General features: G+C 67.3%; 66 protein-coding genes and 1 tRNA gene (1 of these 67 running past the window's edge). 52 read left to right on the forward strand and 15 right to left on the reverse strand.

Annotation, left to right across the window (positions count from 1 at the left end; genetic code table 11):
* Positions 1-683, reverse strand: partial view of an acetyl-CoA carboxylase biotin carboxylase subunit gene (locus VA613_RS05475; protein ID WP_324780850.1) — the beginning only. 736 nt of this gene lie to the left of the window's left edge; only the first 683 of its 1,419 coding nucleotides appear in the window; it begins with the start codon at positions 681-683; the stop codon falls past the left edge of the window.
* A gap of 191 nt (positions 684-874) precedes the next feature.
* Between VA613_RS05475 and VA613_RS05480 the strand changes: the two genes are divergently transcribed.
* From VA613_RS05480 to VA613_RS05550, 15 genes are all read left to right on the forward strand, one after another.
* Positions 875-1,246, forward strand: a complete 372-nt coding sequence (locus tag VA613_RS05480) for a YceD family protein (protein WP_324780851.1) — start codon at positions 875-877, stop codon at positions 1,244-1,246.
* Between the two features lie 3 nt (positions 1,247-1,249).
* Positions 1,250-1,429 (forward strand): 50S ribosomal protein L32, encoded by a 180-nt coding sequence (gene rpmF, locus VA613_RS05485; RefSeq protein WP_324780852.1) that lies wholly within the window; start codon positions 1,250-1,252, stop codon positions 1,427-1,429.
* A 75-nt stretch (positions 1,430-1,504) separates the two neighbouring features.
* Complete coding sequence (gene plsX, locus VA613_RS05490) at positions 1,505-2,524, forward strand: phosphate acyltransferase PlsX (protein ID WP_324780853.1); 1,020 nt, start codon at positions 1,505-1,507, stop codon at positions 2,522-2,524.
* A complete protein-coding gene (locus VA613_RS05495; protein WP_324780854.1) occupies positions 2,521-3,480 on the forward strand; it encodes a beta-ketoacyl-ACP synthase III in 960 nt (319 codons plus the stop codon). Before plsX ends, VA613_RS05495 begins: the two co-directional genes overlap by 4 nt.
* Before the next feature lie 16 nt (positions 3,481-3,496).
* Positions 3,497-4,420, forward strand: a complete 924-nt coding sequence (gene fabD, locus VA613_RS05500; protein WP_324780855.1) for an ACP S-malonyltransferase — start codon at positions 3,497-3,499, stop codon at positions 4,418-4,420.
* Positions 4,421-4,430: 10 nt separating this feature from the next.
* Positions 4,431-5,171: a 3-oxoacyl-ACP reductase FabG gene (gene fabG, locus VA613_RS05505; RefSeq protein ID WP_324780856.1), complete on the forward strand. Its 741-nt coding sequence runs from the start codon at positions 4,431-4,433 to the stop codon at positions 5,169-5,171.
* An 89-nt stretch (positions 5,172-5,260) separates the two neighbouring features.
* On the forward strand, positions 5,261-5,494 hold the full coding sequence (gene acpP, locus VA613_RS05510) for an acyl carrier protein (RefSeq protein ID WP_324780857.1): 234 nt from the start codon (positions 5,261-5,263) through the stop codon (positions 5,492-5,494).
* Positions 5,495-5,519: 25 nt separating this feature from the next.
* A complete protein-coding gene (fabF, locus tag VA613_RS05515; protein WP_324780858.1) occupies positions 5,520-6,752 on the forward strand; it encodes a beta-ketoacyl-ACP synthase II in 1,233 nt (410 codons plus the stop codon).
* A gap of 47 nt (positions 6,753-6,799) precedes the next feature.
* Entirely contained in the window at positions 6,800-8,104 is a 1,305-nt protein-coding gene (locus VA613_RS05520) for an aminodeoxychorismate synthase component I (protein WP_324780859.1), read from the forward strand.
* Entirely contained in the window at positions 8,101-8,910 is an 810-nt protein-coding gene (gene pabC / locus VA613_RS05525) for an aminodeoxychorismate lyase (protein WP_324780860.1), read from the forward strand. Before VA613_RS05520 ends, pabC begins: the two co-directional genes overlap by 4 nt.
* A complete protein-coding gene (mltG, locus tag VA613_RS05530; protein WP_324780861.1) occupies positions 8,894-9,892 on the forward strand; it encodes an endolytic transglycosylase MltG in 999 nt (332 codons plus the stop codon). The genes pabC and mltG overlap by 17 nt, the downstream gene beginning before the upstream one ends.
* The gene (tmk, locus tag VA613_RS05535; RefSeq protein WP_324780862.1) at positions 9,889-10,500 is read left to right on the forward strand and encodes a dTMP kinase; all 612 of its coding nucleotides are present in this window, start codon (positions 9,889-9,891) and stop codon (positions 10,498-10,500) included. Before mltG ends, tmk begins: the two co-directional genes overlap by 4 nt.
* The gene (gene holB / locus VA613_RS05540; protein WP_324780863.1) at positions 10,497-11,480 is read left to right on the forward strand and encodes a DNA polymerase III subunit delta'; all 984 of its coding nucleotides are present in this window, start codon (positions 10,497-10,499) and stop codon (positions 11,478-11,480) included. Before tmk ends, holB begins: the two co-directional genes overlap by 4 nt.
* Positions 11,481-11,492: 12 nt before the next feature.
* Entirely contained in the window at positions 11,493-11,864 is a 372-nt protein-coding gene (locus VA613_RS05545; protein ID WP_324780864.1) for a PilZ domain-containing protein, read from the forward strand.
* Positions 11,865-11,891: 27 nt separating this feature from the next.
* Positions 11,892-12,665, forward strand: coding sequence for a TatD family hydrolase (locus tag VA613_RS05550; protein WP_324780865.1), 774 nt, complete (start codon positions 11,892-11,894; stop codon positions 12,663-12,665).
* Positions 12,666-12,685: 20 nt separating this feature from the next.
* Here VA613_RS05550 and dnaJ read toward each other — a convergent pair whose 3' ends face one another.
* The 3 genes from dnaJ to grpE form a co-directional block, all read right to left on the reverse strand.
* Positions 12,686-13,801 (reverse strand): molecular chaperone DnaJ, encoded by a 1,116-nt coding sequence (dnaJ, locus tag VA613_RS05555; RefSeq protein ID WP_324780866.1) that lies wholly within the window; start codon positions 13,799-13,801, stop codon positions 12,686-12,688.
* Positions 13,802-13,903: 102 nt separating this feature from the next.
* The gene (dnaK, locus tag VA613_RS05560; RefSeq protein ID WP_324780867.1) at positions 13,904-15,838 is read right to left on the reverse strand and encodes a molecular chaperone DnaK; all 1,935 of its coding nucleotides are present in this window, start codon (positions 15,836-15,838) and stop codon (positions 13,904-13,906) included.
* Positions 15,839-15,897: 59 nt separating this feature from the next.
* Entirely contained in the window at positions 15,898-16,524 is a 627-nt protein-coding gene (grpE, locus tag VA613_RS05565; protein WP_324780868.1) for a nucleotide exchange factor GrpE, read from the reverse strand.
* Between the two features lie 47 nt (positions 16,525-16,571).
* On the opposite strand from grpE, the gene VA613_RS05570 reads away from it, so the two are divergent.
* From VA613_RS05570 to VA613_RS05585, 4 genes are all read left to right on the forward strand, one after another.
* Positions 16,572-16,662, forward strand: a tRNA-Ser gene (locus VA613_RS05570).
* Positions 16,663-16,715: 53 nt separating this feature from the next.
* Positions 16,716-17,432 (forward strand): glycosyltransferase family 2 protein, encoded by a 717-nt coding sequence (locus VA613_RS05575; RefSeq protein WP_324780869.1) that lies wholly within the window; start codon positions 16,716-16,718, stop codon positions 17,430-17,432.
* 15 nt (positions 17,433-17,447) lie between these two features.
* Positions 17,448-18,167, forward strand: a complete 720-nt coding sequence (locus VA613_RS05580; RefSeq protein ID WP_324780870.1) for a TVP38/TMEM64 family protein — start codon at positions 17,448-17,450, stop codon at positions 18,165-18,167.
* Entirely contained in the window at positions 18,145-19,749 is a 1,605-nt protein-coding gene (locus VA613_RS05585; protein ID WP_324780871.1) for an ArnT family glycosyltransferase, read from the forward strand. The genes VA613_RS05580 and VA613_RS05585 overlap by 23 nt, the downstream gene beginning before the upstream one ends.
* Before the next feature lie 19 nt (positions 19,750-19,768).
* Here VA613_RS05585 and hfq read toward each other — a convergent pair whose 3' ends face one another.
* The 5 genes from hfq to VA613_RS05610 are packed head-to-tail and all read right to left on the reverse strand — an operon-like array spanning position 19,769 to position 22,092.
* Entirely contained in the window at positions 19,769-20,011 is a 243-nt protein-coding gene (gene hfq, locus VA613_RS05590) for an RNA chaperone Hfq (protein ID WP_324780872.1), read from the reverse strand.
* A gap of 56 nt (positions 20,012-20,067) precedes the next feature.
* Entirely contained in the window at positions 20,068-20,901 is an 834-nt protein-coding gene (locus VA613_RS05595) for a peptidylprolyl isomerase (protein WP_324780873.1), read from the reverse strand.
* 11 nt (positions 20,902-20,912) lie between these two features.
* On the reverse strand, positions 20,913-21,176 hold the full coding sequence (locus VA613_RS05600) for a BolA family protein (RefSeq protein ID WP_324780874.1): 264 nt from the start codon (positions 21,174-21,176) through the stop codon (positions 20,913-20,915).
* Positions 21,173-21,475: a YciI family protein gene (locus VA613_RS05605; RefSeq protein ID WP_324780875.1), complete on the reverse strand. Its 303-nt coding sequence runs from the start codon at positions 21,473-21,475 to the stop codon at positions 21,173-21,175. Before VA613_RS05605 ends, VA613_RS05600 begins: the two co-directional genes overlap by 4 nt.
* Entirely contained in the window at positions 21,475-22,092 is a 618-nt protein-coding gene (locus VA613_RS05610) for a septation protein A (protein WP_324780876.1), read from the reverse strand. The genes VA613_RS05605 and VA613_RS05610 overlap by 1 nt, the downstream gene beginning before the upstream one ends.
* A gap of 107 nt (positions 22,093-22,199) precedes the next feature.
* Between VA613_RS05610 and VA613_RS05615 the strand changes: the two genes are divergently transcribed.
* From VA613_RS05615 to VA613_RS05655, 9 genes are all read left to right on the forward strand, one after another.
* Complete coding sequence (locus tag VA613_RS05615; RefSeq protein WP_324780877.1) at positions 22,200-23,063, forward strand: 3',5'-nucleoside bisphosphate phosphatase; 864 nt, start codon at positions 22,200-22,202, stop codon at positions 23,061-23,063.
* A gap of 6 nt (positions 23,064-23,069) precedes the next feature.
* Positions 23,070-23,693, forward strand: coding sequence for an L-threonylcarbamoyladenylate synthase (locus VA613_RS05620; protein WP_324780878.1), 624 nt, complete (start codon positions 23,070-23,072; stop codon positions 23,691-23,693).
* A gap of 5 nt (positions 23,694-23,698) precedes the next feature.
* Complete coding sequence (locus tag VA613_RS05625; protein WP_324780879.1) at positions 23,699-24,403, forward strand: site-2 protease family protein; 705 nt, start codon at positions 23,699-23,701, stop codon at positions 24,401-24,403.
* Positions 24,404-24,464: 61 nt separating this feature from the next.
* Positions 24,465-25,670, forward strand: coding sequence for a tryptophan--tRNA ligase (locus VA613_RS05630; RefSeq protein WP_324780880.1), 1,206 nt, complete (start codon positions 24,465-24,467; stop codon positions 25,668-25,670).
* Positions 25,671-25,842: 172 nt separating this feature from the next.
* Complete coding sequence (locus tag VA613_RS05635; protein ID WP_324780881.1) at positions 25,843-26,178, forward strand: DUF883 family protein; 336 nt, start codon at positions 25,843-25,845, stop codon at positions 26,176-26,178.
* 9 nt (positions 26,179-26,187) lie between these two features.
* Positions 26,188-26,580, forward strand: a complete 393-nt coding sequence (locus tag VA613_RS05640) for a phage holin family protein (protein WP_324780882.1) — start codon at positions 26,188-26,190, stop codon at positions 26,578-26,580.
* Positions 26,577-26,855: a YqjK-like family protein gene (locus VA613_RS05645; protein WP_324780883.1), complete on the forward strand. Its 279-nt coding sequence runs from the start codon at positions 26,577-26,579 to the stop codon at positions 26,853-26,855. The genes VA613_RS05640 and VA613_RS05645 overlap by 4 nt, the downstream gene beginning before the upstream one ends.
* Before the next feature lie 141 nt (positions 26,856-26,996).
* Positions 26,997-27,659, forward strand: a complete 663-nt coding sequence (locus tag VA613_RS05650; protein WP_324780884.1) for a hypothetical protein — start codon at positions 26,997-26,999, stop codon at positions 27,657-27,659.
* A 9-nt stretch (positions 27,660-27,668) separates the two neighbouring features.
* Positions 27,669-27,983 (forward strand): DUF1840 domain-containing protein, encoded by a 315-nt coding sequence (locus VA613_RS05655; RefSeq protein WP_324780885.1) that lies wholly within the window; start codon positions 27,669-27,671, stop codon positions 27,981-27,983.
* Positions 27,984-28,029: 46 nt separating this feature from the next.
* Here the strand turns inward: VA613_RS05655 and murI are convergent, their stop codons facing one another.
* Entirely contained in the window at positions 28,030-28,827 is a 798-nt protein-coding gene (murI, locus tag VA613_RS05660; protein ID WP_324780886.1) for a glutamate racemase, read from the reverse strand.
* An 83-nt stretch (positions 28,828-28,910) separates the two neighbouring features.
* On the opposite strand from murI, the gene VA613_RS05665 reads away from it, so the two are divergent.
* Together VA613_RS05665 and VA613_RS05670 are read left to right on the forward strand one after the other, a co-directional pair.
* On the forward strand, positions 28,911-29,528 hold the full coding sequence (locus VA613_RS05665) for a cation transporter (RefSeq protein ID WP_324780887.1): 618 nt from the start codon (positions 28,911-28,913) through the stop codon (positions 29,526-29,528).
* 246 nt (positions 29,529-29,774) lie between these two features.
* Positions 29,775-30,401, forward strand: coding sequence for an Lcl domain-containing protein (locus VA613_RS05670; protein WP_324780888.1), 627 nt, complete (start codon positions 29,775-29,777; stop codon positions 30,399-30,401).
* A gap of 54 nt (positions 30,402-30,455) precedes the next feature.
* On the opposite strand, the gene queG is transcribed toward VA613_RS05670, so the two are convergent.
* Entirely contained in the window at positions 30,456-31,517 is a 1,062-nt protein-coding gene (gene queG / locus VA613_RS05675) for a tRNA epoxyqueuosine(34) reductase QueG (protein ID WP_324780889.1), read from the reverse strand.
* Between queG and tsaE the strand changes: the two genes are divergently transcribed.
* From tsaE to VA613_RS05705, 6 genes are all read left to right on the forward strand, one after another.
* Positions 31,512-31,997: a tRNA (adenosine(37)-N6)-threonylcarbamoyltransferase complex ATPase subunit type 1 TsaE gene (tsaE, locus tag VA613_RS05680; protein WP_324780890.1), complete on the forward strand. Its 486-nt coding sequence runs from the start codon at positions 31,512-31,514 to the stop codon at positions 31,995-31,997. The two genes, queG and tsaE, sit on opposite strands and share 6 nt — an antisense overlap.
* Positions 31,979-33,196 carry an N-acetylmuramoyl-L-alanine amidase gene (locus VA613_RS05685; RefSeq protein ID WP_324780891.1) on the forward strand — a complete coding sequence of 406 codons (1,218 nt, stop codon included), beginning with the start codon at positions 31,979-31,981 and terminating at the stop codon, positions 33,194-33,196. Before tsaE ends, VA613_RS05685 begins: the two co-directional genes overlap by 19 nt.
* Positions 33,193-33,732 (forward strand): hemerythrin domain-containing protein, encoded by a 540-nt coding sequence (locus tag VA613_RS05690; RefSeq protein ID WP_324780892.1) that lies wholly within the window; start codon positions 33,193-33,195, stop codon positions 33,730-33,732. Before VA613_RS05685 ends, VA613_RS05690 begins: the two co-directional genes overlap by 4 nt.
* Positions 33,729-35,531 (forward strand): DNA mismatch repair endonuclease MutL, encoded by a 1,803-nt coding sequence (mutL, locus tag VA613_RS05695; protein ID WP_324780893.1) that lies wholly within the window; start codon positions 33,729-33,731, stop codon positions 35,529-35,531. Before VA613_RS05690 ends, mutL begins: the two co-directional genes overlap by 4 nt.
* A gap of 56 nt (positions 35,532-35,587) precedes the next feature.
* The gene (locus VA613_RS05700) at positions 35,588-35,950 is read left to right on the forward strand and encodes a S24 family peptidase (protein ID WP_324780894.1); all 363 of its coding nucleotides are present in this window, start codon (positions 35,588-35,590) and stop codon (positions 35,948-35,950) included.
* Positions 35,951-36,103: 153 nt separating this feature from the next.
* On the forward strand, positions 36,104-36,559 hold the full coding sequence (locus tag VA613_RS05705) for a ligand-binding protein SH3 (RefSeq protein WP_324780895.1): 456 nt from the start codon (positions 36,104-36,106) through the stop codon (positions 36,557-36,559).
* A gap of 69 nt (positions 36,560-36,628) precedes the next feature.
* On the opposite strand, the gene VA613_RS05710 is transcribed toward VA613_RS05705, so the two are convergent.
* Complete coding sequence (locus VA613_RS05710) at positions 36,629-37,156, reverse strand: acyloxyacyl hydrolase (RefSeq protein WP_324780896.1); 528 nt, start codon at positions 37,154-37,156, stop codon at positions 36,629-36,631.
* Between the two features lie 90 nt (positions 37,157-37,246).
* Positions 37,247-38,269 (reverse strand): class I fructose-bisphosphate aldolase, encoded by a 1,023-nt coding sequence (locus tag VA613_RS05715; RefSeq protein WP_324780897.1) that lies wholly within the window; start codon positions 38,267-38,269, stop codon positions 37,247-37,249.
* A 146-nt stretch (positions 38,270-38,415) separates the two neighbouring features.
* On the opposite strand from VA613_RS05715, the gene miaA reads away from it, so the two are divergent.
* Complete coding sequence (gene miaA, locus VA613_RS05720) at positions 38,416-39,363, forward strand: tRNA (adenosine(37)-N6)-dimethylallyltransferase MiaA (protein WP_324780898.1); 948 nt, start codon at positions 38,416-38,418, stop codon at positions 39,361-39,363.
* Positions 39,364-39,396: 33 nt separating this feature from the next.
* On the opposite strand, the gene xseA is transcribed toward miaA, so the two are convergent.
* Positions 39,397-40,752 carry an exodeoxyribonuclease VII large subunit gene (gene xseA / locus VA613_RS05725; protein ID WP_407702881.1) on the reverse strand — a complete coding sequence of 452 codons (1,356 nt, stop codon included), beginning with the start codon at positions 40,750-40,752 and terminating at the stop codon, positions 39,397-39,399.
* 337 nt (positions 40,753-41,089) lie between these two features.
* Between xseA and VA613_RS05730 the strand changes: the two genes are divergently transcribed.
* From VA613_RS05730 to VA613_RS05795, 14 genes are all read left to right on the forward strand, one after another.
* Entirely contained in the window at positions 41,090-41,695 is a 606-nt protein-coding gene (locus VA613_RS05730; RefSeq protein ID WP_324780900.1) for a MotA/TolQ/ExbB proton channel family protein, read from the forward strand.
* Positions 41,696-41,701: 6 nt separating this feature from the next.
* A complete protein-coding gene (locus tag VA613_RS05735; RefSeq protein WP_324780901.1) occupies positions 41,702-42,118 on the forward strand; it encodes an ExbD/TolR family protein in 417 nt (138 codons plus the stop codon).
* A gap of 11 nt (positions 42,119-42,129) precedes the next feature.
* The gene (gene lpxK, locus VA613_RS05740; protein ID WP_324780902.1) at positions 42,130-43,167 is read left to right on the forward strand and encodes a tetraacyldisaccharide 4'-kinase; all 1,038 of its coding nucleotides are present in this window, start codon (positions 42,130-42,132) and stop codon (positions 43,165-43,167) included.
* Complete coding sequence (locus tag VA613_RS05745; RefSeq protein ID WP_324780903.1) at positions 43,154-44,263, forward strand: GGDEF domain-containing protein; 1,110 nt, start codon at positions 43,154-43,156, stop codon at positions 44,261-44,263. Before lpxK ends, VA613_RS05745 begins: the two co-directional genes overlap by 14 nt.
* The gene (locus VA613_RS05750; RefSeq protein ID WP_324780904.1) at positions 44,244-44,429 is read left to right on the forward strand and encodes a Trm112 family protein; all 186 of its coding nucleotides are present in this window, start codon (positions 44,244-44,246) and stop codon (positions 44,427-44,429) included. The genes VA613_RS05745 and VA613_RS05750 overlap by 20 nt, the downstream gene beginning before the upstream one ends.
* 15 nt (positions 44,430-44,444) lie before the next feature.
* Entirely contained in the window at positions 44,445-45,203 is a 759-nt protein-coding gene (gene kdsB / locus VA613_RS05755; protein ID WP_324780905.1) for a 3-deoxy-manno-octulosonate cytidylyltransferase, read from the forward strand.
* A 105-nt stretch (positions 45,204-45,308) separates the two neighbouring features.
* Positions 45,309-45,962 carry an adenylate kinase gene (gene adk / locus VA613_RS05760; protein WP_324780906.1) on the forward strand — a complete coding sequence of 218 codons (654 nt, stop codon included), beginning with the start codon at positions 45,309-45,311 and terminating at the stop codon, positions 45,960-45,962.
* 34 nt (positions 45,963-45,996) lie between these two features.
* Positions 45,997-46,362 (forward strand): hypothetical protein, encoded by a 366-nt coding sequence (locus VA613_RS05765; protein WP_324780907.1) that lies wholly within the window; start codon positions 45,997-45,999, stop codon positions 46,360-46,362.
* A 67-nt stretch (positions 46,363-46,429) separates the two neighbouring features.
* Positions 46,430-47,686: a 6-phosphofructokinase gene (locus tag VA613_RS05770; protein WP_324780908.1), complete on the forward strand. Its 1,257-nt coding sequence runs from the start codon at positions 46,430-46,432 to the stop codon at positions 47,684-47,686.
* Positions 47,687-47,723: 37 nt separating this feature from the next.
* A complete protein-coding gene (locus tag VA613_RS05775) occupies positions 47,724-47,939 on the forward strand; it encodes a hypothetical protein (RefSeq protein WP_324780909.1) in 216 nt (71 codons plus the stop codon).
* Between the two features lie 63 nt (positions 47,940-48,002).
* The gene (locus VA613_RS05780; protein ID WP_324780910.1) at positions 48,003-50,045 is read left to right on the forward strand and encodes a sodium-translocating pyrophosphatase; all 2,043 of its coding nucleotides are present in this window, start codon (positions 48,003-48,005) and stop codon (positions 50,043-50,045) included.
* Between the two features lie 106 nt (positions 50,046-50,151).
* Positions 50,152-50,358, forward strand: a complete 207-nt coding sequence (locus VA613_RS05785; RefSeq protein WP_324780911.1) for a YgaP family membrane protein — start codon at positions 50,152-50,154, stop codon at positions 50,356-50,358.
* Positions 50,359-50,426: 68 nt separating this feature from the next.
* Positions 50,427-51,035, forward strand: a complete 609-nt coding sequence (lolA, locus tag VA613_RS05790) for an outer membrane lipoprotein chaperone LolA (RefSeq protein WP_324780912.1) — start codon at positions 50,427-50,429, stop codon at positions 51,033-51,035.
* Between the two features lie 159 nt (positions 51,036-51,194).
* Positions 51,195-52,523: a replication-associated recombination protein A gene (locus VA613_RS05795; protein WP_324780913.1), complete on the forward strand. Its 1,329-nt coding sequence runs from the start codon at positions 51,195-51,197 to the stop codon at positions 52,521-52,523.
* Positions 52,524-52,590: 67 nt separating this feature from the next.
* Here the strand turns inward: VA613_RS05795 and VA613_RS05800 are convergent, their stop codons facing one another.
* Entirely contained in the window at positions 52,591-52,860 is a 270-nt protein-coding gene (locus VA613_RS05800) for a hypothetical protein (RefSeq protein ID WP_324780914.1), read from the reverse strand.
* Between the two features lie 225 nt (positions 52,861-53,085).
* On the opposite strand from VA613_RS05800, the gene VA613_RS05805 reads away from it, so the two are divergent.
* Positions 53,086-53,625: a nitroreductase family protein gene (locus VA613_RS05805; protein WP_324780915.1), complete on the forward strand. Its 540-nt coding sequence runs from the start codon at positions 53,086-53,088 to the stop codon at positions 53,623-53,625.
* Positions 53,626-53,718: the final 93 nt, after the last annotated feature.

Below are 53,718 nucleotides of genomic sequence, written 5' to 3' on the forward strand. Positions count from 1 at the left end.
CAGTCGCGCTCGAACAGGTGGATGATGTTGCCCTGGGTGTCGCCGAGGACCTGCACCTCGATGTGCTTGGGATTGACCACGCACTTCTCGACGAAGACCTCGGGCTTGCCGAAGGCCTTGCTCGCCTCGGACACGACGCGGTCATAGTTCTTCAGCAGCTCGTCCTCGCTGTCGCAGCGGCGGATGCCGCGGCCGCCGCCGCCGTTGGTGGCTTTCAGCATCACCGGGTAGCCGATCTGGCCGGCCAGGGCGCGCGCCTCCTCGACGCTTTCCAGATTGTGGTCGGACCCCGGCACCACCGGGATGCCGGCGGCGATCATCGCGTTGCGCGCCTGGATCTTGTCGCCCATGCGGCGGATCACCTCGGGCGAGGGGCCGATGAAGCGGATGCCGCGGCGCGCACAGATGGTGGCGAGGTCGGGGTTCTCGGACAGGAAACCGTAGCCGGGATGCAGCGCGTCGCAGCCGGAGGCCGCGGCCAGGTTGACCAGCGTGTGCGCGTTCAGGTAGCCGAGGATCGGGTCCTTGCCGATATGGTAGGCCTCGTCGGCCTTCTTGACGTGGAGCGCGTGGCGGTCGGCGTCGGTGTAGATGGCGACCGACTTGATGCCCAGCTCGGCGCAGGCGCGCACGATGCGGACGGCGATCTCGCCCCGGTTGGCGACCAGGATCTTCTTAAGCATGGTCACCGCTTCTTTGACAAAAGTAACGCGAAATCATATCATTGCGGGCTAATGTTTAACCGGGTGCGTCATGTCGAGCCTGTGCATGCGGTCCCAGCGTGTTGTTAGTCGGGGGCGCCGTGCTCCAGCCTGTTGAAGTCGATCCACGGCGTTTCTGCAGGGATTCGCAGTCGTGGGAAGTCCGGTCCGACGTGTCCGAGTTCCCGCGGCTCGCCCACGAATTTACGCAAGGCGCGCTGTTCTGTCGAGTCTCCGGGCGGACGGATCAGCGGGGCGGCATCGCGCTGCAGTTGATGGTACAAGGCGAGGTCGAGCTGACCTGCCAGCGTTGTCTGGGCCCGTTGCGGCATGCGGTGGAAATCGGGCGCACGGTGCATCTGGCGCGCAACGAGACCGAACTGGAGCGGCTCGATGCGTTGCCCGACGGCGATGCGATCCTGGTCGGCGAGAAGATCGACCTCGTCGACCTGGTTGAAGATGAAGTGCTGTTGAGCCTGCCGCTGGCGGCCATGCACGCAGAAGGTGAATGCCCCGCTGGCGGGGCCCCAATTTTTAAGGAGTAAGAAATGGCAGTCCAGCAGAACAAGAAGTCCCCGTCCAAGCGCGGCATGCATCGCTCGCACGATTTCCTGACCAACCCGCCGCTGGCCGTCGAGCCGACCACCGGCGAGACGCACCTGCGCCACCACATCAGCCCCAGCGGCTTCTATCGCGGCCGCAAGGTCGTCAAGGCCAAGGGCGAATAATCTGCTTGCGCGCCGGGACGCAGCGGCGATCGCCGCTGCCCGGCGCGACCGATCCAGCCAACGATTTTCGGCTGCATGAGAAACATCACAGTCGCCATTGATGTCATGGGGGGCGATCACGGTCCCCATGTCACGGTTCCGGCGGCGGTCCGCTGTCTTGCGCGCAATCCCGACCTCAACGTGATTCTGGTCGGGGCGCAGGACGTCATCGAAGCCGAGCTCAAGGCGCGCCATACCAAGGTCGGGCCGCGCCTGATCGTCCGTCACGCCAGCCAGGTGGTGGCGATGGACGAGCCACCGGCGCTCGCGCTGCGCAACAAGAAGGATTCGTCGATGCGGGTCGCGATCGACCTCGTCAAGTCCGGCGAGGCCGACGCCTGCGTGTCGGCGGGCAACACCGGCGCGCTGATGGCGACCGCCCGCTTCGTCCTGAAGACGCTGCCCGGCATCGACCGGCCCGCGATCGCGGCGGTGATGCCGACGATCAGCGGCCACGCGCTGGTGCTCGACATGGGTGCCAACGTCGACTGCAGCGCGGAGCACCTGCTGCAGTTCGGCATCATGGGCGCGATGCTGGTGTCGGCGGTGGAGCACAAGCCGAACCCCAGCGTCGGCCTGCTCAACATCGGCGAGGAAGACATCAAGGGCAACGAGATGGTGAAGAAGGCGGCCGAATTGCTGCGCGACAGCCATCTGAATTTCTACGGCAACGTCGAAGGCAACGACATCTTCAAGGGCACGACCGACGTGGTGGTCTGCGACGGCTTCGTCGGCAACGTCACGCTGAAGGCGTCCGAAGGCCTGGCCAAGATGATTTCCACGACCCTGCGCGCCGAGTTCAAGCGCAACTGGCTGACCCGCATCGCCGGCCTCGTCGCGCTGCCGGTGCTGAATGCCTTCAAGCGCCGGATGGATCCGCGCCGCTACAACGGCGCCACGCTGCTGGGCCTGAAGGGCGTGGTCGTGAAGAGCCACGGCTCGGCCGACCGCTTCGCCTTCGAGCATGCCATCGACACGGCCAGCGACGAAGTCCGCAACAACGTGCTGAAACGCATCACCGATCAGATCCAACTCCTGCAACGGGTGGCCGCTTGACCTATTCCCGCATTCTCGGCACCGGCAGCTACCTGCCGGCGCGCACCCTCACCAATGCCGATCTCGAAAAGCTCGTCGAGACGACCGACCAGTGGATCGTCGAGCGCACCGGCATCCGTGAGCGCCACATGGCCGCCGAAGGCGAGCTCACCAGCGACCTTGCCACCCAGGCGGCGCGCGCCGCGCTCGACGCCGCCGGCGTTGCGGTCGACGACATCGACCTGCTGCTGGTCGCCACCACCACGCCCGACCTGGTGTTCCCCAGCACCGCCTGCATCGTGCAGTCCAAGCTTGGAATGACCAACGGCAAGCCGGCCTTCGACCTGCAGGCCGTGTGCAGCGGATTCGTCTATGCGCTTTCGGTCGCGGACCAGTTCATCAGGAGCGGCACGGCGAAGCGCGCGCTGGTGATCGGCGCCGAGACGCTGTCGCGCATCACCGACTGGAACGATCGCAGCAACTGCATCCTGTGGGGCGACGGCGCCGGGGCCGTGGTGCTGGGCGCCTCCTCCGAACCGGGCATCCTCGCCACCCACCTCCACGCCGACGGCCGCCACAAGGAGTTGCTGCGCACCACGACCGGCGCGTCCACCGGCCTGCACGAGCCGGCCTACATGCGCATGGAGGGCAACGCCGTGTTCAAGATGGCGGTCAACACGCTCGACCGCATCGTCGACGAGACGCTCGAGGCCAACGGCCTGGCGAAGTCCGACATCGACTGGCTGGTGCCGCACCAGGCCAATATCCGCATCATCGCGGCGACCGCCAAGAAGCTCGGCATGAGCATGGACAACGTCGTGACCACCGTCGCCGCGCATGGCAACACGTCGGCTGCCTCGGTGCCGCTGGCGTTCGACGTCGCCGTGCGCGACGGCCGCATCCAGCGCGGCCAGACCGTGCTGATGGAGGCCTTCGGCGGCGGCTTCACGTGGGGTTCCGCGCTCCTCAAATATTGACTCCGAAGACACCCGCATGAAACTCGCATTCGTTTTCCCCGGACAGGGTTCGCAATCGGTCGGCATGATGGCCGGCTGGGGCGGGCGCACCGAAGTGCGCAAGACGTTCAACGAAGCGTCCGACGCGCTCGGTCAGGACCTGTGGGCGCTCGTCAGCGACGGCCCCGCCGATCTGCTCAACCAGACCATCAACACCCAGCCGGCGATGCTTGCCGCCGACATCGCCGCGTGGCGCGTGTGGCGGGCGGCGGGCGGGGCGACGCCGGCGCTGCTGGCCGGCCACAGCCTCGGCGAGTATGCCGCGCTGGTGGCGGCGGGCGCGCTGGATTTCGCCGACGCGATCCGCCTGGTGCGCTTCCGCGCCGAGGCGATGCAGGCGGCGGTGCCCGAGGGCGTCGGCGCGATGGCGGCGATCCTCGGCCTCGACGACGATGCCGTGCGCGCCGTGTGCAGCGAGGCGGCCGCCGGCGAGGTGGTCGAGGCGGTGAACCTCAACTCGCCGGGCCAGGTGGTGATCGCCGGCAACAAGGCGGCCGTCGAGCGCGCCATGGCGCTGGCCAAGGAAAAGGGCGCCAAGCGCGCATTGCCGCTGCCGGTTTCGGTGCCGTCGCACTCGTCGCTGATGCAGCCTGCGGCCGAGCAACTGCTCGCCCACCTGCAGGGCGTGGCGATCACGGCGCCGGCGATTCCGGTCCTGCACAACACCGACGTCAGGACCCACCCGGAGCCCGAAGCCATTCGCATCGCATTGGCCAAGCAACTGCATACCCCGGTGCGCTGGGTCGAGACCGTGCACGCGCTGAAGGCTGCCGGCGTGGAACGCGTGGTCGAGTGCGGCCCCGGCAAGGTGCTCGCGGGGCTCAACAAGCGTATCGACGACAGCCTCCCCGCCGTGGCGCTGGTCGACGAAGCCAGCCTCGGCGCTGCGCTCAACCCATAAGGAGACAAGCATGCTGCAAGGACAAATCGCTCTGGTGACCGGCGCCAGCCGCGGCATCGGCCAGGCCATCGCGCTGGCGCTCGGCCGCGCCGGCGCCACCGTGGTCGGCACCGCCACCAGCGACAAGGGCGCGCAGGCGATCGGCGCGTATCTGGCGGCCGCCGGCGTCAAGGGCGCAGGCATGAAACTCGACGTCTGCAACGCCGCCGAGGTCGACGCCGTGATCGCGGCGATCGAGAAGGATTTCGGCGCCATCGGCGTCCTGGTCAACAACGCCGGCATCACGCGCGACAACCTGCTGATGCGGATGAAGGACGAGGAATGGGACGAGATCATGGCGACCAACCTGACCTCGGTGTTCCGGCTGTCGCGCGCGGTGCTGCGCGCAATGATGAAGGCGCGCAGCGGCCGCATCATCTCGATCGCCTCGGTGGTCGGCGCCATGGGCAACGCCGGGCAGACCAACTACAGCGCGGCCAAGGCCGGCATCATGGGCTTCACCAAGTCGCTCGCGCGCGAGGTCGGCAGCCGCAACATCACGGTCAATTGCGTGGCGCCCGGCTTCATCGACACCGACATGACGCGCGCGCTGCCGGAGGCGCAACGCGCTGCTTTGCTCGGCCATATCCCGCTCGGACGACTGGGTGCCGCGGAAGACATCGCTGCCGCGGTCGCGTTCCTGGCGTCGCCCGCGGCGGGCTACATTTCGGGCACCACGCTGCATGTCAACGGCGGCATGTACATGGCGTGACCGCCCCGCAAAGTTTGGTAAAATCGCCGGGTTTTTGATTTATCCGGGCTTCAGGCAAATTGAAGCCTTTTTTCTAGAGAGGAGCAGTAATGGATAACGTACAGCGTGTAATCAAAGTCGTCGCCGAGCAATTGGGCGTGAATGAAGCGGACATCAAGAACGAGTCCTCCTTCGTCGGCGACCTGGGCGCTGACTCGCTCGACACCGTTGAACTGGTGATGGCGCTGGAAGAGGAATTCGGCTGCGAGATCCCCGACGAGGACGCCGAGAAGATCACCACCGTCCAGCAGGCGATTGACTACGTCAACAGCCACTCGGCCTGACCCCAACAGTAAGAAGGACTGACTTTTGTCCAAGCGTCGCGTTGTCGTCACCGGCCTGGGGATCATCTCCCCGGTCGGCAACACCATCCCGGAAGCCTGGGATAACCTGGTCTCCGGCCGCACTGGGATCGCCCGCATCACCCGCTTCGATCCTTCCCCCTTCGCCTCCCACATGGCGGGCGAGGTGAAGAACTTCGACGTTGAGCAGTACCTCAACCCGAAGGAAGCGCGCCGCATGGATATCTTCATCCAGTACGGCATGGCCGCCGGCATCCAGGCGATCCGCGATTCCGGGCTGGAAGTCACCGAAGCCAACGCCGAGCGCATCGGCGTGAACATCGGCTCCGGAATCGGCGGGCTGCCGCTGATCGAGGAGACCCATTCCATGCTGATGGAATCCGGCCCGCGGAAGATTTCCCCGTTCTTCATCCCGGGTTCCATCATCAACATGATTTCGGGCAACCTTTCGATCCTGTACGGGATGAAGGGGCCCAACCTCGGCGTCGTCACCGCCTGCACCACCGGCCTGCATGCGGTGGGCCTGTCGGCGCGCCTGATCGAGCACGGCGATGCCGACGTGATGGTCGCCGGCGGTGCCGAGTGCGCGACCTCGCCGCTGGGCGTGGGCGGCTTCGCCGCCGCGCGCGCGCTGTCGACCCGCAACGACGATCCGGCCACCGCCAGCCGGCCCTGGGACAAGGACCGCGACGGCTTCGTGCTGGGCGAAGGCGCGGGCGTCCTGGTGCTCGAGGAGTACGAGCACGCCAAGGCGCGCGGCGCAAGGATCTACGCCGAGATATCGGGTTTCGGCATGAGCGGCGACGCCTACCACATGACGGCGCCGAGCACCGACGGTCCCAGGCGCTCGATGCAGAACGCGATGCGCGATGCCGGCGTCAATCCGGACCAGATCCACTACATCAATGCGCACGGCACCTCGACCCCATTGGGCGACAAGAACGAAACCGACGCGATCAAGCTCGCGCTCGGCGACGCGGCCTACAAGACGGTCGTCAATTCGACCAAGTCGATGACCGGCCACCTGCTCGGTGGCGCCGGCGGGGTGGAATCGGTCTTCACCGTGCTCGCAGTGCATCATCAGCTTTCGCCGCCGACCATCAACATCTTCTCGCAAGATCCGGAATGCGATCTCGATTATTGCGCCAACACCGCGCGCGACATGAAGATCGATTTCGCGCTCAAGAACAACTTCGGTTTTGGCGGCACCAACGGGTCGCTGGTCATCAAGCGCGTCTGAATGCCGTGGGGGAAGGCCCCAGCGCAACCTGCCCGAACGGCCGCCCGGTGATCCGGGCATGGCCGCAGCGGCCTGATCTGCTCCGGCTGCAGGCAAGCGATCCACGGCGCTATCCCGGCCTCTTTGTCAGCAGCGGCGACAGCGGCTGGGACATCCTGTTCGCGTTTCCCCGGGACCTTACGCGCGTCGGTGCCGCGGACGGGCTGGAGGCCATGAAGGCGCATCCCGCGATGGGCCTGCGCCCATGCCGCGTGCCGCCCTCGGACGGCGAACCGCCGTTTGCCGGCGGCTGGCTCTGTGCCTTCGCCTACGAACTGGGCGGCGTGTTCGAGCCGAGCGTCGGCATGGCAGCCGATCCCGATTTTCCGCTCGCCTGGCTGGTGCGCATCCCCGCTGCGATCCTCGTCGAACGCGCGTCCGGACGCTGCCTGCTGGTCGCCGAGCCGGACGAGGCGGGGCTCGTCGACGCCATGGCGGACGACCTGACCCGGCTGCCCGCCGCGGTGGCGGCCCCGCCGGCACCCGTGTCGCTGCGCGAGGACGACCCTGCCGCGTTCCTCGCGGGCGTCGCGCGCATCCAGGACTACATCCGTGCGGGCGACGTCTTCCAGGTCAACCTGTCGCGTGGCTGGGAGGCCGAATTTCCGTCCGACGTCGCGCCGGCGGCGCTGCTGGCGCAGCTGCTGCGCAAGAATCCGGCACCGTTCTCCGCGCTGCTGCAGATGGACGACTGGGCCATCGTCAGCTCGTCCCCGGAACGCCTCGTGCGGCTCGGCCGTGACGGCGTGATCGAAACACGCCCGATTGCTGGCACCCACCCCAGAAGCGAAGATCCAGCCGAGGATGCCGCCTTGCGCGCGCGCCTCGAGGCGCACCCCAAGGAGCGCGCCGAGCACGTGATGCTCGTCGACCTCGAGCGCAACGACCTCGGCCGGGTGTGCGAACCCGGCAGCGTGCAGGTGGCGGCCCTCATGGAAATCGCCAGCTACCGCCATGTGCACCACATCGAATCGACGGTATGCGGCCGCCTGCGCGCGGACAGCACGGTCTTCGACGCGCTGCGTGCCGTGTTCCCCGGCGGCACCATCACCGGCTGTCCGAAGGTGCGCACGATGCAGATCATCCGCGAACTCGAGCGCACGCCGCGGCGCAGCTACACCGGCAGCATCGGCTACATCAACCGCGACGGCAGCTTCGATTTCAACATCCTGATCCGCAGTTTCCTGCTGCGCGGGCGCCGGCTCAGCTTCCGCGCGGGAGCCGGCATCGTCGCCGATTCGGACGCGGCGCGCGAGCTCGACGAAACCCGCGCCAAGGCACGCGGCCTGCTGCGCGCGCTGGAGCCCGCATGATCCTCGTCAACGGCGAAGCGGCGCAGGCCATCAGCGCGCTCGATCGCGGCCTGGCCTATGGCGACGGCGTGTTTCGGACCCTGCGCACGCGCGACGGGCAGCCACTGTGGTGGGCCGATCAGGCGGCCAAGCTGGCAGCCGACTGCGCGGCCTTGCAGCTGGCCTGCCCGGACGCGGACTTGCTGCGCGCCGAGGTCGCGCGGGTGGCCGAGGCCGGGGAGGGGATGGTCAAGCTCATCGTGACCCGCGGCGTCGGCGCACGCGGCTACGCGCCGCCTGCCGGACAGGCGACAACCCGCATCGTCCTGGCGGCGCCGCTGCCGGCCCATGCGCGGGCCGACGCGGGCGACGCGATCGTCGTCCGCTGGTGCAGTCTGCGCCTGGCGCGGCAGCCGCGGCTTGCCGGGATCAAGCACCTGAACCGCCTGGAGAACGTGCTGGCGCGCGCCGAATGGGACGATCCGGCCATATTCGAGGGCCTGCTGTGCGACGAAGGCGGCGCCGTGATCGGCGGCACCATGAGCAATGTGGCCTGGATCAAGGATGGCGCCTTGTTCACGCCGGAGCTCGACGCGTGCGGCGTGGCGGGGGTGGCGCGGGCGCGCCTCCTGCGCGCCGCCGCGCGGCACGGGATTCCGGCGCGTATCGGCCGCTGGCATCCGGACGCTATACTCGCTGCCGATGAAGTCATGGTCTGCAACAGCCTCATCGGCGTGCGCCGGGTCGCCCGCCTCGGCGACGCGACCTGGGCGGCGGCGGGCTGGACGACTCTACTGAATGAAGCGCTCCATGAAGACCAGGATTAAACGGTGGCTCGGGCTTGGTGCCCTGGCCGTGCTGATCGCCGCCGGCGCGCTGGCCTGGTATGGCAACGAGCCCTTGCCGATCGAGCCCCTGCCGAAGACGATCAACGTGGTGCCGGGTACGAACCTGCGCAGCCTCAGCACGCTGCTCGAACGCGAGGGCGTGGTCGGCAACGCGCAGGTGTTCTGGCTGCTCGGACGCCTGCTGGGCAAGGCCGGCACGCTCAAGGTGGGCGTCTACGTCCTCGACCGTCCGCTCACGCCCCTGGCGCTCTACGGCAAGATCGAGCGCGGCGAGGTCTCGCAGGCGATCATGCAGTTCATCGAGGGCTGGAACTGGCGCGAGGTGCAGACCGCGCTGGCCGAACAGCCGATGCTGAAGAACGACAGCGCCGGCATGAGCGAGGCGGAAATCCTCCAGGCGATCGGGGCGCCGGAAGCGCACATCGAGGGCCTGCTGTTTCCCGACACCTATTTCTATGCGCCGCAGGCGTCCGATCTCACGGTGCTGCGCCGCGCCTACCGCCGCCAGCACGAGAAGCTGCTCGCGGCCTGGGAGACCCGGGCGCCGGGCCTGCCCTACAGGACGCCATACGAGGCCTTGATCATGGCGTCCATCGTCGAAAAGGAAACCGGGCAGGGCGCCGAGCGGCCGCTGATTGCCGGCGTGTTTCTCAACCGCCTCCGGCTCGGCATGCGCCTGCAGACCGATCCGACCGTCATCTACGGCCTGGGCGACCGCTTCGACGGCAACCTGCGCAAGCCGGACCTGCAGCGCGACACGCCCTACAACACCTATACCCGCGCCGGGCTTCCGCCGACGCCGATCGCGATGCCTGGCGAGGCCGCGATCGAGGCGGCGCTGCATCCGGCGCAGACGGACGCCCTCTATTTCGTCGCGCGCGGCGACGGCACGCATGTATTCTCCAGCACGCTGGAGGCGCACAATCGCGCGGTGAACCGCTATCAACGGGAACATCGATGAGCCCCGGCAAATTCATCACCCTCGAAGGCGTCGACGGCGCCGGCAAGAGCACCCATCTGGGATTCGTCGCGGACTGGCTGCGTGCACGGGGCCGCGAAGTCGTGGTCACGCGCGAACCCGGCGGCACGCCGCTCGGCGAAACGCTGCGCGAGCTGCTGCTGCACCAGCACATGGCCCCCGACACCGAGCTGCTGCTGATGTTCGCCGCGCGCCAGGAACATCTGGCCGGGCTCATCCTGCCGGCGCTGGCGCGTGGTGCGTGGGTGGTGTCCGACCGCTTCACCGACGCGAGCTACGCCTACCAGTGTGGCGGGCGCGGCATTGGGGCCGGGCGCATCGCGGCGCTGGAAGCCTGGGTGCAGCGCGGCTTCGGCCCCGATCTGACGCTCTTGTTCGACGTCCCGCCCGAGGTGGCGGAGGCGCGCCGCTCGGCCGCCCGCTCCGCCGACCGCTTCGAGCGCGAGGCCGACAGCTTCTTTTCGCGCGTGCGCAACGCCTACCTCGAGCGGGCGCGCGCCGAGCCGGCGCGCATCCGCGTGCTGGACGCGCGGCGCAGCATCGCCGAACTGCAGGCGGAAATCGCCGGCCTGCTCGGGGAACTCGCGTGAGCGTCCCCTATCCGTGGCTCGACGTGCCCTGGCAGCGCCTGCTGGCGACCCGGGCACGGCCCGCTCAGGCGCTCCTGCTGGCGGGGCCGCGCGGCGTGGGGAAGGGCGCGCTGGCCCGCGCCTGGGCGCAGGCACTGCTGTGCGAGGCCCCGCAGCCCGACGGCGCAGCCTGCGGAGCGTGTCCCGCCTGCCACTGGTTCGAGACGGCGGCGCACCCGGATTTCCGCCTGCTGACGCTCGAGGAGAAAGCCGCCAAGGACGGGGAAACCCGCATGGCGACGGCGATCGAGGTCGAGCAGGCGCGCGAGGCGGTCGATTTCGTGCAGCTGTCGACCTACCGCGCAGGCTTCCGGGTCGTGCTGATCGACCCGGCGGACGCCCTCAACCTGGCGGCGGCCAATGCGCTGTTAAAGGTGCTTGAGGAACCGCCGTTAAATACGGTGTTCGTGCTGGTCTCGGACCAGCCGCGGCGCCTGTTGCCCACGATCCGCAGCCGCTGCACGCGGCTCGACATCGGCCTGCCGCCCTTCGACCAGGCGGTGCAATGGCTGGCCGGGCAGGGCGTGGGCGATGCGCAGAACCTGCTGGCGCTGTCCGGTGGTTCGCCGCTCGAGGCGCAGCGCTGGGCCGAAGGCGATGCGCTGGAGGAGCGCCGGGGCGTGCTGGAGGGATTGGCGCAGCCGGGGCGGCTCGATCCGGTGACGCTGGGCGAGCGCTGGAAGGCGATCGCCCCGCAGACCTGGCATGCGGTGGCGTACAAGTGGCTGGGCGACCTGCTGGCCGTGAAGCTGCGCGGCCCTGTGCAGTTCAACCGCGATTTCGCCGAGGTGCTGGGGCCGCTCGGCAGGCAGGCCGACCTCGGCAGGCTGCTCGCCCTGGCAAGGGCGCAGGCAAACGAGGGGCGGACGCTGGCGCATCCGCTCAACCGGGCGCTGCAGCTGCAGGCCTGGCTGGTGCAGTACCGGCACGTGTTTGATTGAGAGAAAACGACCATGAATGCAGCAGTCAACGATACCGCAGGCCAGGTCCGCCCCGGCGTGCTGTCGCTGTCGATCAAGGAGAAGTCCGCGCTGTTCGCGGCCTACATGCCCTTCATCAAGGGGGGCGGCCTCTTCATCCCGACGAACAAGCAGTACAAGATGGGCGAGGAGGTCTTCATGCTGCTGACGCTGATGGACGACCCCGCCAAGCTGCCGGTTTCCGGCAAGGTGGTGTGGGTGACGCCGGCCGGCGCCCACGGCAGCCGCACCCAGGGGGTCGGCGTGCAGTTCGCCCACAACGAAAGCGGCAAGGCGGCGCACAACAAGATTGAAGGATTGCTCGGCGGTTCGCTAAAATCCGTGCGTCCTACCCACACCATGTAGCACCGCCATGCGGTGCACGGCCGCCGCATGTTCATCGACTCCCACTGCCACATCAATTTCCCCGACCTCGCCGGCAAGCTGCCCGAGGTGTTCGGCCTCATGGCGGCCAACCAGGTCAGCCACGCGCTGTGCATCGGCGTCGAACTGGAGAAATTCCCCGAAATCCGCGCCCTCGCCGAGGCCTACCCGAACATCTACGCGTCGGTAGGCGTCCATCCGGATCATGAGGACTGCACCGAGCCGACGGTCGACCAACTGGTTGCGCTGGCCGACCACCCGAAGGTGGTGGCGATCGGCGAGACCGGGCTGGATTATTTTCGTCTTACCGGCGACCTCGAATGGCAGCGCGAGCGCTTCCGCACCCACATCCGCGCGGCGAAAATCAGCAGGAAGCCGCTGGTGATCCATACCCGCTCGGCGGCGGACGACACGCTGCGCATCATGCGCGAGGAGAACGCGGGCGAGGCGGGCGGGGTGATGCATTGCTTCACCGAGAGCCTGGCGGTGGCCGAGGCCGCGATCGATCTCGGCTTCTACATATCCTTCTCCGGCATCGTGACCTTCAAGAATGCGGCGGCGCTGCGCGAGGTGGCGGCGGCGATCCCGCTCGATCGCGTGCTGATCGAGACCGACGCGCCGTATCTGGCGCCCGTGCCGCATCGCGGCCAGACGAACCAGCCGGGCTTCGTGAAGCATGTCGCGGAGGAGATCGCACGGGTGCGCGGCATTCCCGTCGAAGCCGTGGGCGAGGCCACCAGCGAGAATTTCTTCCGCCTGTTCGCCGCCGCCCGCCCGCACTGAAGCCGCGGCGCGCCCCGCGCTTACTGGCTGAAGAAGGCCTTCACTTTGTCCATGAAAGACTGGGCGCGCGGATTGTTGTTGCGCCCCGGGCTCAGCGACTCGAATTCGCGCAGCAGTTCACGCTGACGCTCGGACAGGTTCACCGGCGTCTCCACCAGCATGTGGCACATGAGGTCGCCCGGTGCGTGGCTGCGCACGCCCTTGATGCCCTTGCCGCGCAGCCGGAACACCTTGCCCGTCTGGGTTTCGGCCGGGATCTTGATCTTGGCATGGCCGTCCAGCGTGGGGATCTCGACTTCGCCGCCCAGCGCGGCGGTGGCGAAGCTGATCGGCATCTCGCAATGCAGGTCATCGCCGTCGCGCTTGAACACCGGGTGTTCCTTGAGGTGGATCACCACGTAGAGGTCGCCCGGCGGCCCGCCGTTGACGCCGGCTTCGCCCTCGCCGGCGAGGCGGATGCGGTCGCCGCTGTCGACCCCGGCGGGAATCTTCACCGACAGCGTCTTGTGCTTCTTGACGCGGCCTTCGCCGTGGCAGGCGGGGCAGGGGTCGGTCACCTGCTTGCCGGTGCCGCCGCAGCGCGGGCAGGTCTGCTGCACCGAGAAGAAGCCCTGCTGGATGCGCACCTGGCCGTGGCCGCCGCAGGTCGTGCAGGTCGTCGGCGTGGTGCCGGGCTTGGCACCGCTGCCGTGGCAGGTGCCGCACTCTTCCAGCGTGGGGATGCGGATCTTGGTCTCGGTGCCGCGCGCGGCCTCTTCCAGCCCGACTTCCAGGTTGTAGCGCAGGTCGGCGCCCCGGTAGACGCGGTCGCGCCGGCTGCCGCCGCCGCCGAAGATGTCGCCGAAGATGTCCGAAAACGCGTCGGAAAAACCGCCGCCGCCGAATCCGCCCCCGCCCATGCCGGCCTGCGGATCGACCCCGGCGTGGCCGAACTGGTCATACGCGGCGCGCTTGTCCGAGTCGGACAGGATTTCGTAGGCCTGCTTGGCTTCCTTGAATTTCTCCTCAGCGTCCTTGTCGTCCGGGTTGCGGTCGGGGTGGAACTTCATGGCCAGCTTGCGGTAGGCCTTCTTGATTTCTTCGTCCGAGGCGTTCTTGGCGACGCCGAGGACTTCGTAGTAATCGCGTTTTGACATGGTGGTGAGCGGTGAGCAGTGAGCGGTAGGGAGGGAAGCGGAAAAGCGGCAAGCGGTGAGCGACTTTCACCGCCCACCGCTTGCCGCCCACCGTTTACGCGCTTACTTGTCCTTCACCTCTTCGAATTCCGCGTCGACCACGTTGTCGTCGCCCGCGGCGCCGCCGCTACCGGCACCGGCACCGGCGCCCGCCGCCGCGCCCGGCTGCGCCTTGGCCTGCTCGGCCTGGTACATGTGCTCGGCGAGCTTGTGGCTGGCGGTGGCGAGCGCGTTGGTCTTGGCCTCGATCGTGTCCTTGTCGCCTTCGCGCACGGCGTCTTCGCATTCCTTCAGCGCGGCCTCGATCGCGGTCTTTTCGTCGGCCGAGACCTTGTCCCCGTAGTCGGCGAGCGACTTCTTCACCGAGTGGATCATCGCATCGGCGGCGTTGCGCGCGGTCGCCAGCTCGAAGGCCTTGTGGTCCTCGGCGGCGTTGGCCTCGGCGTCCTTGACCATGCGCTGGATCTCTTCCTCGGAGAGGCCGGAGCTCGCCTGGATGCGGATCTTGTTCTCCTTGCCGGTCGCCTTGTCCTTGGCCGACACGTGCAGGATGCCGTTGGCGTCGATGTCGAAGGTGACCTCGATCTGCGGCATGCCGCGCGGCGCGGGCGGGATGTCGGACAGGTTGAACTGGCCGAGGCTCTTGTTGCCCGACGCCATTTCGCGCTCGCCCTGCAGCACGTGCACGGTCACCGCGCTCTGGTTGTCATCGGCGGTCGAGAACACCTGGCTCGCCTTGGTCGGGATCGTGGTGTTCTTCGGGATCAGCTTGGTCATCACGCCGCCCAGGGTCTCGATGCCCAGGGAGAGGGGCGTCACGTCGAGCAGCAGGACATCCTTCACCTCGCCCTGCAGCACGCCGCCCTGGATCGCCGCGCCGACGGCGACGGCCTCGTCCGGGTTGACGTCACGGCGCGGCTCCTTGCCGAAGAAATCCTTGACCGCGTCCATCACCTTGGGCATGCGGGTCTGGCCACCGACCAGGATGACGTCGTCGATCTGCGAGGTCGTCAGGCCGGCGTCCTTGATCGCGATCTTGCACGGCTCGATGGTGCGCGTGATCAGGTCCTCGACCAGGGCCTCGAACTTGGCACGGGTGATCTTCACCGCGAGGTGCTTGGGCCCGGAGGCGTCGGCCGTGATGTAGGGCAGGTTGACCTCGGTCTGCTGGCCGGAGGACAGCTCGATCTTGGCCTTTTCGGCCGCTTCCTTCAGGCGCTGCAGCGCGAGCACGTCCTTCTTCAGGTCGACGCCCTGTTCCTTCTTGAACTCTTCGGCGATGTAGTCGATCAGGCGCTGGTCGAAGTCCTCGCCGCCGAGGAAGGTGTCGCCGTTGGTGGAGAGCACCTCGAACTGGTGCTCGCCGTCGAGCTCGGCGATCTCGATGATGGAGATGTCGAAGGTGCCGCCGCCGAGGTCGTACACGGCAATCTTGCGGTCGCCTTCCTTCTTGTCCATGCCGAAGGCGAGCGCGGCCGCGGTCGGCTCGTTGATGATGCGCTTGACCTCGAGGCCGGCGACGCGGCCGGCGTCCTTGGTCGCCTGGCGCTGGCTGTCGTTGAAGTAGGCGGGCACGGTGATGACGGCCTCGGTGACCTCTTCACCCAGGTAGTCCTCGGCGGCCTTCTTCATCTTGCGCAGCACTTCGGCGGAAACCTGCGGCGGCGCCATTTTCTTGTCGCGCACCTCGACCCAGGCGTCGCCGTTGTCGGCCTTGACGATCCTGTAGGGCATCAGGCCGATGTCCTTCTGCACTTCCTTCTCTTCGAAGCGGCGGCCGATCAGGCGCTTGACCGCGAACAGCGTGTTCTTCGGGTTGGTGACCGCCTGGCGCTTGGCCGGCGCGCCGACCAGGATCTCGCCGTCCTCGGCATAGGCGACGATCGACGGCGTGGTGCGCGCGCCTTCGGCGTTCTCGATGACCTTCGGCGTGCCGCTTTCCATCACCGCCACGCAGGAGTTGGTGGTGCCGAGGTCGATGCCAATGATGCGTCCCATGATGTCTTCCTTCTGAAAAAGTTTGAATTGATTCGAATGTGGGGGAGGGGCGTGCTATTTCAAGCGCTCTGACCCTTGGAAACCATCACCAGTGCCGGGCGCAGGGTGCGGTCGTGCAGGCGGTAGCCCTTCTGCAGCACGGTGACGACCGTATTGGCCGGCTGATCCGAATCGACCATCTGGATCGCCTGGTGCAGATGCGGGTCGAATTTCTCGCCCAGGGGGTCGATGTCGGCGAGGTTGAACTTGCCGAAGGCCGCCGCGAGCTGCTTGAGCGTCAGTTCGACGCCGCCTTTCAGCGTCTCGACGCTCGGCGACGCATCGGCCAGCGCGGCCTCGAGACTGTCCTTCACTGCCAGGAGCTCGCCGGCGAAGCCTTCCACCGCGAACTTGCGCGCCTTGTCCACGTCTTCCGCCGCACGGCGGCGCATGTTCTCGGTTTCCGCCTTGGCGCGCAGCCAGGCGTCGTGATGCTCGGCCGCCTGCAGTTCGGCCGCCTTCAGCATCTCTTCGAGGCTGGGCATGGTGTCCTTCTCGGATTGGGTCTCAGGCGTGTTGGTGTCGGTGTTGAATTCGTCCTGCATGGGGGCTCCCGATTGTTTCTTGCGGCGAGTTGGGGACGAAAAACGGGGTTTCAAGAGCGCGAAGTCAATTTTTCTTGGCGGATCGCGGGCGCCGCGGGGCATTCCGGTTTGCCGCGCGCAGGCGCTTCCGGTATGATGCGCGGCTTCCCGGAGAGGTGGATGAGTGGTTTAAGTCGCACGCCTGGAAAGCGTGTTCAGGGTAATACCCTGACGGGGGTTCGAATCCCCCCCTCTCCGCCACATACGTCGGCCACCCGAATATGCCTAAATACGCCTACCACGGCAGGCTTTCCGTGGTTGTACCCGTCAAGAACGAGCAGGACAACGTCGAGCCGCTGGTACGCGAGATCGCCGCGGCGCTGTCCGGCAACACCACCTTCGAAATCGTCTACGTGAACGACGGCAGCACCGATGCCACGCAGGCGAGGCTCGAGGTGCTGAAATCCGAGTTTCCCATGCTGCGGGTGATCCGCCATCGCGCCTCGTGCGGGCAAAGCCGCGCGGTCACGACCGGCGTCGGCGCGGCGCGCTACGAGTGGATCGCCACGCTCGATGGCGACGGCCAGAACGATCCCGCCGACATCCCCGCGTTGCTCGCGAAGCTGGCGGATCCGGCGCAGCCGCCCAATCTCGAACTGCTGGCAGGGTGGCGGTCGAAGCGCAACGACACCTTCGTGCGCCGCATTTCGTCCAGGATCGCCAACGGCGTGCGTTCCCGCATGCTCAAGGACAACACGCCGGATACCGGCTGCGGCCTCAAGGTGTTCGCCCGCGAGACCTTCCTCGCGCTGCCGAACTTCGACCACATGCACCGCTTCCTGCCGGCGCTCGTCATGCGCAACGGCGGTGCCGTGGTCTCCGTGCCGGTCCATCATCGCGCGCGCGAGCGCGGGGCCTCGAAATACGGCGTGCACAACCGCCTGTGGGTCGGCATCGTCGACCTGTTCGGCGTGGCGTGGCTGCAGCGCAGGGTGCGACTGCCCGTGATCGAGGCCGATTCCGATCTCTAGAATGGGCCGGGCCCGGTGAAAGCGCGCGTCGTTCTGAAGGGGCTGGCGCTGATGCTGAGCCTGGCGCTGCTCGGCTATCTGTTCGAGAGCAGCGACCTCGGCAACAGCGTCAACGAGGCCTGGATCGACACCCGTGTGCGCGGCCACGGCGTCAGCGGCGCATTGCTGTTTCTCCTGATGGGCGGCCTGTTCACCGCCATCGGCCTGCCGCGCCAGATCATCGCCTTCCTCGGCGGCTATGCCTTCAACGTGGGGCTGGGCACGCTGGTGGGCGCGCTGGCGGCGCTGCTCGGCTGCATGCTCAGCTTCGGGTATGCGCGGCTGTTCGGCCAGGGCCTGCTGCGCGCGCGCCTGGGCGAACGTGCGGGGCGCTTCGACCGCTTCATCCAGAATCACCCGTTCTCGATGACCGTTCTCGTGCGGCTGCTGCCGGTCGGGAACAACCTGCTGACCAACCTCGCGGCGGGCATTTCCAGCATTCCCGCCGTGCGCTTCTTCGCCGGCACGCTGCTCGGCTATCTTCCGCAGACGCTGGTGTTCGCGCTGGTGGGCAGCGGCGCGCACATCGACCCGGCGCTGAAGCTCGCGCTCGCCATCGGGCTGTTCCTGGTGTCGGGCGCGCTCGGTGCCTATCTCTATCGCCGCTTCCGCCATGGCCAGAGCCTCGACGACCAGGTGGATGCCGCACTGGATGAAACAGGAGGCTCGCACGATGAATCCCGGTTCCCACGCTGACGGCTCGGGGCGGACCCGGCTGCTGGCAAGCCTCGCGCTGCTGGCGGGCCTGACCGCAGTGGCGCTGCTGACGCGGCCGCTGTCGCCGATCGACGAGACACGCTACGTCAGCGCGGCGTGGGAGATGTGGCTGCGCGGTGATTTCCTGGTCCCGTTCAAGAACGGCGCACCCTACAGCGACAAGCCGCCTTTCCTGTTCTGGATGTTCCAGATTGGCTGGGCTTTGTTCGGCGTCAACGAGTGGTGGCCGCGCCTGGTGCTGCCGCTGTTCTCCGCCGGCGGCCTGTTCCTGACCTATCGACTCGCGGCCCGTCTCTGGCCGCAGCATGGAGGGCTCGGCGGACAGGCGGCGCTGGTGCTCGTCAGCGCGCTGCTGTGGATCGTGTTCTCCACCTCGGTCATGTTCGACGTGATGCTCGCGTTCTGGGTGCTGCTCGGCCTGCAAGGCGTACTGACGGCGGCGGAGGGGAAGCGCAGCGGTTTCGTCGTGATGGGAGTGGCGATCGGGTTCGGCGTGCTGAGCAAGGGACCGGTCATCCTGCTGCATCTGCTGCCGGTCGTGGCGCTGGCACCCTGGTGGAATCCGGGCCTGCGCTGGGCGCGCTGGTTCGGCGGCACGCTGCTGGCGGTGCTGCTCGGTGCGTTGATCGCCCTGGCGTGGGCGCTGCCGGCGGGATTCTCGGGCGGCGAGGCGTACCGCAACGCGATTTTCTGGGGGCAGACGGCCAACCGCATGGTCGAGTCCTTTGCGCACCGGCGCCCGTTCTGGTGGTACGTGCCGCTGCTGCCGCTGCTGCTGTTCCCGTGGTTTGCCTGGCCCGCCTGGTGGAAGGCGCTCGTGCACCAGCGCCGCCGCGGCCTCGACCGCGGCGCCAGGTTTTGTCTGGCGTGGATGCTGCCGGTATTCGTCGCCTTCTGCTTCATCAGCGGCAAGCAGCCGCATTATCTGGTGCCGCTGTTCCCCGCCTTCGCGCTGCTGACGGCGCGCCTGCTCGCCGGGACGGCTAAGGCGCGGACGGGCCTTCCGGCCTTGCTGGCGGCAGCGCTGGGCGTGCTGCTGATCCTGGCCGCCGGCGGCCGGATTGCGGCGCTGCACGGCCAGGTCGTCGCGCTACCGCCGATGTGGCCGGGCGTGGTCCTGATTATTCTGGCGGTTCTGGTCTGGGCCGGCGGGCGGCGCGGCGTCGCACCGGTCCCGAGCCTGGCGCTGCTCGGTGCCGCGACGATGGCCCTCGTGCAGGTCGCCGCCATGCATTCGATCGAGCCGCGCTATGACGTCAAGCCGATGGCGCGGGCGATCAAGGCGCTGCAGGGCGAAGGGCGCGTGGTGGCCAGCATCGCGACCTACCATGCCCAGTATCAGTTTCTGGGAAGATTGACGGAACCGCTGGTGGAACTGAACCAGTCGAGCGCGCCTGCCTGGCTGGCGTCACATCCGCAAGCCTACGCGGTGGTGTACCTGCACGGCAACACGCCGACCGGCGCAATTCCCGCGCGCCACAAGCAGCCCTACCGCGGCGACATCGCCGTGCTGGTTGATGCCCCTACGGCCGCCTCGCTGCTGGCCGAGGCCGCCATGTAAGCATGGCGGGACCGGAGGCTCAGGCCTCGGCGTCGCGCTGCGGCAGCACGACCTCGCGCGACGGCGAAATGGTCGAGATGGCGTGCTTGAAGATCATCTGGGCCGCCTGGTCCTGCCCCTTCAGCAGGACGACGAACTGGTCGAAGGATTCGATGCGCCCCATCAGCTTGATCCCGTTGACGAGGAAGACGGACACCGGAATGCGCTCCTTGCGCAGGGTGTTGAGGAAGACATCTTGCAGGTGATTGTATTCTTTGGCCATGTTCGGCTCCCTGTCAGGTGGAGACGGGGCGAAGCCCCGTTTATATTATTAGCGGATTACTCGATTTTTGCACCGGCGCGCACCGCCTGGATCGCATCGCGCACGCGCTCCTGCTGCAGCTGCTTGACGATGTCGCCGCGTACGGCGTCGAGCGGCGGGAACGTGGGCATCCGGGTGTCGTCGAGCCGGATGATGTGATAGCCGAACTGGGTCTTCACCGGCGTCTGGGTCATGCCGCCCTTCTTGAGCCCAGCCAATGCCTCGGAGAACTCCGGCACGAAAGCACGGCGGTCGGACCAGTCAAGCGCGCCGCCGTTCTTGGCCGAGCCGGGGTCCTGCGAGTATTTCTTCGCCAGATCCTCGAACTTCGCCTTCTTCTTGTCGATCTCGGCGATGAGCTTCTTCGCCTCGGCCTCGCTCTTCACCAGGATGTGATGGGCGCGGTACTCGGGCTCCATCGGCTGGGCCTTGGCCTTGTCGTACGTCGCCTGGATGTCGGCGTCGGTCACCGGGTGGGACTTGATGTAGTCCTCCAGATAGGCCTTCGCCAGCTGATCCTTGCGGCGGATGTCGAGGGCGGCCGCGAGGGTGGGGTCCTTGTCGAGACCCTTGTCGAGTGCGGCGCGCGACAGCAGCTCCAGGTTGATCAGGGACTCGCGTATCCGTGCGTCCAGCTGCGGGCTGTCGGGCTGGCCTGCGGCCATCTCGCTCTTGACCATTTGCCCGTAAATGGCGGGAATGGGCGTGCCGTTGACCACGGCCAGGGGCTTGCTGGCGTCGGCGGCCGGCGTCGCCGCCTTGGGCGCCGGCGCGGCAGGAGCGGGCGTTTGCGCCTGCGCCAGGGGGGCGAGCGCCAGCAGGATCAGGGCGGGGAGGCGTGCAACGCGCATTCGGTTTCCTTTCAGAGTTCTTCCGGGGTCAGGGCAGTGATCGACAACGCATGGATCTCACGTTGCATGAGCTCGCCCATCGCCTCGTAGACGAGACGGTGGCGGGCAAGCGTGGAAAGATTGCGGAACCTGGGCGACACCAGCGTCAGCCGGAAATGTCCACCGCCGGATGCGGCACCGGCGTGTCCCTTGTGCTGGGCGCTTTCGTCTTCCAGCGTGTAGCTTTCGGGCTCCAGCGCGGCGAGGCGCTGGCGGATCAGGTCGGCGGTGCTCATGCGGGCAGGGTCTTATTGAAGGGCTTGACGCTGACGCTGCCGTACACGCCGGCCGCCACGTAGGGATCGGCCTCGGCCCACGACTGTGCATCGGCAAGCGAGTCGAATTCGGCGACGATCAGGCTGCCGGAGAAGCCCGCCGGCCCGGGGTCGCTGCTGTCGATGGCGGGAAACGGTCCGGCCAGCAGAAGCCGCCCGCCGGCCTGCAGCGCCTGCAGGCGTTCGACGTGGGCGGGGCGGGCGGCAAGTCGCCGGTCGAGGCTGTCGGGCACATCCTGGCCGACGATCGCGTAGAACATTATTGCTTTTCTTCCTTGTCCAAGTATTTGGTGAGCATCATGCTCTGGCCAATCACAAAAACCAGCATCAGGCCCAGGCTGCCGAACAGCTTGAAGTCCACCCAGGTGTCGGTCGAGAAGTTGAAGGCGACAACGAGATTTGCAACCCCCATGAAGGCAAAAAATCCGCCCCAGCTCGCGTTCAACCGACTCCATGCGACCTCGGGAAGTTCCATCTGCGTGTTCATCAGGCCCTTGATGACGTTGCGGCCGACGGCGGCGGAGCCAAGGATGATCGCGGCGAAGATCCAGTACAGCACCGTCGGCTTCCACTTGATGAAGGTTTCGTCGTGCAGCCAGAGCGTGGCGCCGCCGAACAGCACGATGAGGCCGAGGCTGACCCACATCATGGTTTCGATCGCCTGCCCGCGCAGCTTCACCCAGACGATCTGCCCGACGCTGGCGACGATGGCGACCAGCGTCGCGAGGTAGATCCCCGGCTTCTCGCCCACCCCGACCGGTTGCGGCAGACCGAGCCCGGCCATGAACGCGCGCGTCGCTTCGGCGTTGGCGTCGCCGATCTTGTAGGCGATGAAGAAGACGATGATCGGAAAGAGATCGAACAGCAGTTTTTTCATTAGGGTTCGGCACGCAACCGACCGTAATTCAAGCAATTTCTTATTTTGCTATGATTCCCCCTCCTGGCCAAGCGCTTTTGGCGCTGGTCGCCCGACCCCGATCATCGATGCTCAATATCGATCTGCATTGCCATTCCAACGTCTCTGATGGTGTGTTGCCGCCGGCCGAAGTGGTCCTGCGCGCCGCGGCCAACGGCGTCCATGCGCTTGCCCTGACGGACCACGACGATGTCGGCGGCATTGCGGCCGCACAGGCGACGGCGGACCGCGTCGGGGTGACACTGATCCCCGGCGTCGAGGTTTCCGTGACATGGAGCGGGCATACGGTGCACATCGTCGGCCTGCGCATCGACCCGTCGCATCCGGCGCTCGCCGACGGCCTCGGCGAGATTCGTCGCGGCCGCATGGCGCGTGCCCGGCGCATGGCCGACGACCTGGCGCAGGCCGGCATCGCGGGCGCCTACGAGGGCGCCTATGCGTATGCCGTGAACAAGCAGATGGTGGGGCGCACCCACTTCGCGCGCTGGCTGGTGGCGCAGGGACACGCGCCCGACGTGCGCAGCGCGTTTCGCCGCTTTCTCACGCGCGGCAACCCCGGCTACGTCGAGCACCAGTGGACCACGCTGGAAAACGCCGTCGACTGGATCCGGGCGAGCGGGGGCGTCGCGGTGATCGCCCATCCCGGGCGCTACCCGCTCGACGCGTGTTCCCTGCATCGCCTGCTGGATGCGTTCCGCGCCGCCGGTGGCGAAGGCATCGAGGTCATCACCGGCAGCCACCATCCCTCCGAGTTCGGCAAGTTTGCCGACCTGGCGCGCGCATTCGGCCTCAAGGCCTCGCGCGGGGCCGATTTCCACGCACCGGGCGAGGGCGTCGACATCGGACGCCTGCCCGCGCTGCCGCATTACTGCAAGCCGGTCTGGCAAGGATGGCCGGAACTCGAAGCACACCTTTCCCTTTCCCCGACCTGACGATTCATGGCGCAATTCTTCAACATTCATGCCGACACGCCGCAGCCCCGCCTGATCCAGCAGGCGGTCGAGATCCTACGGCGCGGGGGCGTGATCGTCTATCCGACCGATTCCTGCTACGCACTGGGCTGCCATATCGGCGACAAGGAGGCCGCGATGCGGCTCTTGTCGGTGCGTGGCCTCGACACCGGCCACGATCTCACGCTGGTCTGCCGCGACTTGTCGGAGCTGGGGCGCTATGCGCAGGTCGACAACGCGCAGTTCCGCTTTCTCAAGGCGCATACGCCGGGCGCCTATACGTTCATCCTGCGCGGAACCCGCGAGGTGCCGAAGCGCCTGCTGCACAAGAAGCACGACACCATCGGCCTCAGGGTGCCCGACCACGCGATCGTGCAGGCGCTGCTGGCGGAGCTGGGCGAACCCATCCTGTCGTCGACGCTGCTCCTTTATGGCGAGGACGTGCCGCTCACCGAGCCGTGGGAGATCCGCGAACGCCTCGAACACCGGGTCGATCTGGTCATCGACGGCGGCGCCTGCGGGCTCACGCCGACCACGGTGGTCGACCTCACCACCGACACCCCCGCCGTGCTGCGCTACGGCAAGGGCGACACCGCCGACTTCGAGGGCTGACGCGCATGGAACTCACGCTGATCCAGAAGATTGCGGTGTTCGCCCTGCCGGTGATCTTCGCGATCACGCTGCACGAGGCAGCGCATGGCTATGTCGCGCGCTACTTCGGCGACATGACGGCGGCGGCCGCCGGCCGCATCTCGGCCAACCCGCTCAAGCACATCGATCCAGTCGGCACCATTCTCGTGCCGCTGGTGATCCTGCTGACCAGCAAGCTGCTTGGCGGCGGCGCGATCCTGTTCGGCTGGGCCAAGCCGGTGCCGGTCAATTTCGGCCGCCTGCGGCGTCCCAAGCAGGACATGCTGTGGGTGGCGGCGGCCGGCCCCGGCGTGAACCTCGTCATGGCGGTGTTCTGGGCGCTGATGATCCAGCTCGGCCATGCCCTCGGCAGCGGCTTCGCCAGCGCGCCGCTGATGCTGATGGGCGCCGCCGGCGTGTTCATCAACGTCATCCTGATGGCGCTGAACCTGATTCCGTTGCCGCCGCTCGACGGCGGGCGCATCGCCGTGAGCCTGCTGCCGGTGAAGCAGGCGATGCAGTTCGCGCGGCTGGAACCCTACGGCCTGTTCATCCTGCTCGGCCTCATGTTCACCGGCATCCTCGGCATCATCCTGTGGCCGCTGATCAGCCTGTTCATCGGCTTGACCGCGCTCCTCACCGGCCTCGAGCCGGCCCAGCTGGTCGGCCTGATCCAGCTCGTGCTGTCCTGACCGCTACCGCTCACCGCTTACCACTTACTACTTACTACTCGCCACTCACCACTCGCCCGACATGTATTCCGACCGCGTTCTTTCCGGCATGCGCCCCACCGGCCGCCTCCACCTCGGCCACTACCACGGCGTCCTGAAAAACTGGCTGCGCCTGCAGAACGAGTACCAGTGCCTGTTCTTCGTAGCCGACTGGCACGCGCTGACCACGCACTACGACACACCGCAGGTCATCGACGCCAACGTGCGCGACATGACGGTCGACTGGCTGGCCGCAGGCGTCGATCCGGCGCAGGCGACGCTGTTCGTGCAGTCGCGCGTGATCGAGCACGCCGAACTCCATCTGCTGCTGTCGATGATGACCCCGCTGGGCTGGCTGGAGCGCGTGCCCACCTACAAGGACCAGCAGGAGAAGCTGGCCAGCAAGGATCTCTCGACCTACGGCTTCCTCGGCTATCCGCTGCTGATGAGCGCCGACATCCTGATCTATCGGGCGAACCGCGTGCCGGTCGGCGAGGACCAGATTCCGCACGTCGAGTTCACCCGCGAACTCGCGCGTCGCTTCAACCACATGTATGGCCGCGAGCCGGATTTCGAGGAGAAGGCGCGCGCGGCGGCGAAGAAGCTCGGCTCGAAGAAGGCCCGCCTGTACGAGGAATGCCGCACCGCGTATCAGGAAAAGGGCGACGACGAGGCGCTGGAGTCGGCGAAGGCCCTGCTGAACGACGCGCAGAACCTGTCGATGAACGACCGCGAGCGCCTGTTCGGCTATCTCGAAGGCTCCGGCAAGATGATCCTCGTCGAGCCCGAGGCGCTGCTTACCGAGGCATCGAGGATGCCGGGCCTGGACGGGCAGAAGATGTCGAAGTCCTACGGCAACACCATCGCCCTGCGCGAAGATCCGGAGACGGTGACGAAGCAGATCCGCACCATGCCGACCGACCCGGCGCGCGTGCGCCGCACCGATCCGGGCAATCCGGCCAACTGCCCCGTCTGGCAGTTCCACCTCGTGTATTCGGACGACGGCGTGCGGCAGTGGGTCACCACGGGCTGCACCAGCGCCGGCATCGGCTGCCTGGAGTGCAAGCAACCCGTGATCGACGCGGTTCTGGCCGAGCTCGCGCCGATCCGCGAGCGTGCGCAGTACTACGAGGAGCACCCCGACCAGGTCCGCAACATCCTCGCGGACGGCTGCGAAAAGGCGCAGGAGCTGGCGCGCGACACCATGCGCGATGTGCGCGAGGCGATGGGGCTTACCTTCAGCTACTGAGCGCCGCAAAGGCGCTCGACGCGCCCGCGCGGCGCCCGGGCGGCGGGGACGAATCTGTCCTATAAAAACAGTGCCGTCAGCATGTGACTTGCCGCCGTGCCGGCGGCGGGTGCAATGCCAGCCGGCATGCCGCCCGGGTTTTTGGCACCCACATGTCATGGAGGAACGCGCAATGAGCACTCAACCTGCGTCCGGCGAACCCGTCGCGCCCGAGGTGACCAAGGAGCAGCTGATCGCCGATTTCAAGACCGTGGTGGCGGATGCCGAGGCGCTGCTCAAGGCCACGGCGAATCAGGGCGGCGACGCCGTTGCATCGATCCGCGCACGCGCAGAGGCCTCGCTGGCCCGCGCCAAGGCGCAGATGGCCGACGCCGAAGCGGCGCTGGTGGCCCGCGCCAAGGCCGCCGCGAAGGCCACGGATGCCTATGTCCACGAGAATCCCTGGAAGTCGATCGGGATATCGGCCGGGCTCGGGCTGCTGATCGGCTTCCTCATGGGGCGCCGCTAGCCCGTCGCCATGGGCGAGCCGGCGCCCGGTGGGGGCATGGGGCTGTTCGAATCGCTGAAGACCTTCGCGGGCAGCCTCGTCGCGATCGCGCATACCCGCCTCGACCTGCTTGCGAACGACCTCGAAGAGGAGCGGGACTGGCTGCTGTCGGTGCTGGGGCTGCTGCTGCTTGCCGCGTTCTGCCTGGGCCTGGGGCTCTTGCTGCTGGTGCTCCTGCTGGTCGTCGCATTCTGGGAAAGCCACCGCCTGCTGGTGCTGGCAGGCCTCGCCGCGCTGTTTCTCGGCAGCGGTGCGGCGGCGGTCGGCTGGGCGCGCCACAAGCTCCGGACCAAGCCCAGGCTGTTCGCGGCGAGCCTCGGCGAGTTGTCGAAGGACCGCGAGCGATTGATGGGCCGATCATGAGCGCCAGGTTGCGCCGTCGGGCCGAACGCCGCGCGGGCTTGATCGCGCAGGCGGAGGCGCAGCGCGATGCGCTGGCGCGCGGCGTCGATCGCTGGCGTGGGCCGCTCGCCCTGGCCGATCGCGGGATCGACGCGCTGCGCAGCATCGGGCGTCATCCCGGATGGGTGCTTGGCGGCGTCGTTCTGCTTGCCGCCGTGCGGCCGCGGCGTGCCGGCAGGTGGGCGCGATGGCTGTGGACGGCGTGGCAGATCGGGCGTCGGCTGGCCGGCCGATGAGGCGGGTCGTTCCGGCGTCGAGCCGTCCTGAATGCGTCTAAAGTAAAAACACCAGGCAGCGCGTCGGCGGCAGCGCTGCCGGCCGTCATGTCATCGTCCGCCAAGCGTTTCAGTGCATCCCTTTATGACAGGAGAACGAACATGCGCTACCTGCCCCTGGTCTTGTCCCTGCTGCTCGTGCCGTCCGCTGCCGTCCGCGCCGACGTCAGCGTCGGCGTCGGCATCAGCGTGCCCGGCGTCAGCATCGGCATCAACGTGCCGGCCTATCCCAGGCTCGTTCGGATACCGGGCTATCCGGTCTATTACGACCCGCGCATCCACCTGAACCTGTTCTTCTACGACGGCCTTTACTGGGTCTTCCAGGGCGACCACTGGTATGTGAGCAGCTGGTACGACGGCCCCTGGGACCTGGTCGACCCGTACGACGTGCCGCTCTTCGTGCTGCGCGTCCCGGTCCGCTACTACCGCGTGGCGCCGCCGTTCTTCCATGGCTGGCGTCCCGACGCACCGCCGCGCTGGGGCGAGCACTGGGGGCCGGACTGGGAACGGCAGCGCGGCGGCTGGGATCGCTGGGATCGTCGCGCTGCGCCGCGTCCTGCGCCGTTGCCGAGCTATCAGCGGCCTTACACGGGTGAGCGCTATCCGCGCGAACCCGAGCAGCAGCGCTCGATCCGCACCGAGCGCTACCGCTATCAGCCGCGCGAGCCGGTGGGGCGCGAGCATTTCCAGCAGCAGCAACGGCCGGGCGGTCCGCAGGAGCGCGGCCGCGACGGGCGCGGCGATCACGGGCCGGATCGCCGCTAGGGTACGCGAATGCTGGTGACGTTCACGTGCAAGGCCTACGCCGATATCACGATGTTCGGCGAGGTGGCGCTGACGATGCTGAAGATGATGGGGCACAGCCCGACGGTTCCGGGCGCCATCCTGGCCGAGGACGTGCCGGCGGCGCTCGAGCGCCTGGAGGGCGCGATCGCTGCGGTGCGGCAGGCCGAGATGACGACGGCGCCGAAGAAGGCGCCGAGCGATGATGCGGACGAGGTCCCGGTCAGCCTGGCCCACCGGGCGTTGCCGCTGATCGAGTTGCTGACCGCCGCGGCGCGGCAACGCTGCGACGTGATGTGGAAGTGACGCGTGTGCCGGCGGGCTCAGCGCATCGCCATGTCGCGCGCCGCGTTCACCACTTCACCACGTGCACGTTGTTGAGCGTGCGGCCGAGGAAGCGCTCGCCGATGGTCTGGAAGCGGAGCGGCACGTCGGTGACGTAGAAATCGTAGCGCGGCTGGCCGGGACCCGGGTTGGCGAGATGCGTCTCGGCCAGCACCGCGGCGACCTGCTCGGCCATCGCCTCCGCGGAATCGACGAGGTTCACGGCGTCGCCGACCACCTGCCGCAGCAGCGGCTTCAGCAGCGGGTAGTGGGTGCAGCCGAGCACCAGCGTGTCGATGTGCTCGGCGAGCAGCGGCTTCATGTATTCCTGCGCGGTCAGGCGGGTGACTTCGTGGTCGAGCCAGCCTTCCTCCACGAGCGGGACGAACAGCGGACAAGCCTGCGAATGGATGCGCGAGTCGGGCGCGTAGTCGTGGATCGCGCGCGCATAGGCATTGCTGTTGATCGTCGTCGGGGTACCGATGACGCCGATTTTCCGGCCGCCGCGCGCCGACACCGCGCCGGCGTCGATCACGTCGAGCACCGGCACCGGCGAGAGGTCCTTGACCACCTGCGCGGCAACCGCCGCCATGGTGTTGCAGGCGATGACCAGCAGCTTGACCTCTTTCTCCAGCAGGAACTGCGCGATCTGCGTGGTGAAATGCGCGATCGTCTCGACGGACTTCACGCCATAGGGGACGCGCGCCGTGTCGCCGAAATACACGATGTTTTCAAAGGGCAGGCGCTCCATCAGCGCGCGCACCACGGTCAGCCCGCCGATGCCGGAATCGAATACGCCGATCGGGGAGTGTGCGTTCGTGGACATGGATGGCAGGATGGCGGAATGACAAAGCTGGCATTCTACCCGCTGGACCTGTTGCAGAAGCGCGTTTCGAGGCGCCGTTCCGCATGAGCGGCTGCGGCTGCAATTCGGCGTGCGACGCGGCGTCGCCGGACCCGGGCTACCGGCGCGCGCTGTGGGTCGCACTGGTGCTGAACGTGCTGATGTTCGGCGTCGAACTCGTTTCCAGCTTCTCGGCCCACTCGGTGTCGCTGCTGGCCGACGCGGTCGATTTCCTCGGCGACGCCGGCAACTACGGCGTGGCGCTGTTCGTGCTGGGGCTGGCGCCGGTGTGGCGCTCGCGCAGCGCGCTGTGGAAGGGGGCGCTGATGTTCGGATACGGACTGTTCGTGCTTGGCAAGACGGCGTGGCAGTGGTCGGCCGGTGTGGTGCCCGAGCCCGCGATCATGGGCTGGGTGAGTCTCATCGCGCTGGTGGTCAACCTTGGTGTCGCGGTCTTGCTCTATGCCCACCGCCAGGGTGATGCGCAGGCGCGCTCCGTGTGGCTGTGTTCGCGCAACGATGCGCTCGGCAACATCGCCGTGATGGGCGCGGCGGGTGCGGTGTGGGCGACCGGGCGGGGCTGGCCCGACATCGCCGTGGCGGTGGCGTTGGCGGCACTCGCGCTGACGTCGGGCGCGGCGGTGATTCGCCATGCGAAGGACGAATTGCGGGCCGGGGTGTAAGCGCGCCGCTCGCGTGGCGAGGGACGCCAGTTCGGACAGCAAGGGGCGAGTTGCTCACCCGTTTCGTGTCGGAAAACCTTACACCCGGCTTTCTCTCTCTCTCGAGAAAAACGCGACGAATCAGTTGCTTGCATGGGTTCTCCGGAAGTGTGCACGTTCCTTGCTTTCGCGCTGCGGAACAAGCAGACGCGCAGCGCCAGCCAAGCGCGCCCGGAAAACACATGGCCATTTCAAGAGGAGGATTCCATGCGCGCCACCCTGATCACGTCCACGCTTCTCGTCGCCGGCCTCATCTCCGGCGCTGCCCAGGCCGCCCTCGTCGACCGCGGCGGCGGCCTCATCTACGACACTGACCTCGACGTCACCTGGCTCAAGGACGCCAACTACGCCAAGACCAGCGGCTACGACGCCGACGGCCTGATGACCTGGAGCGAGGCCACCACCTGGGCCGCCAACCTCAGTTATTTTGATGCCGTGCGCAACGTCACCTACGCCGACTGGCGCCTGCCTACGAGCGATACCACCTGTGGAGCCTTCAACTGCTCCAACAGCGAAATGGGGCACCTGTTTTACAACGAATTGGGCGGTACCGGAGGGCAATCCATCCTGACCAGCGGCGATCCGGATCTGGCCAAGTTCACCAATTTCCGGAATAGCTTGTATTGGTCCGGTACGGAGTACGCGCCGGACCCAGCCTACGCGTTTGTCTTCGATACCAACTACGGCCTCCAGGGCGTCGGCTCTAAGTACGGTAGTACGTATGCATTGGCTGTTCGTCCCGGCGATGTCGCCGCCTTGCCGGAGGCGCAGACCTATGCGCTGATGCTGGCCGGCTTGGGGCTAGTCAGGTGGCGCGCGCGGCGGCGTGGGTGATTCGGTGCTTCAGCCCTTCGGGGGCGTGGGGGGCGGTAGCCCCCCATTTCGTTTTCAGTGCCCAGCGGACTGGCGTGCCAACGCCCACACCACGTGCTCCCGCACGGTGGCGGACGGGTGGTTCAGCTTCGCACTGAGCGCGGCGCGGATGTCGGGCGAGGGCGATGCGTTGCCCAGCGCGACGGCGATATTGCGCAGCCAGCGTTCGTGCCCGATGCGGCGGATCGGCGAGCCCGCCAGGCGTTCGTTGAAATCGGCCTCGCTCCAGGCGAACAGCTCGACCAGGCGCGCGCCGTCGAGCCCGTTCCTCACCGCGAAGTCCGGCAACTCGGCAGTTTGCGCGAAGCGGTTCCACGGACACACCAGCTGGCAGTCGTCGCAGCCGTAGATGCGGTTGCCGATCAGCGGCCGCAGTTCGGGCGGGATGCTGCCCTTCAGTTCGATGGTGAGATAGGAAATGCAGCGCCGCGCATCGAGCGAATAGGGCGCGACGATCGCCTGGGTGGGACAGACGTCGAGGCAGGCGCGGCAGGTGCCGCAGTGGCCGGCCTCCGGCGCATCCACCGGCAACGGCAGGTCGGTGTAGATCTCGCCGAGGAAGAACCACGAGCCGTGCTGCCGGTTCAGCAGCAGCGTGTGCTTGCCGCGCCAGCCGAGTCCGGATTGCGTGGCGAGCGCCACTTCCATCACCGGCGCGCTGTCGGTGAAGACGCGATAGCGATGCTCGCCGACAGCGGCGCTGATCTGGTCCGCGAGCGCCTGCAGGCGCTGGCGCAGCACCTTGTGGTAGTCGCGGCCGAGCGCGTAGCGCGACACGTAGGCCGCCTGTGCGTCGGCCAGCACGGTGTGCGGGTCGGCTCCCGCGGGGGGAAAATAGTCGAGCCGCGCGCTGATGATGCGTACGGTGCCGGGCACCAGTTCGGCCGGCCGGCTGCGCTTGGTGCCGTGCGCGGCCATATAATCCATTTCGCCATGAAAGCCCCGTTCCAGCCACGCCAGCAGGCCGGCTTCGGCCTCGGCGAGGTCGCCGTCGGAGATGCCTACCGCGGCGAAGCCGAGCGCGCGGCCCCATTGCTTGATTTGTTCCGCCAACCGGCTTAGATCGTGCGCATGCATAGAACCAATGATACCGTCCGCTGCCGCCGCCATCTTGCCGACGAGGCCGCGACGCTGGCGTTCGGCGCGCAGCTCGCGGCCTCGTTGCAGCCAGGGATGACGTTCTATCTCGAGGGAGACCTCGGGGCGGGGAAGACCACGCTGGTGCGCGGCGTCCTCCGCGCGCTGGGCTACGGCGGCCGCGTGAAGAGCCCGACCTACACGCTGGCCGAGACCTACAGCCTGCCTGCGTTTGAGTTGTATCATTTCGACCTGTATCGTATGCACGACCCGCGCGAATGGCTCGATGCCGGTTTTCGCGACGTCAGCGACGGCCGTGCGGTGAGCCTGATCGAGTGGCCCGAAAAGGCAGCCGGCTGGCTGCCGCCGCCCGACGTGGTGATCCGCCTGACGATCGCCGACGAGGCGCGCGATATCGAATGCGAGGCGGCGAGCCCGCGCGGCGCACAGTATCTGGAGACATGTTGCACGCACTGCTGAAACTCTTCCTGCTATGCGGCCTGCTGGCGTCGGGCTGGGCCCAGGCGGCCCAGCTCTCCGCCGTCCGCCTGTGGCCCTCGCCCGACTACACGCGGCTGACCCTGGAGGCACCGCAGGCCGTCGGCTACAAGTACTTCACGCTGTCCAACCCCGATCGCCTCGTGATCGATCTCGAGGATGTCGAGGCGGGGCCGGCGCTGGACGGTCTGGCGGCGCAACTGAGCCAGGACGACCCGTTCATCGGGGCGATCCGCGTCGGCATGAACCGGCCCGGCGTGATGCGCCTCGTGCTCGATCTGAAGAGCGCCGTCAAGCCTTCCGTGTTTCAGCTCGGCCCGCGCGGGCAGTACGGCAATCGGCTGGTCGTGGACCTCTATCCGGCCAAGGCGGACGTGCCTGCCCCCGACACAGCGCCACCGATGGCCGAGAGCGAGCGGCCGAAGGCGGGCAAGCCGGCGCGCCCGGAGGCGCCCCGCTTCGCGCGCCTGGTCACGGTCGCGGTCGACGCCGGCCACGGCGGCGAGGACCCCGGCGCCAGCGGCGCCAACGGCTCGCACGAGAAGGACATCACCCTGGCGCTGGCGAAGAAGCTCAAGCAGAGGATCGATGCGCAGGAGAACATGCGCGCCGTGCTGATCCGCGACGGCGACTACTTCGTGCCGCTCGGGCAGCGCGTCGTCAAGGCGCGCGCGCTGAAGGCCGACCTCTTCATGTCGATCCACGCCGACGCCTTCATCAAGCCGCATGCCCGCGGCTCGTCGGTGTTCGCCCTCTCCGAGAATGGCGCGACCTCGGTCGCCGCGCGCTGGCTGGCCAAGCGCGAGAACGATGCCGACCTGATCGGCGGGGTCAATGTCGATGTCAAGGATCCGTTCCTGAAGCGGACCCTGATCGACCTGTCACAGACCGCGACGATCAACGACAGCCTGAAGCTGGGGCGCGCGGTGCTGAAGGAGATCGGCACCATCAACACGCTGCACCGGGGCGAGGTCGAGCAGGCCGGTTTTGCCGTGCTGAAGGCGCCTGACATTCCCTCGATCCTGATCGAGACCGCCTTCATCTCGAATCCTGACGAAGAAAAACGCCTGAACGACCCGGCCTACCAGGACAAGCTGGTCGACGCCATCGTCGAGGGCGTCAAGGATTACTTCGACAAGCATCCGTTGACTGCGCCGTCGCGGCTGACGCGCAATCCATGACCGCGAGCCTGCTCGGGCCGGCGGCCCCGGGCTTCGACCGGCCGCTCGACGTCCTGGAAGCCTGCCATGGCCGCATCGCCCGGCAGTGCGACACCCTCGACCGGCTGCTGGCGCATCTTCCCGGCCATGGGGCGGACCGCCAGGCGCAGCAGGCCGCACGCGCGGTGCTGGCCTACTTCGACACCGCCGGCGTACATCACCACGACGACGAGGAGCGCAACCTGTTTCCGCTGCTGGAAGAGGCTGGCGCAGCGGGGACGTGCGACCTGGTCGAGGCGCTGACGCTCGAGCACGACGAGCTGGCGCTGTTGTGGCAGCATCTGCGCATCCAGCTCGCGCCGATCGCCGAGGGCCGGGCGGCTGACCTGGACGCCCCGCTCACGCAGCGGTTCATCGCCCTCAACCGCAGCCATCTCGACTTCGAAAACGCGCACGTCCTGCCGCTCGCCCGCGCCGTTCTGGACGCGGCGGCCCGCGAGCGGCTGGGGCGCGCGATGGCGGCGCGGCGCCGGGTGCCGTTTCCGGAGGCGCCGTGAGCATCCGCGTCCTGCCCGACGTCCTCATCTCGCAGATCGCCGCCGGCGAGGTGGTCGAACGCCCTGCGTCGGCGTTGAAGGAGATGCTGGAGAACAGTCTCGACGCCGGCGCGACGGAAATCCAGGTCGAGCTCGAGCAGGGCGGCATCAAGCGGATTCGCGTTTCCGACAACGGCAGCGGCATTCCACGCGACGAACTGGTGCTCGCACTGACGCGCCACGCCACCAGCAAGATCGCGAGTCTTGCCGATCTCGAGCAGGTCGCGAGCCTGGGTTTCCGCGGCGAGGCCCTGGCCTCGATCGCCGCGATCGCGCGGGTGCAGCTGGTGAGCCGCGGTGCGGGCGATGCGCATGCCTGGGCGATCCAGGCTGAGGGCGGCCGCCTCGAGGCATCGTCCCCCGCCGCGCGCGGGCAGGGGACGACGATCGACATCCAGGACCTGTTCTTCAACACGCCGGCGCGGCGCAAGTTTCTGAAAACCGAGGCGACCGAGTACGCGCACTGCGCCGAAACCGTCCGGCGGCTGGCGCTGGCCCATCCGCAGGTCGCGTTCACGCTCGCGCACAACGGCCGCACGCAGCTGCGCCTCGGCACCGAATCCGCGGTCGCGCGCGTGCGCCACGTACTGGGCGATGCATTCGAGACGAACGCCATCGCCGTCGAGGCGGCGGCGGGGCCGCTGCGCGTGTCGGGCTGGGTCGTGCGACCCGCCGCCGCGACGGCCAGCCGCGACGGCCAACACATCTTCGTCAATGGCCGCTACGTGCGCGACAAGCTGATCGTGCATGCGCTGAAGGAAGCCTACCGCGACGTCCTGCACCATCAGCTCAACCCGGCCTACTGCCTGTTCGTCGAATTGCCGCCGGAGGCCGTCGACGTCAACGTGCACCCGGCCAAGACCGAGATCCGCTTCCGCGACGGCCGTGGGGTGCACCAGTTCCTGTTCCACGCGGTCGAGCGCATGCTGGCCGCGCCGGTGACGGCGGACAGCGGGCCGGCCGCGGTACCGGCGGCGCGTCCGGCGTGGACGCCGCCGCAGCAGGCGAGCATGCCCTTGCAGGTCGCCGAGGCCATGGCACTCTATGCGCCGCTTGCCGCGCACGCGTTGAGTGGCGCGCCGCCTGCGTCGCAAGCGGCAGAACTCGGCGGTCTGGATTCAGTGCGTGCGGTTGCGACTGTGGCGCAGCCCTTGCCGGCGGCGTGCGAGGGTGACGTGCCGCCGTTGGGCTACGCACTGGGCCAGCTGCACGGGGTCTACGTGCTGGCGCAGAACGCCCACGGGCTGGTGCTGGTCGACATGCACGCGGCGCACGAGCGCGTCGTCTACGAGAAGCTCAAGTCCGCGCTCGACGCCCGTGCAGTGCCGGCGCAGACGCTGCTGATTCCGGTCGCGCTGACGGTCGATGCGCGCGACGTCGCGGAGATCAGCCCGCATCTCGACGCACTTGCGGAGATCGGCTTCGAGCTGTCGGTGAGCTCGCCGACTTCGGTTGCGGTGCGGTCGGTGCCATGGCTGTTGAAGGATGCCGACCCCGTCGAACTGACCCGCGCGGTGCTCGCCGAAGTCGCCGAGTACGGCGTCGGGCGGCTGCTGGCCGAGCGGCGCAATGAACTGCTGGCGACGCTCGCCTGCCACGGCGCGGTGCGCGCCAACCGGCGCCTGACGCTGCCGGAAATGAACGCGCTGCTGCGCGAGATGGAGGCGACCGAGCGCGCCGCGCAGTGCAACCACGGGCGCCCGACCTGGTTCCAGCTGAGCCTGCGGGAGCTCGACGCGATGTTCATGCGCGGCCGCTGAAGGTCGGTCTCTGCTAGAATTCCGAGTTATTTAGTCAGGTATTACCGAGGTCCCCCATGAGCGAATCCTCTCCCCGCAAGACCATTCCCATCCAGGACATCAACGAGGCAAGCAACTGCGCCGGCTCCGAGCCCTATGCCCTGATGGTGCTGGGCGACTCGATGCTGCCCGAGTTCGAGGAGGGCGAGATCATCGTCGTCGAACCCTCGGGCCTGGTGAAGGACGGGTCCTATGTCGTTGCCTACGTCAACGACGAGTACATCTTCCGGCAGATCGTGAAGCGCGACGGCGGCTGGATGCTGAAACCGCTCAATCCGCTGTACGAGAACATCCCCGTCGACGACATCGGCGTCGCCCGGGGCGTGGTCATCATGAAGAAGCGCCCGGGCAGGCGCAGCGAACAGAAGCGCTACGTGTGATTCCGGAAGGGATTGACAAACGGCGAACGGCGTCTCGGTGCCGTAATTCAATTCGTTTATGAATAAATTAACCCTACTAATAAAGTAGTTGACTAATTCACTCAGGTATCTAGACTGGGATCGTGTCCAACGTTCCCGAGAGGAGAAATGACCATGAGTGGATTGATCGCAAACTTCCCGTCCGACGGCATCGTGACCGTCAACCGGGTGATTCTGAAGCCGGAGTACACGGTCGACGACCTTCAGGAGCGGGTGGCGTTCCTGTGCGAGAACGTGAAGACCTACCATTCGGACACCGGCTTCGTCGGCGGCTTCGTCGCATTGAATTCCGGCCAGGTCTCGAACGAAGGCTCGACCATCGGCCAGGCCGTCGGAAGCCCGCTGAAAGGCCGGGAAGCGCTGATCGTGACGTTCTGGACCGACTTCGAGAGCCACGAGAAGTCGCACCGTTCGGAAACCTTCCAGCCGCTGTTCCGGAGAGCGCTGGAACTGTGCGAGAACGGCAACGAGGAAATCGCCTACGAGATGCTGTGGTCCGGCAAGGCCTACGGCCCGGAGGAAATCGAGGCCGCACGCAAGGCCAAGGCACATTACGCGCATGCGGCCTGACGGACGCGGTTCAGCAAAAAACGGCGGGGAGACCCGCCGTTTTTTCTTGTGGGGCAGCCTGAAGCCCTGTCAGAAGGCCCGCAGGTAGCGCAGGCCGATGTGGTCGATGCCCTCGTTCTCGCCGCTCACGATCCACTTGTGCGACATGTGGTCGTAGAGGAGCGAGACGGTCGCCTGCGGCCCGATCCGGTAGCCGGCCTCCAGGCCCAGGCGGGGCAGGAAGCGGGTGCCGAAGCCGCAATCGCTGTAGAGATCGCAGCGGACCGGATCCTTGTGGAGCGGGCCGTTGTGGACCGCAACGCCGAGCAGTGCATCGACGAAGCCCTTCGGTTGCTCGTGCAGGCGAAAGCCGAGACCGGCGTATGCCGCACTGGTCTCGCCGGCAAAGTTCGCCGTCACCCCCAGGTGGGCGCGTGGCGAGCCTGGAAAGGCCAGCGGCGCGAACTGCACCTCCAGGTTCAGGTCGACGCCATCCTCGTTGTGGTCGCTGAACGGGCCATGGTCGTGCGCCAGCACGCCAATCGCCAGCGTTCTTTCCGCATGGCCGCCCGACTCCTTCGCCTGGACGGGGCCATGGAGGCCAACGCTCAGGGCCAATCCCAGAAGCCTGCCTGCTCGACGTGCAAGCAATCGATGCTTCATTTCCGGTTCTGTACTGAATGACTGGCTTCGCATAATGGCTCGGTGTCAGGCCGCTTCTTCCATGGCTCGCACATATTGTCCGTCGCGCGCCAGGCCGTTGAGGCGGCAGCGCTTGAGGAGCGCCCGCTGTGCGGCGGCGACATGGATTTCCTGCCCCCTCCAGGCGGCCAGCACCGGTGCCTGCAGCGCCCGTCCATACGAGAAGCTGACCTGCCACGGGTGTGCCCCCATCGCGTTCATGGCGTTCAGATGGTCGGTGGCGTCTTCCGCGCTCTGCCCGCCCGAGAGGAACACGATCCCCGGTACTGCCGCCGGCACGTAACGCTTCAGACAACGGATGGTGGTTTCTGCCACTGCCTGCACGCCGGCCTGCTGCACACTTTTCTTGCCGGCGATCACCATGTTCGGCTTCAGCAGCATGCCCTCGAACTGCACGCGGTGGAAATCCAGTTCGGCGAACACCGCCTGCAGCACCTGCGCCGTCACCACCTCGCAGCGCTCGATACCGTGGGCGCCGTCCATCAGCACTTCCGGCTCCACGATCGGCACCAGCCCGGCCTCCTGGCATAGCGCAGCGTAGCGCGCCAGCGCGTGGGCATTGGCGCGGATGCCGAACGCCGAGGGAAGATCGCGTTCGTCGATCTCGATCACCGCCCGCCACTTGGCGAACTGGGCGCCCAGCTGCTTGTATTCGGCGAGCCGCTCGCGCAGGCCGTCGAGGCCCTCGGTCACCTTGTCGCCGGGGCAGAGGGCCAGCGCCTTGGCGCCCTGGTCGACCTTGATGCCCGGAATGATGCCGCGGCCCGCCAGCAGTTTGGGAAAGGGGACGCCCTCGCGCGTGCACTGGCGCAGGGTTTCGTCGAACAGGATGACGCCACCGACATAGCGTTCGATGCCGTCGGCGGTGAACAGGATTTCGCGGTAGCGCCGGCGGTTTTCCTCGGTGGATTCGACCTGGATGCTGTCGAAACGCTTCTTGATGGTGGGGCTGCTTTCGTCCGCAGCCAGTACGCCTTTCTGCCTGGCGACAATGGCGTTCGCCACGGACTTGAGTTCGTCTAGGTTCATCGGTTGCGACCCTCCGGTAGGGATAAGAGAGCAGGGACCCGCTATTGCCCCGCATGTTCACTCTAGACCCTGATCTCTGCGCTTCATCCAGGATTCGCCCGCGCGACCGCACGTGGCGCCCGGCAGGCTGGGGGATAATCGTCCCCATGCCTCCTCCCAGCGTTTCCCCCGCCATTTTCCTCATGGGCCCGACCGCCTCGGGCAAGACCGCGCTCGCGGTGGCGCTCGTCGAGCGTTTTCCCCTCGAGATCATCAGCGTCGATTCGGCGCTGGTGTATCGCGGCATGAACATCGGCACGGCCAAGCCGGACGCCGCCACGCTGGCGCGCGCGCCGCATCATCTGCTCGACATCCGCGATCCCGACCAAACCTATTCGGCCGCTGCCTTTCGCGAGGACGCCCTGCGGCTGATGGCCGACATCGTCGCGCGCGGCAAGGTGCCGTTCCTGGTGGGCGGCACGATGCTGTATTTCCGCGCGCTGCTGCAGGGGCTGGACGACCTGCCGCGCGCCGACGCGGACGTGCGCAGGCAGCTCGACGCCGAGGCGGCGGCGCGCGGCTGGCCGGCCCTGCACGCCGAACTCGCCCGGATCGATCCGGTCACCGCGGCGCGCCTCGCGCCCAACGATTCGCAGCGCATCGGCCGTGCACTCGAGATCTACCGGCTGACCGGCAGACCGATGGCGTCGCTTCTCGCGCGCGCGCAGGCTGAATTGCCCTATCGGCTGCTGCAGCTCGCATTGGTGCCGTCCGATCGCGCGGTGCTGCACGAACGCATCGCGGCGCGCTTCGACACCATGCTCGCCGCGGGCTTCGTCGACGAAGTCGAGCGGCTGCGCCGCCGCTACGCGCTGACGCCCGATCTCCCGTCGATGCGTGCGGTCGGCTATCGCCAGGCGTGGGCCTATCTCGACGGCGAAATCGACCTGACGCAGCTGCGCGAGCAGGGCATCGCCGCGACGCGCCAGCTCGCCAAGCGCCAGCTGACGTGGCTGCGCTCCTGGCCGGATGCGGTCGTGCTCGATTGCCTGGCGGCGGATGTGGAGGTGCAGGCGGCCGCTGCAGCGGCCCGGCATCTGGGGCGCATGGGCTGAAGTCGGGTCCCGAGGGTCGCGCGCCGGCGCGGCTCAGTCGACCGAGGTCGACTCGACCCGGGTGCGGGCGCGGCCGCGATGAAGGCGGAGGTCGAGCGTGTCGCCCGCCGCGAGCGTGGCTGCGTCCTGCACCACGCGGCCGTCCTGCCGCTGTACGATCGCGTAGCCGCGCGCCAGCACGCCGTCGGGATTGAGATGGGCGAGGCTGCTCGTCAGACGCGCCAGGGTGAGCCGGCGCCGCGCAAGCGCGCTCTCGACGGCGCGGCCGCTGCGACCGGCCAGCGCGGCGAGCCGCTGCTGTTCGCGCTGAACCGCGTGCCGCGGCGTCACCAGCTGCTGGGCGAACCGCGCCATGCGCAGCGCTTCGCGTGTCAGGCGTGCCCGCAGGCCGTTCCGCAGGCGCAGCGCCAGCTGGTCAAGGCCGTCGCGCTGGCGTCGCAGCTGTTCCGCCGGATGCACCAGGCGCCGCGCCAGATAGTCCAGGCGCTGCATCTCGCCGTGCTGCCTGCGTGCATGGTGACGATGCAGCTGGCGGGCCAGTTGCCCGAGCTGCAGAAGCAGTTCCCGTCGCACCGGGCTCGCGAGCTCGGCCGCCGCCGTGGGGGTCGGCGCGCGCAGGTCGGCGGCGAAGTCGGCAAGGGTGAAGTCGGTTTCGTGGCCGACGCCGCTCACCACCGGGATCGGGCTCGCCGCGATCGCGCGCGCCACGGCCTCGTCGTTGAAGCCCCACAGGTCCTCGAGCGAGCCGCCGCCGCGGCATACCAGCAGGACGTCGCATTCGGCGCGTGCGCCGGCGGTCCGGATCGCCCCGGCGATCTGCGCGCCGGCCCCGGCGCCCTGCACGGGCGTCGGGTAGAGGATCACCGGCAGGCCCGGCATGCGCCGCGCCAGCGCCGTGAGCACATCATGCAGCGCCGCCGCCTGGGGCGACGTCACGATGCCGAGCCGGCGCGGAAAACGGGGCAGGGCGCGCTTTTTCGCGGGATCGAAGAGGCCTTCGGCTTCCAGCTTGGTTTTCAGTCTGAGGAAGGCCTCGTAGAGGCGGCCGGCACCGGCACGCCGGATCTGCTCGGCGCCGAGCTGGAACTCGCCGCGCGCCTCGTACAGCGACGGCAGCGCGCGGACTTCGACATGGTCGCCGTTGGCCGGCGTGAAGCCGGCGAACTGGTTGCGCCCGCGGAACATTACGCAGCGCACCTGTGCGGCGGCGTCCTTCAGCGAGAAATACCAGTGTCCCGACGCGGCGCGGGTGAAGTTGGAGACTTCGCCCTCCACCCAGAGGAGCGGCAATTGTGACTCGAGCGCGCGCCGTGCCATGCGGTTGAGCTCACTCACCGTGAGTACGGGCAGGGGGGAAGGGCTGTCGGAGAGATCGTCCGCAAGATCCATGGCCGCGAGCATAGCTGGTTCCTTCCGCTACCGTTCATGCACAGCCTTCAAAAACGGTACAAAAAAAACCGATGACCCTATTGACGGCGGGCGCTATTTTATAAGTCATTGATATTAAACGGGATGGGGGGTTGTCTACTTTTTGGGCCGCGCAGCTTTTTCCTTTGGCGGCGGGCGTTTGCGGGGACCGTTCGCGCGTTTCGCACAGACTTATCCACACCTATTGTGGAGAACTCGCGCAGCCGGCCAAAAACGCCGTCCATCGCAATTGGTGCTTGCCGAAACCCGCGCGTGAGCGCTACATTTCGCCTGATTGCTTTATCGGGAGTCGTATCCAGTGCTTGCCATCATCGAGGCGGCCGGTTGGCCGGTCTGGCCGTTGATCCTGGCGTCGGTCCTTGCCGTCGCCATCATCATCGAGCGCGCCTACAGCTTGCGTTCCCAGGAAGTCGCGCCCGCGGGCCTGCTGCCTGAGACGATCAAGGTCTATCAGGAACGCGGCGTCACCCAGGAGCTCGTGACGCATCTGGCCGAAGGGTCGCCCATGGGACGTATCTTCGCCACCGCGCTGCGGAATGCAGCGAACTCGCGCGAGGTCATGAAGGAATCGATCGAGGAATCCGGGCGCGCCGTGACGCATGAACTCGACCGTTTCCTGACCTCGCTCGGGACGATCGCCAGCATGGCTCCGCTGCTCGGCCTGCTCGGCACGGTGATCGGCATGATCGAGATCTTCGGCGCGCAGACCGGCACCGGCACCAATCCGGGCCAGCTTGCGCACGGCATCTCGATCGCGCTCTACAACACCGCGTTCGGCCTGATCGTGGCGATTCCGGCGATGATCTTCTACCGCTATTTCCGCGCCAAGGTGGAGTCGCTCGTCGTCGACATGGAGCAGCAGGCGATCAAGCTGGTCGAAATCGTGCATGGCGACCGGAAGTAGATCGACATGAATTTTCGCAAGGGCCGCCGCGAGGACTATCCGGAAATCAACTTGATTCCGTTCATCGACATCCTGCTCGTCATCGTGATCTTCCTCGCCGTGACGACGACCTATGCGCGCTTCGCCGACCTCAAGATCAACCTGCCCTCGACCAGCGCACAGCAGACGCCGACGCCACCCAAGCAGATCGACGTGGCGGTGGCCGAGGACGGCCGCTACCAGATCGACGACACGCCGATCGGCGATGCCTCGGTCGACCAGCTCGCCGCCGCGTTGAAGAAGGCTGCCGCCAACCGCAGCGACGTCGTCGTGGTGATCGACGCCGATGCGCAGGCGACGCATCAGTCCGTGGTGAACGTGATGGAAGCCGCGCGCCGCGAAGGGCTGACCCGCATCACCTTCGCCACCCAGACCGCCCAGTAGCGGGCACCCCGATGTTCTCCCTTCAGCACGCCTGGACGCGCCGCGGCGTCCTCGCCGTGCTGCTGCTGCCGCTTGCGCTGCCGTTTGCCGCGCTGTCCGCCTTGCGCCGCCAGGCCTATCGGCGCGGCTGGCTCCGTGCGGTCGCGGTCGGCGTGCCGGTCATCGTGGTCGGCAACATCACCGCCGGCGGCAGCGGCAAGACGCCGCTGGTGATCTGGCTGGTCGCATGGCTGCGCGGCCAGGGTTTCCGCCCCGGGGTCGTCAGCCGCGGCTACGGCGGGTCCGCGCGCGGCTGCGTCGACGTCGAAGACGACAGCGATCCGGCTGTGGTCGGCGACGAGCCGGCCCTCATCCGGCACAAGGCGGGGGTGCCGGTCGTGGTCGGACGCGACCGCGTGGCGGCGGCGCGCACCTTGCTGGAGCGCCACCCGGGGATCGACGTCATCGTCTCGGACGACGGCTTGCAGCATTATCGCCTGCGCCGCGACGTCGAGCTCGCCGTCGTCGACGCGGCGTCCGGCCTGGGCAACGGCTGGCCCTTGCCGGCCGGGCCGCTGCGCGAGCCGCCCGCCCGGCTGCGGGAGGTCGACGCGGTCGTGCAGGTCGTGCGCGGCGCGGCCCCCCCGCGCCGCCTGGGGGCGCGCGCGGCCTGGCGCGTCGATTACCGGCCGGGCCAGGCCTACCGCCTGCGCACGCCGCACGAGAAGCGGGCCCTGCGTGAACTGCCGCAGCGGGACTGGCTCGCGGCGACGGGCATCGGCCGGCCGCACGGCTTCTTCGCCATGCTCGACGCCCAGGGCCTGCGCTACCGGCCGCGCGCGTTTGCGGATCATCATGCGTTCCGGCCGCAGGACCTGCCCGCGGACGGCGCGGTGCTGATGACCGAAAAAGACGCGGTAAAATGTCGCGCATTCGCAGGGCCGGACTGGTGGGCGATCGAACTCGACGTTGCCCCGGAGGCCGGGTTCACGCGCTGGCTGCTTGCGCGCCTCAAACAACAAGACGCCGGCGCGCGCGGACCGAGGGAGGAAGGACATGAAGAGTTCTGAATGGAGCGATCGCCGCCACCCTTGCCTATGGGCGGCCGAAGGCGACGATGCCGGGTTCTGGGTGCCCGAACGCGCCGAGATCGTGACCCAGTTCTTCACCCGCTACCTGTTCTTCTCGCTGGCGGTCATCTATTTTTCCACGCTGAACAGCGTGCCGCAGGTCCTGTTCACCATCGAACAGCTGCTGGTCGTTCTCGGCGCCTATTTCTTCGTCAACAGCTGGTTTTTCCATCTTGCGCTGCGCGAAGTGACGCTGCTGAGGATCCGCAGCGCGATGGCCGCCGACCTCGTCCTCGTCACCCTGTGCGTGATTCACGATCCCAACCCCATCCCGCCGTCGGCGCTGGCCTTCCTGATGGTGCTCCTGGGCAACGGCATGCGCTACGGGATGCGCCTGTTTGCCGAAGTCCTGGGTGGCGCCGTGCTCGGCATGGCCGTCGCTTTCGCGCTGCGCTACCGCGTGGCCGGATTCGACGTCAGCTCGGGCGACGTGTTCTTCGGCGTGTTCTGGGTGACCCTGGCGCTGTATGCCTACATCCTGATGGGACGGATCGAGGAACAGCGGCGTGAACTGGATTTCCGCAGTCGCTTCGATGCGCTCACGGGCCTGCTGAACCGCCATGGCCTGCTGGCCGAGGCCGACATCATCTTCGCCAGGGCCAGCGCTGGCACGCCGGCGACGGTGCTGTTCGCCGATCTCAACCAGTTCAAGATGGTCAATGACCACTACGGCCACGGCGTGGGCGATCGGGTGCTCGCCGAATTCGCCCAGATCTTCAGCGAATCGGCCGAAGGCGGCGTCTGCGGGCGCTGGGGCGGCGATGAATTCGTCGCACTCCTGCCGGAGGTCGACGATGCCGGCGTGCGGCAGATCTTCGAGCGGGTCCGCAGCCGCACCGAAGCATGGAGCGCCAGCAACGGCCTGCCGATGGCCGTGAGCCTGGGCGTCGCCCATGCGCCGCGCGACGGCCATGACCTGATCACCCTGCTGTCGGTCGCCGACATCCATCTGTACCAAAGCAAGTCGCAGCCGGCCGAAACGCCCGCTGCGTTTCCGATCTACAGGACGCTCAACGATGAACCCCAAGCTACTTGAAATCCTCGTCTGCCCCGTCTGCAAGGGCCCCCTCGACTGGAAGAAGACCGCCCACGAACTGGTCTGCCGCGCCTGCCGCCTCGCCTATCCGATCCGCGACGACATTCCGGTGATGCTGCCGGAGGAGGCGCGCGCGCTGTCCGCCGAAGAAATCCACGGCAGCTAGGGCGGACGCGCCGACATGCGTTTCCGTGTCGTGATTCCGGCGCGCTATGCGTCGAGTCGCCTGCCGGGCAAGCCGCTCGCGGACATCGGCGGCAGGCCCATGGTGCTGCACGTGCTCGAGCGCGCGCTCGAGGCGGGCGCCGACTCGGTCGTGGTCGCGACCGACGACGCGCGCGTGCAGCAGGCCGTCGAGGCCGCCGGCCACCAGGCGTTGATGACCTCGCCCGAACATCAGTCGGGCACCGAGCGGCTCGTCGAGGTCGCCGAGACGCTCGGCTGGCCGGACGACGCCCTCGTCGTCAACGTGCAGGGCGACGAGCCGCTGATCGACCCTGCGCTGATCCGCGAGGCCGCGCGCCAGCTGGTGGTGCACGACGACGCGGTGATGGCGACGCTGGCACATCCGATCCACGACCATGCGGACTTCGTCAATCCCAATGTCGTCAAGGTCGTCGCCGACGAGGCCGGCTACGCGCTGTATTTCAGCCGCGCGCCCATTCCGTGGCCGCGCGACGCGTTCGGCGCGAACCAGCCGATGCCGCGCGAGCTCGGCGCGCTGCGCCACATCGGGCTGTATGCCTACCGCGCGGGTTTCCTGCGTACCTATGCGAGCCTGCCCGGTTCGCCGCTCGAGCGCCACGAAATGCTGGAGCAGTTGCGCGTACTGTGGCACGGCTATCGCATCAGCCTCGGCATCACGCCCGGCGCGCCGGCTCCGGGGGTCGATACGGCGGAGGATCTCGAGCGCGTCCGCGGTCTCTTTAAAGCTGCATAGCAGCTGCTTGAATCCCGCAATAAAAAATTTTAAGTGTTGCTCGACCCGCGCATGGCTTAGGCTAGCGCGGTTTGTTCGACGACATTTACGACAAGGAGACACGCAATGCGTTTGATTCTGCTGGGCGGCCCCGGCGCGGGCAAGGGCACGCAAGCCAATTACATCAAGGAAAAATACGGCATTCCGCAGATTTCGACCGGCGACATGCTGCGGGCGCAGATCAAGGCCGGCACCGAGCTCGGCATGAAGGCCAAGGCGATCATGGACGCCGGCGGCCTGGTCTCCGACGACATCATCATCGGCATGGTCAAGGCGCGCCTGCAGGAGCCCGACTGCAAGAACGGCTACCTGTTCGACGGCTTCCCGCGCACCATCCCGCAGGCCGAGGCGATGAAGGCCGCCGGCGTGCCGATCGACTACGTGGTCGAGATCGACGTGGCCGACGCGGAGATCATCAAGCGCATGTCCGGCCGCCGCGTGCACGTGGCCTCCGGCCGCACCTACCACGTCGTGTTCAACCCGCCCAAGGTCGCAGGCAAGGACGACGTGACCGGCGAAGACCTGATCCAGCGCGACGACGACACCGAGGCGACCGTGAAGAAGCGCCTCGACGTCTACCACGCGCAGACCGAACCGCTGGTGAAGTACTACGGCGACTGGGCTGCGCGCGGCGAAGCGGGCGCGCCCAAGTACGTGAAGATCCCGGGCATCGGCAAGGTCGAGCAAATCCGCGACGCGATCTTCGCCGCGCTCGGCTGACCGGCAACGTCCGTCGCAGGCAGGCCGAAGCCTCATGCCCCAGCAGATCGCACCGATGACCGACACCGAGCGCTGGGTCGTCCAGCAGGCGGTGAACGAGCGTTATGGCCGTGAGGTCGTGATACAGGACGTCGAGACCGAGATCCGCCTGCACATCGACGACCGCGAACTGACGCTGTGCCCCGGTTTCTACTGGAACGAGCACGGCTGTCATTTCGTGTTGTCGAAGACCGGCGACTCACGCTATCGCAGCATGTTCTTCTACCGCATCCGCGACCGCTTCGCGACCGGGCGCGAGGAGTATGACGACGTCGGCGACTGCGTCACCACGCTGCTGAAGATGCAGGCGGACGAGGAGGCCAAGCGGCTCGCCGAGGGCGAGACGTCGGGCAGCAGTTGAGCTTTCAAGCCAGCGGCGACGCTGGCTTTTGTTTTTGGCAAACGGGAAACAACGAGGAGACACCACCATGGCGAAAAAAATGAACGCGTTCTACGCGCAGTCCGGCGGGGTGACCGCGGTCATCAACGCCTCGGCCTGCGGCGTCATCGAGACGGCGCGCAAGCACAAGGACAAGATCGGCAAGGTCTACGCGGGCCGCAACGGCATCATCGGCGCGCTGACCGAGGACCTGATCGACACCACCAAGGAATCCGCCGCCGCGATCGCCGCGCTGCGCAACACGCCGTCGGGCGCCTTCGGCTCCTGCCGCTTCAAGCTGAAGTCGCTGGAAGCCAACAAGCGCGAGTACGAGCGCCTGATCGAGGTGTTCAAGGCGCACAACATCGGCTACTTCTTCTACAACGGCGGCGGCGACTCGGCCGACACCTGCTTCAAGGTCAGCCAGTTGTCCGAGGCGATGGGCTACCCGATCCAGGCGATCCACGTGCCGAAGACCGTCGACAACGACCTGCCGATCACCGACTGCTGCCCCGGCTTCGGCTCGGTCGCCAAATACATTGCCGTCTCCACGCTGGAAGCCAGCTACGACGTGCGCTCGATGGCCAAGACCTCGACCAAGGTGTTCGTGATCGAAGTGATGGGCCGTCATGCCGGCTGGATCGCCGCCGCCGGCGGTCTGGTCGAGGACCATGGCATTCCGGTCGTCATCCTGTTTCCTGAAGTCGAATTCGACCAGAAGAAATTTCTCGCGGCCGTCGACAAGAAGGTCAAGGAGTTCGGCTTCTGCACGGTCGTCGTGTCCGAAGGCTGCCACTATCCGGACGGCCGCTTCCTCGCCGAGCAGGGCACGCGCGACGCGTTCGGCCACGCGCAGCTGGGCGGCGCGGCGCCGGTGGTCGCCAACATGATCAAGGACGCGCTCGGCCACAAGTTCCACTGGGCGGTCGCCGACTACCTGCAGCGCGCTGCGCGCCACATCGCCTCGAAGACCGACGTGAAGCAGGCCTATGAACTCGGCAAGAAGGCGGTCGAACTGGCGGTCAAGGGCCACAACTCGGTGATGCCGACGGTCGACCGCCTGTCAGACAGCCCCTACAAGTACAAGATCGGCATGGCGCCGCTGTCCAAGGTCGCCAACGTCGAGAAGTTCATGCCGCGCGACTTCATCACCAAGGACGGCTTCGGCATCACGCCCAAGTGCAAGCGCTATCTGACGCCGCTGATCCAGGGCGAGGACTATCCGAAGTACAAGGATGGCCTGCCGGTCTACGTGACGCTGAAGAACGTGGCGGTGGCGAAGAAGCTGCCTACGTTCAAGCTCTGACCGCGCAGCGGCAAGACATCAGGGTGATTCCCCGGCGATGACACTCGACCGCGCGCGCCAGCTGCTCAAGGTCCAGGCGGACTTCGGCGGCTTCTACAACGGCAATTCGGCCAAGCTGATCCTGTCCGAGGTACAGCGCGAGCACGGGCAGACGGCAGTGGATCAGCTCATTCGCGAGCTCGAGCTCGACCGGATATTCGGCTTCGAGCAAGGCACGCGGTTCGAGGGCGGCCTCGCCATGGGGAAACAATGAGTCGACGGCAGCGCAAGCTGCCGTTTTGTTTTGGGTAGGTGTGAAAGTGAAAAAGGAGGAGTGATGGAGACGCAGTTGATTTGGATCCTGGCCAGCGCCGTGCTGGCCCTGGTGTACGGGGTGGTATCGATCGGCTGGATCATGAAGAAGCCCGCCGGCAACGCACGCATGCAGGAGATCGCATTGGCCGTGCAGCAGGGCGCGCAGGCGTATCTCAGCCGCCAGTACACGACCATCGCCATCGTAGGCGTGGTGCTCTTCATCGCGCTCTGGCTCGCGCTCGGCGCGCACACCGCCATCGGCTTCCTGATCGGCGCCATTCTCTCGGGTGCCGCCGGCTTCATCGGCATGAACGTCTCGGTGCGCGCCAACGTGCGCACGGCGCAGGCGGCCTCGGACGGCCTCAACGCGGCGCTCAACGTCGCCTTCAAGGGCGGCGCGATCACCGGCATGCTGGTCGTCGGCCTCGGGCTGCTCGGCGTGGCCGGCTACTACGCCGTGCTGACCGCAATGGGCGCGACGCCACAGGAGGCGATCCATGCGCTGGTCGGACTCGGCTTCGGCGGCTCGCTGATTTCCATCTTCGCGCGTCTCGGCGGCGGCATCTTCACCAAGGGCGCCGACGTGGGTGCCGACCTCGTCGGCAAGGTCGAGGCGGGAATTCCGGAGGACGACCCGCGCAATCCGGCGGTCATCGCCGACAACGTGGGGGACAACGTCGGTGACTGCGCGGGCATGGCGGCCGACCTGTTCGAAACCTATGCGGTGACGCTGATCGCCACCATGCTCCTCGGCGCGCTGATGGCGAGCCAGGCGGGCGCCCACGCGGTGATCTATCCGCTGGCGCTCGGCGCGGTGTCGATCGTCGCGTCCATCATCGGCTCCTTCTTCGTCACCGCGCGCGAAGGCGGCAAGATCATGAACGCGCTGTACCGCGGCCTCGCCGTCGCCGGGGGCCTGAGCCTGATCGCCTTCTATCCGGTGACGACGATGCTGCTGGGCGACGGCCTGCAGATGAACGACGGCACGGTCATTCCGACGATGAACCTGTACTACTCGGCGCTGATCGGCCTGGCGCTGACCGCTGCCATGGTGGTGATCACCGAGTACTACACCGCGACCGAATACAGTCCGGTGCGCCACATCGCGCAGGCCTCGACCACCGGCCATGGCACCAACATCATCGCCGGCCTCGGCGTCTCGATGAAGTCGACCGCCGCGCCCGTGCTGGCCGTGTGCCTGGCGATCTGGGGCGCCTACGCGCTGGCCGGGCTGTACGGCATCGCCATCGCCGCCACGGCCATGCTGTCGATGACGGGCATCATCGTCGCGCTCGACGCCTACGGCCCGGTCACCGACAACGCCGGCGGCATCGCCGAGATGGCCGAACTGCCGAGCGCGATCCGCGACATCACCGATCCGCTCGACGCGGTCGGCAACACGACCAAGGCGGTCACCAAGGGCTATGCCATCGGCTCGGCCGGCCTCGCCGCGCTGGTGCTGTTCGCCGACTACACCCACGCGCTCGAAGCGAAGACCGGCGGCGTCACGCTGTTCGATCTGTCCGACCACATGGTCATCATCGGCCTCTTCATCGGCGGCATGGTGCCGTATCTGTTCGGCGCCATGGGCATGGAGGCGGTGGGGCGCGCGGCAGGTTCCGTCGTCGTCGAGGTGCGCCGCCAGTTCCGGGAGATCGCCGGCATCATGGAAGGCAAGGCGAAGCCCGACTACTCGAAGGCGGTCGACATGCTGACGAAGGCGGCGATCAAGGAGATGGTCGTGCCGTCGCTGCTGCCGGTGCTCGTGCCACTGCTGGTCGGCCTCATCCTCGGCCCCAAGGCACTCGGCGGCGTGCTGCTCGGCACCATCGTCACCGGCATCTTCGTCGCCATCTCGATGACGACCGGCGGCGGCGCGTGGGACAACGCCAAGAAGTACATCGAGGAAGGCAACCACGGGGGCAAGGGGTCGGACGCGCACAAGGCGGCCGTGACCGGCGACACCGTGGGCGATCCGTACAAGGACACTGCCGGTCCCGCGGTCAACCCGCTGATCAAGATCATCAACATCGTCGCGTTGCTGATCGTGCCGCTGATCGTCTGATCCTGGATTACGCCCGGCGCGGCGGAATGCGCTAAGCTTGCAACCGGGGCTGCGGCCCCGGTTGCGCTTGCAGGATTCATTCAAACACGAAGAAAAGGAGTCGGGAATGGCAAAGAACGTTGGAGCTGTGGATCGCGTGATCCGTGCGGTGGTGGGGGTCGCTCTCATCTATTACGCAATGTCGACGCTGCCGGGGGCGGAAGACTGGATGGTGCCGGCGGGCATCGTCGGCTTCGTGCTGCTGCTGACCGCGATTTTCGGTTTTTGCCCGGCGTATCTGCCGTTCGGCATCAAGACTTGCAAGACGAAATAAACTTTCGCCCGCTTGCAGGGTCAACGAAGTGCGCCCGCGGGGCGCACTTTTTTTCGGGAAAGCAGCCTATGCGTCTAGTGTTTCTTCTGTTCGCGCTCGTCGTCGCGGGAACGGCCCATGCCGGCGGCATCGAGCGCCTGCGCGCCTTCATCTCCGGCGCCCGCACGGCCCAGGCCGACTTCACCCAGACCGTGACGGACAGGAACGGCCGCGTCACGCAGCAGGCCAGCGGCACGATGGCGTTCGCCCGGCCCGGCAAGTTCCGCTGGGATTACCGGAAGCCGTACGAGCAGGTCATCGTCGGCGACGGCGCCAGGCTGTGGCTGTACGATACCGACCTCAACCAGGTCACCGTCAAGCCGCTCGGTGACGTCATCGCCGGCACGCCGGCCGCCCTGCTGGCGGGTGACGACGCCATCGACAAGTATTTCAGCCTGAAGGATGCCGGCGAGCGGGATGGTCTCGACTGGCTGGACGCGACGCCCAAGACGCGCGACACGACGTTCAGCGGCATCCGCATGGGCTTCCGCGGGGATGCGCTGGTGCGGATGGAACTGCTGGACCAGTTCGGCCAGCGGACGACGCTGGAGCTTTCGCACTTCGTGCGCAACCCGGCCATTCCGGCGTCGCGTTTCCGCTTCACGCCCCCGAAGGGGGCGGACGTGATCGGTGAGTAGTGCGTGGTGAGCGGCAAGCGGCAAGCAGCTCGCGGAGCTAGTCTGCTCACCGCTCACCGCTCACCGCTCACCGCTCACCGCTCACCGCTCACCGCTCACCGCTTACTGCTTACTGCTTACTGCTTACGGCATGCCCTTGCCAATGGGATAATTCGTCCCATGTGCCCTCAGGACCTGTTCAGTGCCGATGTCGCCGAGCCGGCGCCGAATCCGCGTGCGCCGCTGGCCGAGCGGCTGCGTCCCCACACCCTCGACGAGGTCGTCGGGCAGACCCACCTGCTCGGTCCCGGCAAGCCGCTGCGGCTGGCGTTCGATGCCGGCAAGCTGCATTCGATGATCCTGTGGGGGCCGCCGGGCGTGGGCAAGACCACGCTCGCCCGGCTCACGGCGCAGGCCTTCGGTGCCGACTTCATCGCGATCTCCGCCGTGCTCTCGGGCGTCAAGGACATCCGCGAGGCGGTCGAGCGCGCGCGCATGAACCAGTCCATGGGCCGCGCGACGATCGTCTTCGTCGACGAAGTGCACCGCTTCAACAAGGCGCAGCAGGACGCCTTCCTGCCGCACGTCGAGGCCGGCCTCTTCACCTTCATCGGTGCCACGACCGAGAACCCGTCGTTCGAGGTCGTCGGCGCGCTGCTGTCGCGCGCCCAGGTCTACGTGCTGAAATCGCTCACGCCCGACGAACTCGGCCAGTTGATGACGCGTGCGCTGAAGGAGTTGCCCGCGCTCAAGCTGGCCGACGGCGTCGACACGCTTCTGGCGGCCTATGCCGACGGCGACGCGCGGAAGCTCCTCAACCTGCTGGAGCAGCTCGATGTCGCGGCGCGCACGGCCAAGGTGGCGGAAGTCGACGCGGCGTTCATCGAGAACGCGCTTGCGCAATCGCTGCGCCGCTTCGACAAGGGCGGCGAAGCCTTCTACGACCAGATCTCCGCGCTGCACAAGAGCGTCCGCGGCAGCGACCCGGATGCGTCGCTGTACTGGCTGGTGCGCATGCTCGACGGCGGCACCGATCCGCGCTACGTTGGCCGGCGGCTTGTCCGCATGGCGAGCGAGGACATCGGGCTCGCCGACCCGCGCGCCCTGAGGCTCGCGCTCGATGCCGTGGAAACCTACGAGCGGCTGGGCTCGCCCGAAGGCGAACTCGCGCTCGCCGAGGCCTGCCTCTACCTCGCGTGCGCCCCCAAGAGCAATGCCGTCTACGTCGCCTACAACGCCGCGCGTGACTTCGTGCAGTCGCATCCTTCCAGCGACGTGCCGCTGCACCTGCGCAACGCGCCGACGAAACTGATGAAGGCGCTGGGCTATGGGCACGCGTACCGCTACGCGCACGACGAGCCCGAAGCCTATGCGGCCGGCGAGCGCTACTTCCCCGACGATGTGCCCGAGCAGCGGTTCTATGAACCGACCCCGCGCGGGCTCGAAGGCAGGATCGCCGAGAAGCTCGCGCATCTGAAGCGGCTGGACGAGGAAGCCGGCAAGACGTGAACCGCCGTCCGGCGGAGGCACGCGCAGGGCCGCCCGGCCCGACGACGGTCCCGCGGAACCGCAGGTATCAGCGTTCCTGCTCCCCGACCGGCTCGGCATCGTGCATCTGCGGATGCGCCGTACGCAGCCAGCCCGCCTCGGTGTCCCAGAACACCGGCTTCTCGGTCTGCAGCATGTGGAGCAGGTTGCGGTAGTCCTCGGACCCCAGGTTGGTGAGGCGGTAAAGATCCGTGAGCCGGCTTGCGCTGCGCAGGATGATGCGGCCGCGGCCGGGTCTCTCCGGCGAACCGGACGGCATCCATTCGGCATAGTAGTGACCAATGTTGACGACGGCCATCAGCTTCTCCTTTCCTGTCGTTCCTGTCTAAAGATAGGCCGTTTTCGCGCAAGGCTTGCCCGGCGGCGAGCGCGGACTAGATTGGAATCATTGGAAGCGGCTTGCGGGGAGCAGACGGAGATGGGGATCCGGCGATGGATGGGGGTACTGACGATGATCGTGACGGCAGGCGCAATGGCGCACGAAACCACAATCCCGCTGCCGGCTCCGGACACGGCCGGCGGCATGCCCTTGATGCAGGCCCTGAAGGCGAGGCATTCGGCCCGGGAGTTCGCGAGCCGGCCCTTGCCGCGGCAGGTCTTGTCCGATCTGTTGTGGGCGGCGAGCGGCGTGAACCGGCCGTCCACGGGCGCGCGCACCGCGCCCTCGGCACACGACTGGCGGGAGGTCGACGTCTATGCGGTGACCGCAGACGGCGCGTACCGCTACGATCCGCCGACGCACACGCTGAAACAGGTGGCGAGCGGCGACCTGCGCCGGCTGACCGGCGTGCAGGACTTCGTCGCCAGCGCGCCGCTGAATCTCGTGTATGTGGCCGATTTCGACCGCATGAGCGGGGCGGGTGCGGAGGACAAGGCGTTCTACAGCGCAGCCGATACCGGATTCGTCGCGCAGAACGTCTACCTCTACGCCGCGTCAGCCGGTCTCGCGGTCGTCGTGCGCGGTCTGGTCGACCGTGAGGCGCTCGGCAAGGCGCTGGGACTCACGCGGCATCAGCGCATCATCCTGTCGCAGTCTGTCGGCTATCCAGCCGCCACGCATTGACCCGGGCCGATGCCTAAGCTCGCCAGGATCGCATTGGCCTGCCTGCTCTGCCTCGCCGTCGTGGGTGCCGCGAGCCTGCTCGCACGGCATTTC

Origin of the sequence: Thiobacillus sp. SCUT-2 (genome assembly GCF_035621355.1) — a bacterium.
GTDB lineage: Bacteria > Pseudomonadota > Gammaproteobacteria > Burkholderiales > Thiobacillaceae > Thiobacillus > Thiobacillus sedimenti.

Excerpts from the sequence above, each read along its gene's own strand:
- plsX (WP_324780853.1), top strand. The coding sequence starts at position 1,505 with ATGAGAAACATCACAGTCGCCATTGATGTCATGGGGGGCGATCACGGT.
- dnaK (WP_324780867.1), bottom strand. The coding sequence starts at position 15,838 with ATGGGACGCATCATTGGCATCGACCTCGGCACCACCAACTCCTGCGTG.
- VA613_RS05780 (WP_324780910.1), top strand. The coding sequence starts at position 48,003 with ATGGAGACGCAGTTGATTTGGATCCTGGCCAGCGCCGTGCTGGCCCTG.
- xseA (WP_407702881.1), bottom strand. The coding sequence starts at position 40,752 with ATGGATCTTGCGGACGATCTCTCCGACAGCCCTTCCCCCCTGCCCGTA.
- fabD (WP_324780855.1), top strand. The coding sequence starts at position 3,497 with ATGAAACTCGCATTCGTTTTCCCCGGACAGGGTTCGCAATCGGTCGGC.
- VA613_RS05750 (WP_324780904.1), top strand. The coding sequence starts at position 44,244 with ATGAACCCCAAGCTACTTGAAATCCTCGTCTGCCCCGTCTGCAAGGGC.
- VA613_RS05635 (WP_324780881.1), top strand. The coding sequence starts at position 25,843 with ATGAGCACTCAACCTGCGTCCGGCGAACCCGTCGCGCCCGAGGTGACC.
- grpE (WP_324780868.1), bottom strand. The coding sequence starts at position 16,524 with ATGCCCCGCGGCGCCCGCGATCCGCCAAGAAAAATTGACTTCGCGCTC.
- murI (WP_324780886.1), bottom strand. The coding sequence starts at position 28,827 with ATGTCCACGAACGCACACTCCCCGATCGGCGTATTCGATTCCGGCATC.
- lpxK (WP_324780902.1), top strand. The coding sequence starts at position 42,130 with ATGTTCTCCCTTCAGCACGCCTGGACGCGCCGCGGCGTCCTCGCCGTG.
- dnaJ (WP_324780866.1), bottom strand. The coding sequence starts at position 13,801 with ATGTCAAAACGCGATTACTACGAAGTCCTCGGCGTCGCCAAGAACGCC.
- tmk (WP_324780862.1), top strand. The coding sequence starts at position 9,889 with ATGAGCCCCGGCAAATTCATCACCCTCGAAGGCGTCGACGGCGCCGGC.
- queG (WP_324780889.1), bottom strand. The coding sequence starts at position 31,517 with ATGCATGCGCACGATCTAAGCCGGTTGGCGGAACAAATCAAGCAATGG.
- fabG (WP_324780856.1), top strand. The coding sequence starts at position 4,431 with ATGCTGCAAGGACAAATCGCTCTGGTGACCGGCGCCAGCCGCGGCATC.
- VA613_RS05800 (WP_324780914.1), bottom strand. The coding sequence starts at position 52,860 with ATGGCCGTCGTCAACATTGGTCACTACTATGCCGAATGGATGCCGTCC.
- VA613_RS05685 (WP_324780891.1), top strand. The coding sequence starts at position 31,979 with ATGTTGCACGCACTGCTGAAACTCTTCCTGCTATGCGGCCTGCTGGCG.
- VA613_RS05745 (WP_324780903.1), top strand. The coding sequence starts at position 43,154 with ATGAAGAGTTCTGAATGGAGCGATCGCCGCCACCCTTGCCTATGGGCG.
- VA613_RS05700 (WP_324780894.1), top strand. The coding sequence starts at position 35,588 with ATGAGCGAATCCTCTCCCCGCAAGACCATTCCCATCCAGGACATCAAC.
- VA613_RS05550 (WP_324780865.1), top strand. The coding sequence starts at position 11,892 with ATGTTCATCGACTCCCACTGCCACATCAATTTCCCCGACCTCGCCGGC.
- hfq (WP_324780872.1), bottom strand. The coding sequence starts at position 20,011 with ATGGCCAAAGAATACAATCACCTGCAAGATGTCTTCCTCAACACCCTG.
- VA613_RS05600 (WP_324780874.1), bottom strand. The coding sequence starts at position 21,176 with ATGAGCACCGCCGACCTGATCCGCCAGCGCCTCGCCGCGCTGGAGCCC.
- VA613_RS05650 (WP_324780884.1), top strand. The coding sequence starts at position 26,997 with ATGCGCTACCTGCCCCTGGTCTTGTCCCTGCTGCTCGTGCCGTCCGCT.
- VA613_RS05775 (WP_324780909.1), top strand. The coding sequence starts at position 47,724 with ATGACACTCGACCGCGCGCGCCAGCTGCTCAAGGTCCAGGCGGACTTC.
- VA613_RS05615 (WP_324780877.1), top strand. The coding sequence starts at position 22,200 with ATGCTCAATATCGATCTGCATTGCCATTCCAACGTCTCTGATGGTGTG.
- VA613_RS05795 (WP_324780913.1), top strand. The coding sequence starts at position 51,195 with ATGTGCCCTCAGGACCTGTTCAGTGCCGATGTCGCCGAGCCGGCGCCG.
- acpP (WP_324780857.1), top strand. The coding sequence starts at position 5,261 with ATGGATAACGTACAGCGTGTAATCAAAGTCGTCGCCGAGCAATTGGGC.
- miaA (WP_324780898.1), top strand. The coding sequence starts at position 38,416 with ATGCCTCCTCCCAGCGTTTCCCCCGCCATTTTCCTCATGGGCCCGACC.
- kdsB (WP_324780905.1), top strand. The coding sequence starts at position 44,445 with ATGCGTTTCCGTGTCGTGATTCCGGCGCGCTATGCGTCGAGTCGCCTG.
- rpmF (WP_324780852.1), top strand. The coding sequence starts at position 1,250 with ATGGCAGTCCAGCAGAACAAGAAGTCCCCGTCCAAGCGCGGCATGCAT.
- mltG (WP_324780861.1), top strand. The coding sequence starts at position 8,894 with ATGAAGACCAGGATTAAACGGTGGCTCGGGCTTGGTGCCCTGGCCGTG.
- VA613_RS05645 (WP_324780883.1), top strand. The coding sequence starts at position 26,577 with ATGAGCGCCAGGTTGCGCCGTCGGGCCGAACGCCGCGCGGGCTTGATC.
- VA613_RS05625 (WP_324780879.1), top strand. The coding sequence starts at position 23,699 with ATGGAACTCACGCTGATCCAGAAGATTGCGGTGTTCGCCCTGCCGGTG.
- VA613_RS05620 (WP_324780878.1), top strand. The coding sequence starts at position 23,070 with ATGGCGCAATTCTTCAACATTCATGCCGACACGCCGCAGCCCCGCCTG.
- VA613_RS05630 (WP_324780880.1), top strand. The coding sequence starts at position 24,465 with ATGTATTCCGACCGCGTTCTTTCCGGCATGCGCCCCACCGGCCGCCTC.
- lolA (WP_324780912.1), top strand. The coding sequence starts at position 50,427 with ATGCGTCTAGTGTTTCTTCTGTTCGCGCTCGTCGTCGCGGGAACGGCC.
- VA613_RS05665 (WP_324780887.1), top strand. The coding sequence starts at position 28,911 with ATGAGCGGCTGCGGCTGCAATTCGGCGTGCGACGCGGCGTCGCCGGAC.
- VA613_RS05785 (WP_324780911.1), top strand. The coding sequence starts at position 50,152 with ATGGCAAAGAACGTTGGAGCTGTGGATCGCGTGATCCGTGCGGTGGTG.
- adk (WP_324780906.1), top strand. The coding sequence starts at position 45,309 with ATGCGTTTGATTCTGCTGGGCGGCCCCGGCGCGGGCAAGGGCACGCAA.
- VA613_RS05735 (WP_324780901.1), top strand. The coding sequence starts at position 41,702 with ATGAATTTTCGCAAGGGCCGCCGCGAGGACTATCCGGAAATCAACTTG.
- VA613_RS05670 (WP_324780888.1), top strand. The coding sequence starts at position 29,775 with ATGCGCGCCACCCTGATCACGTCCACGCTTCTCGTCGCCGGCCTCATC.
- VA613_RS05765 (WP_324780907.1), top strand. The coding sequence starts at position 45,997 with ATGCCCCAGCAGATCGCACCGATGACCGACACCGAGCGCTGGGTCGTC.
- pabC (WP_324780860.1), top strand. The coding sequence starts at position 8,101 with ATGATCCTCGTCAACGGCGAAGCGGCGCAGGCCATCAGCGCGCTCGAT.
- VA613_RS05770 (WP_324780908.1), top strand. The coding sequence starts at position 46,430 with ATGGCGAAAAAAATGAACGCGTTCTACGCGCAGTCCGGCGGGGTGACC.
- VA613_RS05640 (WP_324780882.1), top strand. The coding sequence starts at position 26,188 with ATGGGCGAGCCGGCGCCCGGTGGGGGCATGGGGCTGTTCGAATCGCTG.
- VA613_RS05595 (WP_324780873.1), bottom strand. The coding sequence starts at position 20,901 with ATGCGCGTTGCACGCCTCCCCGCCCTGATCCTGCTGGCGCTCGCCCCC.
- VA613_RS05585 (WP_324780871.1), top strand. The coding sequence starts at position 18,145 with ATGAATCCCGGTTCCCACGCTGACGGCTCGGGGCGGACCCGGCTGCTG.
- VA613_RS05545 (WP_324780864.1), top strand. The coding sequence starts at position 11,493 with ATGAATGCAGCAGTCAACGATACCGCAGGCCAGGTCCGCCCCGGCGTG.
- VA613_RS05605 (WP_324780875.1), bottom strand. The coding sequence starts at position 21,475 with ATGTTCTACGCGATCGTCGGCCAGGATGTGCCCGACAGCCTCGACCGG.
- tsaE (WP_324780890.1), top strand. The coding sequence starts at position 31,512 with ATGCATAGAACCAATGATACCGTCCGCTGCCGCCGCCATCTTGCCGAC.
- VA613_RS05610 (WP_324780876.1), bottom strand. The coding sequence starts at position 22,092 with ATGAAAAAACTGCTGTTCGATCTCTTTCCGATCATCGTCTTCTTCATC.
- VA613_RS05705 (WP_324780895.1), top strand. The coding sequence starts at position 36,104 with ATGAGTGGATTGATCGCAAACTTCCCGTCCGACGGCATCGTGACCGTC.
- VA613_RS05715 (WP_324780897.1), bottom strand. The coding sequence starts at position 38,269 with ATGAACCTAGACGAACTCAAGTCCGTGGCGAACGCCATTGTCGCCAGG.
- VA613_RS05655 (WP_324780885.1), top strand. The coding sequence starts at position 27,669 with ATGCTGGTGACGTTCACGTGCAAGGCCTACGCCGATATCACGATGTTC.
- VA613_RS05690 (WP_324780892.1), top strand. The coding sequence starts at position 33,193 with ATGACCGCGAGCCTGCTCGGGCCGGCGGCCCCGGGCTTCGACCGGCCG.
- VA613_RS05805 (WP_324780915.1), top strand. The coding sequence starts at position 53,086 with ATGCCCTTGATGCAGGCCCTGAAGGCGAGGCATTCGGCCCGGGAGTTC.